Below are 54,407 nucleotides of genomic sequence, written 5' to 3'. Positions count from 1 at the left end.
TGGGCCTCCAGCGGCTGGTGAACGAGGAGGGCAACGCCGAGATGCTCATGCAGATGGGGCTCGGTGTCGTCGGTGCCCAGTTCAGCAACCAGTCCGAGGCGACCCTGGACGAGACCACCCCCGTCGCCAAGCTGATCGAGGAGGCCGAGGCGATCGTCGTCCCGGGCGACTCCCCCTACCAGACGCTCGACGACCTCGTCGCCGCGTGGCAGGCCGACCCGGGCAACACCCCGGTGGGCGGCGCGTCGAACCCGGGCGGCCCCGACCACCTGACGCCGATGCTGCTGGCCGAGGAGGTCGGCGTGGAGCCCACGGCCGTCAACTACGTGGCCTACGACGGCGGCGGCGAGCTGCTGGCCGGCATCCTCGGCGGGGACGTCGCGTTCGCCGCGACCGGTGTCGGCGAGGTCGCCGAGTCGGCCGCCTCCGGCGACGTCCGGATCCTGGCCGTCACCAGCGAGGAGCCCGTCGAGGGCGTCGACGCCCCGACCCTGACCGAGGAGGGCGTGGACCTCGTCTTCTCCAACTGGCGCGGGATCGTCGCCGCTCCGGGCATCACCGAGGACGAGCGGCAGCGCTTCGTCGACGCCGTCACCGAGATGCACGACAGCGAGGCGTGGCAGCAGGTGCTCGAGGACCAGGGCTGGACCGACGCGTTCGTCACCGGTGACGACTTCACCGAGTTCCTCACCGAGGAGAGCGACCGGGTCGAGTCCGTCATGAGCGAGCTGGGTCTGGTATGAGCTCTGCCGCTCCCGGCGGCGCTCCGGAACAGGGCCGCTCCGAGTTCGGGGTGGCCCTGTTCCTCGCGGCGCTCGGGATCCTCGTCATCGTGCAGGCGCTCCTCCTGCCGGAGAGCCTCATCGCCCGTGGCCCGGTCGGACCGGCGACGATCCCCCTGGTGGTCGGCGGGCTCCTCGTGGTCGTGGCGGGCTTCCTCGCCGTGGACGTGTGGCGCGGCGGCCGCGGCGAGCCGGAAGGCGGCGAGGACGTCGAGCTGACCGGCGGCAGCGACTGGCTGACCATCGCCATGCTGGCGGCCGCCTTCGTCGCCAACGCCCTGCTGATCGAGCCGCTCGGCTGGCCCGTCTCCGGCGCGGTCCTCTTCTGGGGCTCGGCCTTCGCGCTCGGCAGCCGGCACTACGTCCGGGACGCCGTGATCGCCGTCGTGCTGTCCGTCGGCTCCTGGTACCTGTTCGTCCTGGGGCTGAACATCTCCCTGCCCGTGGGCGTGCTGGAGGGGATCCTCTGATGGACGCCTTCTCGGAACTGATCGGCGGCTTCGGCACCGCGCTGACGCCGACCAACCTGCTGTACGCGTTCATCGGCGTGCTGCTCGGCACCGCGATCGGCGTGCTGCCCGGCATCGGGCCGGCCATGACCGTCGCCCTGCTGCTGCCGCTGACCCGCGGCCTCGACGTCACGACCGCGCTGATCATGTTCGCCGGCATCTACTACGGCGGCATGTACGGCGGCTCGACGACGTCGATCCTGCTGAACACCCCCGGCGAGAGCGCCTCGGTGGTGACCGCCATCGAGGGCAACAAGATGGCGCGGTCGGGGCGGGCGGCCCAGGCACTGGCCACCGCGGCGATCGGGTCGTTCGTCGCGGGCACGATCGCCACCCTGCTGCTGGCCCTGGTGGCCCCTGCCGTCGCCGACCTGGCCGTCGAGGTCTCACCGGCGGACACCTTCGCCATCATGGTGCTGGCCTTCATCGCGGTGACGTCGGTGCTCGGCAGCTCCCGCATCCGCGGCCTGGCCGCGCTCGGCATCGGGCTGACCATCGGGCTGATCGGCATCGACCCGACGTCCGGTCAGCAGCGGCTCACCTTCGGCGTCCCCGAGCTGGCCGACGGGATCGACGTCATCGTCGTCGCGGTGGGCCTGTTCGCCGTCGGCGAGGCGCTGTGGACGGCGGCGCACCTGCGGCGGCGACCGCTGGACGTCATCCCGGTGGGCAACCCCCGGATGAGCCGGGAGGACTTCCGCCGGTCCTGGAAGCCGTGGCTGCGCGGCAGCGCGATCGGCTTCCCGTTCGGGGCCATCCCCGCCGGCGGCGCGGAGATCCCGACCTTCCTCTCCTACGTCACCGAGAAGCGCCTGTCCAAGCACCCGGAGGAGTTCGGCAAGGGTGCGATCGAGGGGGTGGCCGGCCCGGAGGCGACGAACAACGCCTCCGCCGCGGGCGGTCTGGTCCCGCTGCTGACCCTCGGCATCCCGACGACGGCGACGGCGGCGGTCATGCTGGCGGCCATCCAGAGCTACGGGATCGAGCCCGGGCCGCGGCTGTTCGACACCGAGCCGGTGCTGGTGTGGGGCCTCATCGCCAGCCTGTTCATCGGCAACACCGTGCTGCTGGTGCTCAACCTGCCGCTGGCACCGCTCTGGGCCCGGCTGCTGCGGATCCCCCGCTCGTACCTCTACGCGGGCATCCTGTTCTTCTCCAGCCTCGGCGCGTACGCGGCCAACGCCAACCCGTTCGACCTGTTCCTGCTGCTGGTCATCGGGGCGCTCGGGTTCATGATGCGCCGGTACGGCCTGCCCATCCTGCCGGCGATCATCGGGGTGATCCTCGGCCCCTACGCCGAGGCGGAGCTGCGCCAGGCCCTGCAGCTGAGCAACGGCCAGCTGAGCGGTCTGGTCACCCCGCTGACGGTCACGGTGTACGTCATCGTGGCGCTGGTCCTGCTGTGGCCCCTGGTCCGGCGGCTGCTTCCCCGGAAGCCCACCGTGCCGCTCCTCAGCGAGGCCACGCACGAGATCGAGGAGGCGCACTCCCACCACGGTCTGACCACCGCGGTCTCGGTGGAGCGGCACCCCGGCGACGGGACCCGCGAGGACCCGGGCACCGGGCGGCCCGGCGGCCCCTGACGCCGACCGGACCCGACGGGCCCCGCGCCCCCCTCCCCCGCCGCTCAGCCGGCGCCGGAGGGGAGCGCGGGGCCCTCGTCCTTGAGCGCGACGCCGGACGCGCCGAGCTCCCGCGCCGCGCCCAGGAGCCGGACGACGAGGTCGGCGGCGTCGGCGTAGCCCAGGCCGTGCGGCGGCCGGACGTTGGAGACGCAGTTGCGCTCGGCGTCCACCCGGCCCGGCCGCGGCGCCCAGGTCAGGTAGACGCCGAGCGAGTCCGCCGAGGAGAGCCCCGGCCGCTCGCCGATCAGCACCAGGACGACGCGGGCGCCGAGGGCCGCGCCGATCTCGTCGCCGAGCGCCACCCGCGCCTGGGCGGCGAGCACCACCGGCCCGACCGACCAGTCGGCCAGCCGGTCCAGCAGCGCCATGACCAGCGCCGCCCCGTGCTCGTGCACGGCGCGCGGCGAGAGCCCGTCGGCCAGCACGATCGCGACGTCGGCCTCCGGGCGCGGCAGCGACCACCCCGGCGCCAGCCGCCGCCCGAGGTCGGGCCGCTGCAGGTACTCGGCGCGGTCGGCCGCCGCCGAGTGCACCTCGAGCACCGGTAGCCCGTCCAGCCCGGCCCGGACGAGGTCCGCGTCGAGGGCCGTGTGCACGGCGTCGCGCGCCACCGCGTGCGCCAGCCGGAACTCCAGCTCCCGCGCGGTGGGCAGCCCGTCCCCCGCGCGGCCCAGGGCCACGCGGGCCCGGGTCGCCGCCCGCAGCGCCGCCCACGGGTCGTCGGCCACCTGCCCGGTCCCGGCGCTCACGACCGCGCCGCCGCGAGCAGCGCCTTCGCCCCGGGTGCGTCCGCGGTCAGCGACCGCACCCGCCCGTCGTCGTCCAGCAGGTCCATCCGGGCCAGCCAGGCCTCGAACTCCGGCGCCGGCCGGAGGCCGAGCACCTGCCGGGCGGTGAGCACGTCCGAGAACGACAGCGACTGGTAGTGCAGCATCACGTCGTCGGACCCGGGGACGGCGATGACGAACGGGCAGCCCGCCGCGCCCAGCAGCAGGGTCAGGGTGTCGGTGTCGTCGGCGTCGACCTCGGCGTGGTTGGTGTAGCAGACGTCGACCCCCATGGGCAGGCCGAGCAGCTTGCCGCAGAAGTGGTCCTCCAGCCCGGCCCGGATCACCTGCTTGCCGTCGTAGAGGTACTCGGGTCCGATGAACCCGACCACCGTGTTGACCAGCAGCGGCTCGAAGTGCCGGGCGACGGCGTAGGCCCGCGCCTCGAGGGTCTGCTGGTCCACCGGCCGCCCGTCGACGCCGCGGTGCGCGTCCGCCGACAGCGCCGAGCCCTGGCCGGTCTCGAAGTAGGTGACGTTGCGCCCGACCGTCCCGCGACCCAGCGCCAGCGCGCCCTCCCGCGCCTCGGCGAGCAGGTCGAGGGTGACGCCGAATCCCCGGTTGGCCGGCTGGGTGCCGGCGACCGACTGGAACACCAGGTCCACCGGCGCCCCCTTCTCCAGCGCCTGCAGCGTCGTCGTCACGTGGGCCAGCACGCAGGACTGGGTGGGGATGTCGTAACGCTGGATCACCGCGTCCACCAGCTCCAGGAGCGCGATCGTCCGTCCCGGGGAGTCGGTGGCCGGGTTGATGCCGATCACCGCGTCCCCGGACCCCTGCAGCAGCCCGTCGACGATCGAGGCCGTGACGCCGATCGGGTCGTCGGTCGGGTGGTTGGGCTGCAGCCGCGACGCCAGCCGCCCGGGCAGCCCCAGGGTGCTGCGCAGCCCGGTCACCACCCGCGCCCGGCGCCCCACCGCGACCAGGTCGGCGTTGCGCATCAGCTTCGACGTCGCGGCCACCATCTCCGGGGTGAGGCCGCGGGCCAGCCCGCTGATCGCCGCCTCGTCCCCGGCGGCGGCCCAGCCGAGCAGCCGGTCGCGGAACTCCCCCACGGACAGCGCGGCGACGGGTGCGAACGCGACCGGGTCGTGGGTGTCCAGGATCAGCCGCGTGACGTCGTCCTCCTCGTAGCCGACCACCTGCTCGGTGAGGAAGGTGCTCAGCGGCAGGTCGGCCAGGACCGTCTGGGCGGCGACCCGCTGCGCCGCCGACTCCGCCGCGCACCCGGCCAGCACGTCGCCCGAGCGGGCCGGCGTCGCCTTGGCCAGCAGATCCGACAGGGCCGGGAACTCGTACGTGTGCCCGCCCAGCGTCGTCCGGCGGACGGTCACCGCACCTCCTCCTCGGCCGCGGCGAGCAGCTCGAACTCCTCCTCCGGGGCCGACGCCACGAGGTGGTGGCGGCTGTAGACCGCGAAGTACCCGAGGAAGAGCGCGTAGGCGGCCAGCGTCCACAGCGCGGCGACCTCGTCGACGAGGAAGGTGGCGACGACGGCCGCGGCGGCGAGCACGAGCGCGGTGCCGGTGGTCGCCGTGCCGCCCGGCGTCCGGTACGGCCGCGGCAGCTCGGGCTCCCGGCGGCGCAGCACGATGTGGCTGACCATCATCAGCACGTACGAGACCGTGGCCCCGAAGACGGCCATGTTGAGCAGCATCGCGCCCTGCCCGGTGAGCGACAGCACGAACCCGACGGCTCCGGGCACCAGCAGCGCCAGCACCGGCGCCTTGCGGGAGTTGGTCACCGACAGCGCCCGCGGCAGGTAGCCGGCGCGGGAGAGCGCGAAGGTCTGCCGCGAGTAGGCGTAGATGATCGAGAAGAAGCTGGCGACCAGCCCGAACAGCCCGGCGTAGTTCACCACCGAGGTGAGCGCCGACGACGCGCCGGCCACCTGGAGCGCCTCGACCGGCGGGTTGCCGCTGGCCGAGATGGTCTCCGAGCCGCCCGCCCCGGCGGTGAAGACCAGCATGAGCACCGCGAGCACCAGCAGCAGCCCCATGGCCGCGACGATGCCGCGCGGCATGGCGCGGGCGGGGTCGCGAGCCTCCTCGGCGGCCAGCGGCACGCACTCGACGGCGAGGAAGAACCAGATGGCGAACGGGAACGCCGCCCAGATGCCCATGAGGCCGAACGGCAGGAAGTCCGAGGCGCCGGCGGCGTCGGTGGGCGCGATGTCGAGCAGGTTCGCCGCGTCGAAGGCGGGGATGGCCCCGGCCAGGTACACCACCAGCCCGGCGACGGCGATGCCCGCGATGACCAGCATGACCTTGAGCGCCTCGCCGACCCCCAGGAGGTGGATGCCGATGAACAGCGCGTAGACGGCCAGGTAGATCCACCAGCCGTCGGTGATCCCGAACAGCCCGAGGGACTCCACGTAGGCGCCGATGAAGGTGGCGATCGCCGCCGGCGCGATGGCGTACTCGATGAGCACCGCGACCCCGGTGGCGTAGCCGCCCCAGGGGCCCAGCGCCCGGCGGGCGAAGGTGTAGCCGCCGCCCGCGGTCGGCAGGGCCGAGCCGAGCTCGGCCAGGCCGAACACCATCGCCGAGTACATGAGCGCCATCAGCGCGACGGCGATCAGCAGGCCGCCGAAGCCGCCCTCGGCCAGGCCGAAGTTCCAGCCCGCGTAGTCACCGGAGATGACGGCGGCGACACCGAGCCCGGCCAGCAGCACCCAGCCGGCGGTCCCGGTGCGCAGCTGCCGCTTCTGGTGGTAACCGGCCGCCACCGCTTCGGCCTCGACCCCGTGCCGGGTCGCGGGGCGGGCGGGACGTGCTCGTGGATCGGCGGTCATGGCTCGGCCTCCCGGTCAGCCCCCGCAGGTCGGGGAGGGCCAGCCTGGCCCGGCGACCTCGCCCGGGCAATGGGCTGCGACGGGACGGAACACGCCGTTCACACCGCTGGTGCGCCGCGCCGTCCCGGGGGCCCGGCGGTGCCGGTCAGATGCTGCGCCAGCGACCCTCGGCCGCGTTCCCCTCCGGCCGGGACTCGAACACGTTCCCCTCGGTCGGCGGCACGTCGTCCCCCGCCAGGGCGAAGGTGCGCAGCAGCGGCTCGACGAGCGCGTCGTAGAGCCCCGGCAGGAGCCGGAAGCCGGCCGTGATCAGGTGGTTGGCCACGCCGGCCTGCACGATCCGCCGCGGGTTCTCCAGGGTGGACAGCACCCGTCGCGCCACCCGCTCCGGCGAGTACACCGGCGGCGGCGGCCGGCCGGTGCTGCCGGCCCAGGAGGCCGCCTGGTAGTAGATCGGCGTGTCCACCCCGCCGGGCTGGACGATCGAGACGGAGATCCCCGGTTCGTCGCGGGTCTCCTGCTGCAGCACCCGGGCCAGGCCCAGCTGCCCCCACTTCGCGACGGCGTAGCTGCCCAGCACCGGGGTCGTGACGTTGCCGAGCAGCGAGTTCACGATGACGAGGTGGCCGCCGGCCTGCCTGCGGAACACGGGCAGGACGTGCCGGGCCAGGGTGGCGGTCCCGTGCAGCGAGGTGTCGACGACCCGCTCGAAGACCTCCTTGGGCACGTCCTCGATCCGGCCGTAGGCCATGACCTGCGCCGAGTGCACCACGACGTCGAGCCGGCCGAACTCGGCGACCGCGGACGAGACGACCGCGCGGATCGCGTCCTCGTCCAGGACGTCGGCCGGGCAGACGGTGACGGCGGCCGCGCCGGCCGCGCGCGCCTCGGCGGCGGTGGCCTCCAGCGGCTCGCGCCCCCGGGCGACGAGGACCAGCCGGGCGCCGCGGCCGGCCAGCCGCACCGCCGTCGCCCGGCCGATGCCGCTGGACGCGCCGGTGATCAGCGCGGTGAGCGGTGATCCGTCGGTGGGGGGGATCGGCACGGAGAACTCCTCGCCTGGGGCTGCGGCCGGTGTCCGGGGAGACCGGTTGTCCACGACCGACTACCCGACGCCCCCGGCGGTCATGCGGTCGAGCTCAGCGAGAAGCCAGCCGGGCCCGGCGGCGGCCACCCCGTCGGGCAACCGGGCGCGCAGCCCCCGGTCCGCGGTGACCACGAGCACGTCGTCGTCGCCGGCCAGGCCCGCGACGGACTCGACGAGGGCGTCGTCACCGCTCGCCTGCGCCCGGACGACGCGCACCCCGTCGGGTGCCGGCACGTCCCGGGCGGCCCCCTCGACGACGGCCACCACCGCGGTGCAGCCCAGCGGCCCACCGTCCGGGCCCGCCGCCTCGGATCCGGGCAGGCCGGACAGCCGCTGCAGCAACCGGCCCGCCGCGCCGGCGCGATCCCGCCACCAGCCATCCGGACGGGAGCCGACGACGTTCGCGACGTCCACGACGAGCACCGTCACCGCGTCCCCTCCCGCCCCCCTGTCCCCGGTTCCCCGTCCGCCGACGAGGGAACCCCGGACCGGCCCGCCGGCTCCTACGCTGCCGGCATGTGCCGCAACATCCGCCCGCTGGCGAACTTCGAGCCGCCCGCGGCCGACGACGAGATCCAGGCCGCCGCGCTGCAGTACGTGCGCAAGATCAGCGGGACGGTAAAGCCGTCGCGCGCCAACGCCGAGGTGTTCGAGCAAGCGGTCGCCGAGGTGGCGGCCGCATCGGCCCGGCTCCTGGACGCCCTGGTCACGACCGCGCCGCCCAAGGACCGCGAGACCGAGGCGGCGAAGGCGCGCGCCCGCTCGGCCGCCCGGTACGGCAGCTGACGCACCCCGCGGGCCGGGGCGTCCGCCATCCGGAGTGATCACGGCACCACCGGGTAGGGAGCGGTTTTCCCCGACACGAGGAGCCAGCTCATGGCCCGCAACACCCTGTCCCGCTCCCTGCACGACCTCGGCCTGTCCGCCTGGTTCGGCGGCACGCTGGCCAACGCCGTCGCCCTGAACGCCGCGGCGGCCGAGGCCTCCGGCGCCCGCAGCACGGGGCGGGTCGCCAACGCCGGCTGGGACCGGTGGACCCCGGTGAACGCGGTCGCCATCGGCGCCCACCTCGTCGGCAGCGTGGGGCAGCTCCGGGCCAACCGCGGCCGCCTCGCCGAGCAGCAGGGTGTCGCCTCGATGGCGGCGATGAAGACCCTGCTCACCGCCGCCGCCCTCGGCGTCACCGCGTACAGCCGCGTCCTCGGGCAGGTCGTGTCCGGCGCCGGATCGGTCCCGTCCCGCTCGGGCACCAAGCCCACCAAGCGGACGAAGGCCGAGGTGGCCGCCGCCCAGGAGCAGCTCGACCGGCTGCAGTGGGTCATCCCGGCGCTCACCGGCGCCCTGGTGGCGATCAGCTCCTACGCCGGGGAGCAGCAGCGCCCCGGTGAGGTCGCGCGCGGCGTCGCCCAGAGCTGATCCGGCCGCCCGCAGTCGGATAGCGCACAACCGGCATGCTCTCGGGCGGAACCGGGTAGAGATCGCCCGCCCCGTTCCGCCCGAGGAGTGCTCTCCTCACGTCCCGAGGAGCCCGCTTCCGTGGCTGCCCGCACGCCCTCCCCCTCGCAGACCACCCGCCCGGCCGGCTACCGGGTGACCGGCAACCGCGCCGCCGGGCAGCCTCCCGCCGGCGACCGGGGCGCCACCCGGTGCGCGCACTGCACCGACGGGCTCGGCAAGCCCCGCCCGGTGAAGCCGGGCTCGTTCCGCGACCGGGTGCACCGCAACCCGAGCGTGGCGATCGCCTACCGGATCGCCGTCTTCACCGCCGGGCTGCTGCTGGTGCTCATCGGCATCGCGCTGACGGTCCTCCCCGGCCCGCTCACCATCCCGCCGGTGCTGGCCGGTCTCTGGGTCTGGTCCACCGAGTTCGACTGGGCCCGCCGCTTCTTCGCCACCTTCCGGCGCAAGGCGCTCGACGCCTGGCGGCACGCCCGCCAGCACCCGGTCAGCTCGCTCGCCGTCACCGTCGGCGGGCTCGTCGCGGCGGGCGTCGCCTTCTGGGCCGTCGGCCACTTCCAGCTGGTCGACAGGGCCACCACCGCGCTGGGCGTGTAGACCGGCCGGTGTCGCTCAGCTCTCCGACCCCGGGCCCACGTCGTGCGGGTCCGGGGTGCGGAAGGGCGGATCGTCCGGCAGGTCGGCGTCCGGCCCGGCGGCTGGGTCCGCCGGCGGGCCGCCGACCTTATCCGGCCGGTCGGGCTGCCCGCCCGCCTCGCCGAAGCCCTCCGCGGTCGGGGGCGCACCGGGGCCCGGGTCGGCGGCGGGGATGCCGTCGTCGTCCGCTCTACCGGAGAAGGGGTCCAGGGGGTCCATCATCGACATGCGCCCCCTCCTACCCGCCTGGTCGCCGTCTTCCCCTCGGCCTCCGGGAGTTCCCCGGCCCGCCACCCGGACGTCGGGTGCCGGCGGCCGCCGGGCTACAACTGCGGCATGACCTCCGGAGGGCCGCCCGCCGCCGAACCCCGTCTCCGCCGCGCCCGGTTCGCCGACCTGACCCCGTTCGAGGTCTACGGGCTGTGCCGCCTGCGGGTCGACGTCTTCGTGGTGGAGCAGGAGTGCCCCTACCCGGAGCTCGACGGCCGGGACGTCGAGCCGGCCACCGAGCACCTGTGGCTCGAGGCGGCCGACGGCGCGGTGCTGGCGACCATCCGGGTGCTCGACGACGGCCCCACGCGGGCCATCGGCCGGGTGGCGACCGCGGTCGGCGCGCGCGGCCGCGGGCTGTCCGCGCGGTTGATCGGCGAGGCGCTGCGGAGCTACGGCGACGGGCCGCTCACGCTGGGCGCCCAGGCCTACCTGGAGTCCTGGTACGAGCGGTTCGGATTCCGCCGCAGCGGGCCGGGCTACGTGGAGGACGGCATCCCGCACGTGCCCATGCGGCGCGAGCCCGCCTGAACCGGGGCCGCTCCCACCGGCCGGTCCCCGCCGCCGCGCCGGGACGTCGCACAGGGTCGCCTAACCTGCAGGGGTGACGACGGCGACGGAGGTGCCCCCGGCCGCCGCCTCCCCGAGCCGCCCGGACGGGGACGCCGTAGCGCCGGCGCGCTGGTCGCCGGTGGAGCTGCTGCCCGCGGCGCTCGTCGCCCTCCTCGGCGGCTGGCTGCTGCTCCCAGGCCACGGCCTCTGGTTCGACGAGCTCTTCACCGCCGAGGTGGCGCGCCTGCCGCTGGGCGACATCCTCACCGCGATCGCCAGCGGCGAGGGCACCGCCAGCTACCTGGCCGGCGTGCCGCCGTCCTACAACGCCCCCTACTACCTCGTCACGTACCTGTGGACCTCCGTGCCGGGCCTGGGCGGGGACACCTCCCTCCGCGTCCTCTCCCTCCTGGCGACGGCGGGCGGGCTCTCGCTGACCACCCGGGCGCTGACCCGCCTCGCCGGCCGGGGCACCGGCGTGCTGGCCGGGCTGGTGCTGGGTGCCAACCCGCTGGTCCTGGAGCAGTCCGTCGAGGCCCGTAGCTACGGCCTGGCCGTCCTGGCCACCGGCGCCACGGCGCTCGGGCTGGTCCGCTGGCTGCAGTCCCCGCCGCGCGGCCTGCTGCTGTTCGGCCTGGCGGGGGCGGGCATGGGCCTGGCGCACTGGTACGCGGTCACCGTGCTCGCCTCCTTCGTCGTCGCCGCGGTGCTGCTCCGGGGACGGCGGGCGTTCCCGGTCGTCCTCACCGGTGCGCTGGCCGCCCTGCCGGCCGTGGGCTTCGTGGGCCTCGCCGTCCTGAACGGGACGGGTGCGCGGAACGCCGAGCACCTGCGCGACACCGGCGGCCGGCTGGTCGCGCTCGCCGCCGAGGCGTGGGCGGGCGGGCGGACCCCGCTCCTCTACGTGGCGCTGGGGCTGGCCGTGGTGGGGGCGTTCCGCGCGACCGGCGCCCGCGTGGTCGGCGCGTGCTGGCTGGTCGTGCCGCTGCTGCTCCTGGTGGCCGCCGAGCTGGTGCGGCCGGTCTTCCTGCCCCGCTACCTGCTGGCGGGACTGCTCGGCCTGGGCGTGCTCGCCGCGGCCGGCGCGATGGCGCTGCCGCGGCCGGCGCGGGTCCCGGTGGCGGCGCTGCTGCTGGGCTGCTCCCTGCTGGCCTCCGCGCCGCTCGCCGACCGCGGCCCGCGCGAGCGGGCCGACGACCTGGTCGCGGTCCTGGCCGAGGTGCACCGGCCCGGCGAGCCGGTCGTCGCCGCCGACCAGCGGTCGGCCACCGGTCTCGACCACTACGTGCGGACCCTGGCGCCCCGGCTGCGGCCGGACGTCGTCCTCCCCCCGGACGACGCACCCGCGGGCGAGGACCGGGTCTGGGTGGTGCGCCGGCTCCTCGGCGGGGAGCCCGAACCCACCGACGACGACGCGATCCTCCGGTCGGCCGGCCTCCGGATGGCCGACCAGTACGAGTTCCCGGCGGGCAAGACCGACCTCGTCCTCCAGCTCTGGACCCGCTGACCGCACGCGGTCAGCGGCGTGCCCGCACCGCCCAGTACAGCGACCGCAGCGACTGCCGCACCCGGGCCCGCGCGGTCCAGGCCGACCGGCCCACCGGGCGCCGGTCCCGGACGACGGGCACGCTCGACACGGCCCGGCCGGAGCCGCCGACGGCGAGGACGACGCTGGGTGCCCCCCGCTCCCGCACGGCGGCCACGACCTCGGCCCGCACCGCCGGCCCCATGGCCAGGAAGGCCCCGGCGTCCGGGGGCAGCCCGGTCAGCCGGCCCGCCACGCGGCGGTGCAGCGTGCCGGTGAGCCGCCGCAGCGGCGACTCGTAGCGGCCCCGCCGCCCGGCGAACACCGCCGCCACGTCGCCGGCGGCCAGCCGGTCCAGCAGCAGCGGCACCGCCTCCGGCGGGTCCTGCAGGTCGGCGTCCAGGCACACCCACGCGTCGGCGGCCGCCTCGTCGGCGAGCCCGCGGGCCAGTGCGGCGTGCTGCCCGACGTTGACCGTCAGCCCGGTCACCGCGATCCGGTGGTCCCGGGCGGCGAGGTCGCGCGCCACGGCGAGGCTGTCGTCCGGCGAGGCGTCGACGACCAGCCGGAGCCGCCACGGCCGGCCGGCGAGCGCCGCCCCCAGCCGGTCGGCGAGCTCCCGCAGCGTCGCCTCGTTCCCGTGCACCGGGACGACGACCGCCACCCGAGGAGCCGTCCCGCCACCGCCGGTCACCCGGCTGCCCAGGTCCGGGCCAGGCCGTCGGCGAGGTCGACCGTCGGCGTCCAGCCCAGCAGCCGTCGGGCCCGCGCCGGGTCGCAGACCCAGTCGGCGGTGTCCCAGCCGCGCCCGGGGTGCGCCCCCGGTGCGGTCGCGATCGGGCGGCCGGTCACCCGCTCGGCGGTGGCCACGAGCTCCTCGGTGCTGGTCTGGACGCCGGTGCCGATGTTGAGCACGACGCCGGGGGGCAGCCCGTCGTCGACCGCGGCGCGGACGCAGGCGTCGACGACGTCGCCCACCCACACCCAGTCCCGCCGGCTCAGCCGCGCCGGCAGCGCCACCGTGCCGCCGGTGCGGGCAGCGGCCATGACCACCGGGACCAGGCGGGTGGGGTGGTCGCCGGGCCCGTAGACCTGGAAGGCGCGCAGCACGGCGGCCCGGACCCCGCGCTCGGCCGCCGTCGCCTGCAGCAGCAGCGAGCCGGCGGCCTTGGTGGCGCCGAAGAAGCCGCGCGGCTCCAGGGCGGCGTCCTCGGTCAGCGGGTGCGCCGCCGCGGCGTACTCGGTCGAGGAGCCCAGCCGGACGACGGCACGGCAGCGGTCGGGCAGCGCGTCGACCAGCCACGGGCTGGTGTTGACGGCCGTCGTGGCGGCGCGCTCGGCGGGCGTGGCCCTGGACCGGCCGGCGGCGAGGGCGAAGACGACGTCGGGGTCGGCGTCCCGGACCGCGGCCGCGCCGGCGACGGGGTCGGCCAGGTCGACGTCGCGGCGGGTCAGCCCGGTGACGTGCCAGCCGTCCCGCTCCAGCCGCTCGGCCAGGTGCCGGCCGACGAACCCGCCGGCGCCGGTCACGAGCGCCCTCACGCCGGCTGCGCCACCCGCACCGCGGTCTCCCGCCCGAGGGCCGTGACGGCGGCGACGAAGGCGCGGCGGTGCTCGGCGGCGCGCTCGGCGCCGGCCCGGCGCAGCGCGTCGAGCCCGCCGAGCAGCCGGGGCACCTCCACGAAGGGGTCGCGCCCGGCCATGTCCGCGGTGAAGGCACGGCGCAGGAACGTGAACCGGGTGTCGATCCGGACCAGCTCCGCGGCCAGCAGGTCACCGGGGACGGGGAACCCCCGGCCGGGGAGCGTCAGGCCGCCCACCCCGAACTGCATGGCCACCTGCGCGCGCACCGCGTCGACCGTGCCGTCGACCAGCGGCCGGAACAGCTCGGTGGACCGGCGGTCGATGCGCAGGTCGTTGAGGCCGACGTAGACCCGCGAGAGCGGCCGCGCCGCGAGCGCCGCCACCCGGTCGACGGCGTCCTGGGTCTCGACCAGGATGCCGAGACCGCAGCGCCCGGCGACGAGGTCGAGGGTCCGGTCGACCTCCTCCGTGCCGCGCACCATGGGCAGCAGCAGCTCGTCGGCCCCGCGGTCGACCGCGTCGGCCACCTCGTCGGCGGTCCAGGGGCCGAAGCCGTTGATCCGGCAGAGCACGCGGCCCGGGGTCGCCGCGCGCATCCGCGACAGGTCCTCGGGGGTGTCCCCGTTGATCTGGGTCCCCTCGCCCGCCTGGCGCCGCAGCTTGCCGCGCCGCTCCCAGTCGACGACGACCCCGGCCGCGCCGGCGGCCACGACGTCGTGCCCCCACTGCGGGTCGACGGTGAAGAGGAACAGGTCCATGCGCGGTAGCTTAGGCTTTCCTAACCCGCGGCTCCGACCGGGTCACGGCGCGTCGGCTCAGACCGCCGGGCCGGCGACGACGGCGCGCGCGGCACGCCCGGTGGCGGGGAAGGTCAGCGCGGCGCCGGCCACCTCGATCGTGACCTCCTGCCCGACCGCGGGCAGCTCCGCCCCCTCCAGCCGTGCGGTCACCGTCCCGCCGTCGGGCAGGGCCAGCCAGACGCGGGAGTCGTGCCCGTAGAAGTCCACCTCGCGCACCCGCGCCCGGGCTCCCGCGCCGAGCGGCGGGCCGAGCCGCAGCTGCTCCGGCCGCAGCAGGACCCGGGCCGGCCCGTCGGCCACCGACCCGGTGACCGGGAGCGCGCCCAGGACGCAGTGCGCGCTGCCGTCCCGGATCTCGGCGTCGAGGACCACCGACTCGCCGACGAACGCGGCCACGTCGAGGTCGGCCGGGCGCCGGTAGAGCGTCCGCGGGTCGGTGAGCTGGACCAGCCGTCCGTCGCGCAGGACCGCCACCTGGTCGGCCGTCGACAGCGCCTCGGCCTGGTCGTGGGTCACCAGCACGGCGGTGGCACCGGCCGCGGTGAGCGCGGCGACGACGGCCCGCCGGGTCTCCTCCCGCAGCCCGGCGTCCAGGGAGGAGAACGGCTCGTCGAGCAGGACGAGCGCGGGCTCGGGGGCCAGCGCCCGGGCGAGGGCGACCCGCTGCTGCTGGCCGCCGGAGAGCTGGTGCGGCGACCGGTCGGCCAGCCCGGCGTCCAGGCCCACCAGGGCCAGCAGCTCCCGGACCCGTCCCCGGTCGGTGCGCAGCCGGCGGGGCAGGCCGAACGCGACGTTGCCGGCGACGCTCAGGTGCGGGAACAGCCCGCCCTCCTGCGGCACGAAGCCGATCCCCCGGCGGCGGGCGGGCACGCCGCGCCCGGCACCGGCCACGACGCGGTCGTCGAGGGCGACCGTCCCGCTGTCGGGGTCGTCGAAGCCGGCCACGAGCCGCAGCAGCGTCGTCTTGCCGCAGCCGGAGGGGCCGAGCAGGGCGGTGAGCCTCCCGGCCGGCACGTGCAGGTCCACCCCGGCGAGGACCGGGGTGGTGCCGAACGCCTTGGTGAGGCCGGTGACGGTGAGAGCGCTCATGCGGGAAGTCCTCGTCGGGTGTCGCGGGAGAGCAGCACGGTGGCCGGTGCGGAGAGCAGCACCATGACCACCGCGTACGGGGCGGCGGCCCCGTACTCGAGGGCGCTGCTGGCCGACCAGAACGCGGTGGCCAGCGTGGCCGTTCCCGTCGGGGCGAGCAGCAGCGTGGCGGTGAGCTCGGTGACCACCGCGAGGAAGACCAGGGCCGCGCCGGCGCCCAGGCCGGGCGCCAGCAGCGGCAGCGTGATCCGGCGCAGCCGGTCCACGCCGGCCGATCCGAGCGAGGCGGCGACGTCGTCGTAGAGCGGTGGGGACTGCTCGACGGCCGCGCGGACGGTCACGATGGCCCGGGGCAGGAAGAGGATCGCGTAGGCGGCCAGCAGCACCGGGACGGTCTGGTAGAGCCACGGGGTGGCCCGGAGGCTCAGCGTGACCAGGGCCAGCGCGACGACGATGCCGGGCAGCGAGCTGCCCAGGTAGGTGGCCCGCTCCAGGAGGGTCGCGACCCGCCCGCGGGCGCGGACCGCCAGCCACCCGGTCGGCACGGCCATGGCGGTGGTGACGGCGGCCGCGCCGGCGGCCAGGGCGAGCGTGCTGCCGGTCGTCGCGGCGAGGGCACCCCACTCGAGGCCGGCCGACGCGCCCCCGGCCAGCCAGTAGGCCAGCGCACCCAGCGGGACCAGCAGCGCCAGGCCGACGAGCCCGGCCAGCGCCAGCAGCACCGGCACGGTGAGCGCCCGCAGCTCCACCGGCCGGACCGGGCGGGCCGCGCCGCGCCCGCTGCCGGCGTAGCCGCGGTGGCCGCGCAGCCGGACCTCGGCCAGCAGCAGGAGCAGGCAGAGCAGGATCAGCACGCCGGCCAGCACGGTGGCCGCCGGGCCGTTGAAGGTGGCCCGGTACTGGTCGTAGATGGCGGTGGTGAAGGTCGGGTAGCGCAGCATCTGGAGCGCGCCGAACTCGGCCAGCACGTGCAGCGCCACGAGCAGGCTGCCGCCGAGCAGGGCCACGCGGAGCTGCGGCAGCTGCACCCGCCGGAAGACCGCCCAGCCGGACAGCCCCAGCCCGCGGGCCGTCTCCTCCAGCGCCGGGTCCAGGCCGCGGAACGCGGCGACCACGGGCAGGTAGACGAACGGGAAGTACGACAGCGACACGACCAGGAGCGCGCCCGCGTAGGTGTCCAGCCCCGGCAGCAGCGAGATCCAGGCGAAGCTGTTGACGAAGGCCGGCACCGCCAGCGGGGCCACCAGCAGCACGTGCCACAGGCGCCGTCCGGGGACCGAGGAGCGCGCCACCAGCCAGGCCGCGCCGACGCCCAGGACGGCGCAGACCGCGACCGTCCCCAGGGCCAGGCGGGTGGTGTTCCACAGCAGCTCGGCGACCCGCTGCCGGAACACCAGCTCGCGGATGCCCGACCAGCCGAGGTCGACGGTGTACCCCGCGATGTAGAGCAGCGGCAGGAGGGCCAGCGCGGCGACGCAGGCGGCCAGCGCGAGGGTGACCGGGGAGCGCCGCAGCGGTCGCCGGTCCCGGCCCGCGGACGCGCCGGAGCCCCGGGCCGCCGGCAGGGCCGGCGCTCCGGGGCTCGGGACGCGGAGCGCGGGAGGGGTCAGAGCAGGCCCACTTCCTGCATCAGCTCGGTGACCTGCGGGGCGTTGAGCGACCCCGGGTCGACGGCGGGGGCCTGCAGCTCCGCCAGCGGCGGCAGCGCGTCGGCGGAGGGGACGTCGGTGCCGACGGCGTACTCGAGGGCGCTGCTGTCGGCCAGCCGTTCCTGGGCCGCGCGGCTGGTGAGGTACTCGACCAGCTGCTGGGCCTGCTCGGGCTGGTCCGAGGAGGCGAGCACCCCGGCCCCCGAGGTGCTGAGGAAGGCGCCCGGGTCCTGGTTCCGGAAGTAGTGCAGCTCGGCGTCGTCACCGATGAGCCCGTTCTGCGCCTGGTCGCGGAACCAGTAGTAGTGGTAGGTGATGCCGACCGGGACCTCGCCCTCGTCGACGGCCTTCATGATCGCGGTGTTGCTCGCGTAGATCTCGGCGTTCCGTTCCAGGCCGGCGAGCCACTCCCGGGTCGCCTCCTCGCCCTCCAGCTCCAGGACGGCGCTGACGATCGCCTGGAAGTCGGCGCCGCCGGCCGCGATGGCGACGCGGCCCTCCCACGCGGGGTCGGCCAGGTCGAGCATCGAGGCGGGGAGCTCGCCCTCGGCGATCTCCGCCGGGTTGTAGATCAGCGCGGTCGAGCGCGCGGCGAAACCGACCCAGTTGCCCGAGGACGGCCGGTACTGCTCCCCGACCTGCGACAGCGTCCCCTCCGCCAGCGGCGCGAGCAGCCCGGCCTCGTCCACGGCGGAGATGGCGGGGCTGTTCTCGGTGAGGAAGACATCGGCCGGCGAGGCCTCGCCCTCCTCGACGAGCTGGTTGGCCAGCTCCGAGTCGTTGGCGTCGCGGAACTCCAGCTCGATGCCGGTCTCCGCGGTGAAGTCCTCGAGCATCGTGCGGACCAGGCTCTCGTGCTGGGCGCTGTACACGGTGAGCGTGTCGGCGTCCGAGCCGCAGGCGGCCAGCGACGCCGCGAGGGTGAAGGTGGAGACGACGCCGACGGTCGCGCGCCCGAGCCTGGTCACGTGGATCCTCCTGAAGATAGGCGAGGCACACCTAAGCATGCCCGAGCCCCGCCCCGACGAGCCGCCCACCCCGCGTGCCGTGCGCTACAACGGGGGCATGACCGCCCCCGGCTCCCCGGACGTGGCGGACCCGGCTCCCCGCGGCGACGCCGCGCTGCTGCGGGAGGTGGCCGACCGGCTGGAGGCGCTGGCGGCGCGGACCACCCCCGGCGACTGGCGCCTGGCCGGGCTGCTGGCCAGCCGGCCCGAGGTCGTCGCCTCCGGTCCGGACGGCGGCACCGAGCACGTCGCCGAGGCCCGCACCCGCAGCGCCGCGTGGATCGCCGCGCTCTCCCCCGCCGCCGCCGCTCCGCTGGCCGCCTGGCTCCGGGCGGCGGCCGACGGACCGGTGCCACCGGCCGCCGTCGCGGTCGCCCGGCAGCTGGCCGACCGCCTCCCCTGACGTCGGTGCCGCCCGGGGGATGCACCGGCCGATCTGGGTAGGCGCGGGGGATGCAGCAGCAACCCGCGCCCGGCGATCGCGCCCAGGATCCCGCCGAGGCCCCCGACGCCCCGGAGAAGGAGGGGCTCGCCCGGCGGCTGGACAAGCCGATGGGCGCGCTCGGGCTGGTGTTCGTCCTCGTCGTCCTCGGCCAGTCGCTGGCGCGGGAGACCTGGCTGGTGACCACGCTCAGCATCACCGGCTGGGTGCTGTGGGTGGTCTTCGTCGCCGAGTTCGCCCACCGGGCGTTCACCGCCCGCGACAAGCGGCGGTTCTGGACCCGCAACTGGTGGCAGCTGGTCTTCCTGGCGATCCCGTTCCTGCGGTTCGCCCGCGCGCTCACCCTGCTGCGGGCCGCGCGCGTCGGCGGCGTCGTCTCCGCCGCCGTCCGCGGGTCCCGGTCGGCGGGCCGGCTGCTCAGTGGGCGGATCGGCTGGCTGGGTGCGGTGACGGTCGTGGTGGTGCTGGCCGTGAGCCAGCTGCTCTACGTGCTGGGCGCCTACGACTCCTACGGCACGGCCCTCTACGACGCCGCGCTGGCCACCATCAGCGGTCAGCCGCTGACGGCCGAGGGCGGCCTGGCACGGGTCCTCGACATCGCCCTGGCCACCTACTCGGTAGCGGTGTTCGCCACCGTGGCCGGCGCGCTCGGGGCCTACTACCTCGACCGCCGCGAGACCGAGCGCCGCGACACCGGGGAGCGGGCCGGGGCGGTTGCGCCGGGCGCCTGAGGGCCCCGGTACGACGGGTGCCCCGCCGGCGGACCGGCGGGGCACCCGTGCGTGGCGACGGTCAGACCGGCTCGGCGCAGTAGACGGTGCCGGGCTCCTCGCGGTCGTCACCGACCCAGATGGCGTTCAGCGCCTCGGGGAACTGGGCGCAGACGATCGTCTCCGGTTTCGCGAACTCGGTGTAGTCGATCTCCTGCCCGTCCGCCCCGACGATCCGGGCCTCGGCCTCGGCGGAGTCGCAGTCCACGACCTCGATCCCCGAGCCGACGGGGTTCTGCACGCAGTCACCGACCTCGGGCTCGGCCGCCCCCAGCACGTCGAAGAGCAGCCCGACCACGACGAACGCGACCAGGATCCCCGCGACGGCGAGCAGGGCCCTCCTCGCGCCGCCGCCCCTCTCCTCCGGCTGCTTCCCGGGGGTGGTCCCGACGGGCGGGGGCACCCACCCGCCGGCCGGCTGACCGGGCTGCTGACCGGAGGGACCGGGCTCACCGGCGCCGGGCTGCCCCTCGGGCGTGCCGTCGGGTCCGGGGTGGCTCATGGAAGCTCCTGTGCGTCGCGGGGCGTCGTGCGTCGCCGGGAATCCTTTCGCACGCCGCCCTCGTCGCCGGTGCCCCGGACCGGACCGCCCACCGAAGGTGTGCACCCGGGCGCCCCGCGGGCCCCCGGCCGCCCCGGTCCCGGGGCCGGCGCGTGCGCCCGTCCCGGCAGGGGTAGGGCCGGGCGATGAGCGATGACGCACGCACGGGTGGGTTCGCCGGCCGGCTGGGGGCGCACCCCGAGTCGGCCGAGGACGGTTCGGCGCGGATGACCTTCGAGGTGACCGACGAGCACCTCAACCCGGCCGGCACCCTGCACGGTGGCGTCCTGGCCACCCTGGTGGACACCGCCATGGGCCTGGCGGTGCGCACCACCACCGACGAGGGCGAGGTGCCCGCCACCAGCCAGCTCACGGTCACCTACCTGCGACCGGGCACGCCCGGGTCGCTGGAGGTGACCGCCCGCCTGCGCACCCGCGGTGAGCACCTCACGATCTGCGAGGCCGACGTCGAGCAGGAGGGCAAGGCCCTCGCCCACGCGGTCGCGACGTTCGCGCTGCTGGAGCGCTGACCGCGGGCGCCCGCTCACAACGCCGCGGGCGCCTCCACGACGACGGCTGCTGCGCCCTCGTTGTCGTAGACGTCGCTGTCGTCCTCGGCCCCGCTCCGCGCGACGACGAGGATGTAGGTGAAGATCGCGGCCAGGGCCAGCAGGATCCCGAGCGGGATCAGGATGCGGCCCAACCGACGGCCCTTGGGCGTCGCACCCTCGTTCGCCGGGTCCTGCTCGCGATCGTCGTGGGGGTGCGCCATCGGTGCGGCCTCCTGGGTCCGGACGGGGAGGCGACCGGGCGGTCGCCTCCCGCTCCATGCCCCGCGAGGTCGGGAGCCACGCTCCGGCTCCGGCATCTCCGGGCGGCGCGGGAGGCCGCCGGCGAGGACCATCGGGGCATGACCACCGCCACCTGGAACGGCACCGTCATCGCCGAGTCCGACGACATCGTCACCGTCGAGGGGAACGCGTACTTCCCTCGGGACGCCGTCCGCGACGACGTCCTGCGCCCCTCGGACACGCACTCCGTCTGCCCGTGGAAGGGCACCGCCTCGTACTACACCCTGGAGGTCGACGGCCAGGTCAACCGGGACGCCGCCTGGATCTACCCGGAGCCGAAGGACGCCGCCCGCGAGATCACCGGGCGGGTCGCCTTCTGGAAGGGCGTCGAGGTGCGCTGACCGAGGTCACCCGCCGGGGCGGCTGCCGGCCAGCTCGCGGGCCGACGCGGCGGCGTCGGCGTCGAGCTGGCGGGCGACGGACTCGTTGAAGGAGTCCCAGGCCTGCTGCGGCGCCACGCCCAGGGCGGCGGCGATCTGCTCCCAGTCCGCGCCGCCGCGCAGCGCGGCCCGGATGCCGACCAGCTGGCTGTCGTGCGCCTTCCGCGCCACGACCTCGCCGAGGGCCAGCAGCTCCAGCGACTCGTCGACGTCGAGCTGGGTCCCGGTGTCGCGCAGGGCGGCCCACGAGTCGGGATCGGTGTCCTGGACGGTGTTCAGCGCGGTGTCGCCGTTGTCGCGGCGGCTGAGGAAGTCCAGCCGGGTCGCGGCCGTCGTCAGCGAGAACTCCGCCTCGAGGACCTCGGGTGTGATGCTCATGGATACGAGCTTCCCCCTCGCCGTCGGCGCGCCAAACCCGGCTCCGGCGCGATCTCGCACACGCGGAGGGCCCGCACCCCCCGTGGGGATGCGGGCCCTCCGCGTGCGTTGACCCCCCGGCTCGGGGTCGGAGCGCGATCAGCTGTCGACGCCGACCGCTTCCTTGGCCAGGGCGGCGAACTGGGTCTGCGCGGCGCTGACCACGTTCGCCCGGTTCTTGTGGGTCTCCTCGTAGCGGATGACCACGTTGAGGTCGTGCGGGGTCTTCAGCTGCTTGATCGCCTTGATGGCGTCCTGGTTCGTCAGCGAGTCGAAGTTCTTGATGGGCAGCTCGTCGGCGTTGACGTCGCCGAGCTCCTCGCGGGCGTCGCGGGCGGTCTGGGCGGCGTCCTTGTTGCCCTCGCGCTGCGCGATCCGCTCGGCGCGGCGCAGCGAGGCGGCGCGGCCGACCGTGAAGGTCTCGCGGACGGCGTCGCCGAGCGCGGACGCGCGGTCACCTGCGGCGGAGACGCGCTCGGAGGTCTCCTCGCCGGCGTGGCGCACCGAGTCGACGGCGTTGTTCACCGTGTTGGCCCAGAAGCGGACCGGCGCGTTGACGGCGCGGGCGACGCCACCGGCCACCTTCTGCACCGGGGTGGGCTGCAGGGCGGCGGGGCCACCGAGAGCCTCCTCGGCGAGGACCACGGTCAGCCACTCGACGGTGACCTTGTGGGCGTCGATGAGCTTCTCGGCCAGCCGCTGGGTCGTGGTCTGACCGGCGGTCTGCGCGAGCACCTTGAGGTAGGTGGCGCGGTCGAGCAGCTGGTGCTCGAGCTGCAGGTCGCTGAGGAGGGCCTCCTCGAGCGGGGTGGCCTGCTCGAAGGTCGCCTTGAGGACCGCGGAGAGCCGGCCGACGGCCGGGGTGACGACGTCCGGCACGCCACCGAGCGAGCGCAGCTGCTCGGTGATCTCGATGCTGCGGGCGGCCGCGTTGTCGGCGTTCTCGGTGAGCTCCCGGCGGACGGCGTCGGTGCGGGCCTGGGAGATGCGGGTGCGCGCGACCTGCTCCTCGGTCTGCGTCAGCAGGACGAGGGCGCGCAGCTGGTTGATCATCTTGGTGTTGTCGCTCATGGGGGTTCCGCTCCAGAGATCGGGGATGATCTGTCGCTCCATTACATGCCCCGCACACCCGGAGTGCTAACTCCTGCAAGCATATTGCTAGCAGTGAGCCTGGTCACCCGTCCGGGTGACCAGGCTCAGTCTCACGTTTCAGCCGACCTCGGCCGGCACCGTCTCGGGCGCCCGGCGGGGGCGGACGGCGAAGCGCAGCACCGGCTGCGTCATGTCGTCGGTGACCTCGTACGGCGGGCGCGGGGCGAGCCGGACCGGGCGGGGCGGCAGCAGGGACGGCGGCATGGTCTTGCCGCAGCCGACGCAGAAACGGCCTCGCTGGTGCACGGCTCCGCAGTGCGCACAGTTCATGACGACTCCTCGACGCTCTTCGACACGGACAAGCGGACCCTGGCAGCCAGGCGTCGCCCCGCGGAAGCCGATCGGGCGGGAGTGACGAGCCGTTACCCGACTGTCATGAACGGGCGGGTTCCGTATCGGTGACGGTCAGCGCCCGGTCCAGCGGGGGGCCCGCTTCTCCAGGCGGGCCGCGATGCCCTCCTTGCGGTCCTCGCTGAGGTAGGGGTTGGGCCCGACGTCGAGGCGCAGGCCCTGCCAGAGCGGCAGCTCCAGGGCCTTGACGGCGGTCTCCTTCATCCGGCGCACGGAGACGGGGGCGTTGGCGGCGATCCGGTCGGCCAGCGCCAGCGCCGTCGGCAGCACCTCGTCGGCCGCCACCAGCCGGTTGAGCAGCCCCCACCGCTGCGCCTCGGTCGCGTCGAGCCGGTCGCCGGTGAACAGCAGCTCCAGCGCGATGCCCACCGGGATGCGCTTGGGTAGCACGACCGAGCCGAAGTTGGCCCCCATGCCGATCGCCGCCTCGGGCAGCGCGAAGTGCACCGCCGGCGAGGCGATCCGCAGGTCGCAGGCGAGCGCCAGCTCGAAGCCACCGGCCACGGCGGGCCCGTTGAGGGCGGCGACCACCGGCACCGGCACCTCGGTGACCACCTCGAACACCGCCCGGGCGGTCCGGTTCATCGGCGGGCGGAACCGCTCCCCCCGCTCGTCGGCCGCGCGGATCTCCTTCAGGTCGAAGCCCGCGCAGAACGCCGGGCCGGTGCCGGTGAGCACCACGGCGCGGACGCCGTCCTCGACGACCCGCAGGAACTGCTCGACCAGGTCGGCCTGCAGCTCGGTGGAGAGCGCGTTGCGCCGCTCGGGCCGGTCGAGGGTCAGCACCCGGGCGTGCCCGCGGTCCTCGACGACCAGGCCGGATTCGTGCCGCTGCGCATCGCTCATCCCTGCAACCTGCGTCGCCGCCGCCCGGTCGGCAACCCGGGCCCCTGGGCAGGACACCGCGCTACCGGAACCGGCCGCGGCACGGCGCCGTGCGATCCCGGGCAACGATCGGCCGCACCCGTCACACCCGCCACACCCGTCGGGGACCATGGGCGGACCAGTCCGTCCGACCCGGTAGACAGGTGCCATGGAGACCACTGCCGACATCGAGCTCGGTGATGTCGTCGCGCCGTCGGCCGCCGTCTCCATCGACCTCACCTCGACCCCGGTGCTCAGCTACGCGCTGGCGCACAACCGCCTGCCGGTCGTCTCCCGGCTGGCGCTGACCGCCGACCGGACCCTGCGCGGGGTGACCGTGCGCCTGTCGGTGCGCGACGCCGAGGGCCCGATCGCGCACGCCGTCGAGCTGCTGGCCGACGTCGACGCCGGCCGCACCACCGTGCTCACCGGCATCGGCCTGGTGATGGACCCCGCCGCGATGCTGCACGTCGAGGAGCAGCGACCCGGCGTGGTCGACGTCGAGGTCGAGCTCGACGGCGAGCTGCTCGGCGAGACCACCGCCCCGGTCCAGGTGCTCGCGGCCAACCAGTGGCTGGCCACCCCCCTGCCGCTGGCGCTGGAGATGCTCGCCGCGCACGTCATGCCCAACCACCCGGCGGTCACCGGGCTGGTGGCCGAGGCCGCCGAGCTGCTGGAGCAGCGGACCGGCAGCGGCGCGATGGTCGGCTACGCGGCCACCGCCGAGCGGGTGGACGAGGTCGTGCAGGCGCTCGCCGAGGCCCTCCGGCGCCGGGGCATCCGCTACTCCGAGCCGCCGGCCAGCTGGGCCGACCTCGGCCAGCAGGTCCGCTCGCCCGGCGACGTCCTCACCTGGCGGGTGGCCACCCCGCTGGACACCGCCGTCGTCCTGGCCGCGGCGCTGGAGCAGGCCGGCATCCGGCCGCTGCTGTGGCTGGCCGACGGCACCGGCGGGCGGCCGGCCGGGGCGCACGCGTTCCTCGGCTACTGGCGGGAGGAGCGCAGCTCGGAGAGCGCGGCCACCACCGACGCCGCGCCACTGGTCAACCTGGTCGACCTCGGGTTGATCGGTCTGGTGGAGACGACGCTGCTCACCGGCGCCGGCCGCCCGGACGAGGACCTGCACCGCCCCGCGTACGCGGAGTGGCTCACCGGCGAGCTCGAGCGCCTCCTCGGCGTCACCGACGTCCACCGCGCGCGGCGCGACGGCATCCTCCCCCTCCCCGCCCGCGCCCGGACGCCGGAGGGGCTGCTGCAGGTCGTCGAGTACCGGCCGGCCGAGCACAGCGCGCCGGCGTTCCCGGCCGGGCCCGCGCCGGTGCACCTGCCCAGCCGTCCCGAGGCGCCGCCGCGGGTGCAGCAGTGGAAGAACGCGCTGCTCGACCTGAGCCTGCGGAACCGGCTGATCAACTACAGCGAGCGCTCCGGCCTGCCGCTGACCGTCCCGGACACCGCGCTGCCGATCCTGGACAACTTCGTGCACGACGGCACCCCGCTCACCCTGCTGCCCGGCGACCAGCTCGCCGCTGTCCAGCAGGAGCGCGGGCTCACCAGCGCCCGGGAGCTGCCCGCCGAGCAGCTGACCGAGCTGCTGGTGGAGCGGCGCGAGGTGCACGCCGACGTCACCTCCGGCGGCTACCTGCCGCGCCTGCGCAACATCGCCTACCGCGCGAAGACGGTGCAGGAGGAGACCGGCGCCAACAACCTCTACCTGGCCATGGGCTCGCTGGTCTGGGAGCTCGACGGGCGGCCGCTGCGCTCCCCGCTGCTGCTGGTGCCGGTCGTCCTCACCCCGGTCGGGCGCACCGGCTCCTACCGGCTGGCGCTGGACGAGTCGGGTGCGAGCACCCCCAACTACTGCCTGCTGGAGAAGCTGCGCCAGCTGCACGGCCTGGTGATCCCGGCGCTGAGCGACACCGCGGAGAGCACCCCCGAGCTGGAGCGGGCCCTGGAGGCCGTGCGGGTCGGCCTGGTCGGCCACGGCCTGCCCTACCGGGTCGAGGCGACGGCGGACCTGGCGATCCTGCAGTTCGCCAAGTACCGGCTCTGGAAGGACCTCGACGAGCACTGGGGCGACTTCACCGGCAACCCGCTGGTGCACCACCTGGTGCACGAGCCGACCGAGCCGTTCGTGGACCCGGCCCGCGGCTCGGCCGCGCACGTCGACCTCGACGAGCTGGCCGGCGAGCTGCCCGTGGCCGCCGACGCCTCGCAGCTGCGGGCGATCGCCGAGGCGGGCGCCGGGCGCACCTTCGTCCTCGAGGGCCCGCCCGGCACCGGCAAGTCCCAGACCATCACCAACCTGCTCACCCGGGCGGTCGCCGACGGCAAGCGGGTGCTGTTCGTGGCGGAGAAGCGGGCCGCGCTGGACGTCGTCGCCCGGCGGCTGGACGCGGTCGGGATGGGCATGTTCGCCCTCGACCTGCACGACAAGGGGTCCCGCGCCTCGATGGTGCGGGCGCAGGTCCGGCTGGCGCTGGAGCACGCCGTCGCCGTCGACGAGCAGGGCCTGGCCGCCGACTCCGAGACGCTGCGCTCGGCCCGCCGCCAGCTGGCCCGCTACGCCGACCGGCTGCACACCGAGAACGCCGCCGGCCTGTCGCTCTACACCGCCCGCACCGCCGAGCTGAGCGCCGGCACCGACGTGCGGCCGCTGCCGGTCCCGCTGCCGTTCGTCGCGAACGCCCCGGCCGAGGTGCTGACCTCGGTCCGCCGGGCACTCGCGCTGCTGCCCGACATCGCCGACCTCACCCGCCCCTCGCCGCGGCACCCGTGGGCGTTCGTCGACTCGCCGGAGATCGACCTGCCCGCGGCCCGCGAGGCGGCGTCGGCCGTCGACACGGCGGTCCGCGAGCTGGCCGGCCTCTCCGAGCTCGGCGGGGTGCTGCGGCACGCGCGCACGCCCGAGGACCTCGACGCGCTGGTGCACCTGCTGTCGGGCCCGCCGATCGGCCTGGACGTGCTGGACGAGACGTTCAGCGGTCGGTGGACGACGGCGTCCGGCGCGGTCCTCGGCGAGGTGGCGGCGTTCGCCGCCTTCCGGCACCCGGGCCTGGACGTCGCCACCCCCGAGGTCCTCGGCCTGCCCCTGGCGGAGATCTACGTGTCCGCGCAGACGGCGGCCGCGTCGGGCTGGTGGGGGCGTCGGCGCCGGCTGACCGCCGTCCGCGACCAGCTGGCCACCTGCCTGCGGCCGGGCGCGAAGGTCCGGCCCCGGGACGTCGCCCCGCTGGTGGAGAACCTCTGGCGGGTGCAGACGGCGGTCTCCGCCATCGCCGGCCGGGTGAACTCCGTGCCCGGCCTCTCCGCCCCCGCGAGCTGGAACCCCTTCATCGACCCCGGCCTGCTCGAGCGCGAGGTCGAGTGGCTGCGCCGCGCCGGCACCGCCGTCGACGGGTCGTCGGCCTTCCACGTCGCGCTGCGCAAGCTGATCGTCGCCGGGATGCCGGCGGCACCGGCGACCGCGGCCGCGGTCGCCCGGCTGCGGGACGCGGTGACCGCGATGCTCCAGGTCTGCCGCAGCTCCTCCGACCAGCTCGCCACCTGGGCCGGGGACGACGGCTTCGTGCTGCGCTGGTCGATGACCCGCCCGGAGCGCGGGGTCGAGGGCACGGTGCTGATGTCGCTGCGCCGCTGGGTGTCCTTCCTCGACACCCTGGAGCCGCTGCGCTACGCGGGCCTCTTCGACGCCCGGACGCTGCTGATCACCGGCGCTGTCGCCGCCGACGACGCGGTGCGCGCCCTGGACCGCGGGCTGGCGGAGGCATCGGTCGCGGAGCGGCTGGACGCCACCGGCCTGGACTGCTTCGACGACGAGGCCCACGAGCGCGCGATCGCCCGCTTCACCGCCGCCTCGCGGGCGGTCCGCGAGCACCTGACCCAGGCGCTGCCGGCCGCGGTGCTGGGCGCCCGCCCGTTCGACGCCGCGATGGGCACCGGCCAGGTCGGCGCCCTGCAGCGGGAGCTGGCCAAGCAGCGGCGCGGGCTCGGCGTCCGGCAGCTGCTGGCGCAGTACGGGGAGCTGATCACCGCGGTGATGCCGTGCGTGCTCGTGTCCCCGGACTCGGTGGCCCGGTTCTTCCCCGCGGAGGCCGGCCAGTTCGACCTCGTGGTCTTCGACGAGGCCTCGCAGATCCGGGTGGCCGACGCCGTCGGTGCGCTGGGCCGGGCGAAGGCCGCCGTCGTCGTCGGCGACTCCCGGCAGATGCCGCCGACGTCGTTCCTGGAGCCGACCCCGGCGACGTCGGAGGACTCGGTGGAGGTCGTGGAGACCGCGGTCGAGGACGAGGAGTCGATCCTCAGCGAGTGCGTGCAGGCGCGGGTGCCCCGTCACTGGCTGTCCTGGCACTACCGCAGCCAGGACGAGTCGCTCATCGCGTTCTCCAACGCGCAGTACTACGAGAACCGGCTGTCGTCGTTCCCGGCGCCGGTGCACGGCCGGTCCTCGGCCGAGCCCGACGGCCGCGGTGTCTCCTTGGTGCGGGTGCCCGGCACCTTCCACCGTTCGGGCGCCGGCCGGCTGCTGCGCACCAACCCGGTCGAGGCGAAGGCGATCGTCGCCGAGATCCGCCGGCGCTTCGACGCGGTGTCCAGGTGGGACGGCATGGACGTCGTGCCCTCGATCGGCGTGGTCACCTTCAACGCCCAGCAGCGCTCCTACATCGAGGCGCTGCTGCGCGACGCCGACGACGACCGGCTGTCGGCCGCGCTGGACCGCACCGACGGCGAGGGCCTGTTCGTCAAGAACCTGGAGAACGTGCAGGGCGACGAGCGCGACGTCGTCTTCTTCTCCACCGGCTTCTCCCCCGCTGCCGACGGCACGCTGCCGCTGAACTTCGGCCCGCTCAACCGCCAGGGCGGCGAGCGGCGGCTCAACGTGGCGATCACCCGCGCGCGCCGCCAGGTCGTCGTCTTCTCCTCGTTCGACCCGGCGCAGCTGCGGGCCGAGGAGACCTCCTCGGTCGGCATCAAGCACCTGCGCGCCTACCTGGACATGGCCGAGCAGGGCACCGACGTGCTGCCGCGCTCGCCGCGGTCGGCCGCCGTCGTCGACCGGCACCGGGAGCAGATCGCCGCCGCACTGCGCGAGCGCGGGCTGGTCGTCCGCACCGACGTCGGGCTCTCGGAGTTCCGCGTCGACCTGTCGGTGAGCCGGGCCGCCGACCCGGAGAGCCCCCTGGTGGCGGTGCTGCTGGACGGGCCGGCGTGGGCGCGGCGCGGCACGGTGGGCGACCGCGACGCGGTGCCGGTCGAGGTGCTCGGCGACCTGCTCCGCTGGCCGGTCGTGGAGCGCGTCTGGCTGCCCACGTGGCTGGCCGGTCCCGCTGCCGTCGTCGACCGGCTGGTCGCCGCGGTGGACGCCGCTCCGGTCTCCTCCGCCCCGCTGCCCCAGCCGCTGCAGCTGCCGACGGCGGCCGTGGAGTCGTTCAAGGGCGTCGCCGCGCTGCGCTCGTCGGTGACGTCGATGGCCGTGCCGGCGACCCCCGCCCGCCCGGCGCCGAAGGCGACCGCCGCGGCGAAGGCGGCCGCCGCGGCGAAGCCGGCCGGCCCGGCGTCGCTGGAGGGCGAGACGCCCTTCGCGCCGTGGATCCCGAAGACCGCCGGTGAGAAGTCGGTGCTCGACGAGCTGCCCGGCGCCAAGGCCGCGCGCGCGGTGCGCCGGGTGCTGACCGCCGGCATCAAGGCGGAGGGGCCGATCCACGTCGACCGGCTGGCCAAGCTGACGGTGGGTGCGTTCGGGCTCAACCGTGCCACCGAGGCGCGCAAGCAGGTGCTGCTGTCGCTGCTGCCGCCGTCGGCCGTCGACGGCGACCACCTGTGGCCCGAAGGCGTCGACCGTGCCACGTGGACGGGGTTCCGCCGGCAGGTGTCGAGCACCGACCGGCCGCTCGAGCACGTGGCACCGGAGGAGCTGGCGAACGCGATGGCGGCGCTGTGCCGGGCCGCCGCGGGGATGCAGCGCGACGAGCTGCTGACCGCCACCGCCACGGTCTTCGGCTACAAGCGCCGGGCCGCGTCGGTGACCCCGGTGCTGGAGAAGGCGCTCGCCGCGGCCCTCGACGCCGGCCGCCTCACCGAGCAGCCCAGCGGACTGCTCACCGGCTGACCCGGACGAGGGGTTCAGCCCGGAACAGGATCGGCCGTTCACCTCCCTGCAGGGATCCCGAGCAGAGGAGAGAGCAGTGCGCATCATGTGCCGGGCCACGGTGCCCGCCACGGAGAGCCAGGTCGTCGCCTCCGTCCAGGAGACGCTGGACCGCCGGGGCTCCATGGCCCACGCCCCGGTCAGCCTGGCGGTGCCCGACGCGGTCGCCCTGGGCATCGCCGGCTTCTTCGTCAGCAGCACCGACTCCGGGCGCCTGCTGGAGCGGTTCTTCCGCGGCGGCGACGTCGACAGCGCCGCCCTGCTCGAGGCCGTGGCCTTCGAGCAGGGCTACGCCTCGGCCGAGCAGCACTCCGCGCTGCACTGCCTCGCGGGGTGGGTGCGGGCGCGGGTGCACGACCGCGACGCCGCCTGACCTCGCGGCGTCGGGTCAGCCGACGACGACCGACCCGTTCCGGTTGGGCACCAGCTCGATCCAGGTGGTGCCGGGCGCCAGGGGAACCGGGCTGCCGTCGGCGGCGGTGAGGGTGACCGGCGCGCCGACCGCCGGCTTCGCCCAGGTGGCGGCCAGCGCCTTCCCGCCGGTGGCCACCAGGGCGTCGCCGCCGCCGACCACCACCGTCTCGGGCACCGGGTTGCCGGCCGGGTCCAGCGCGCCGGTGTTCACCACGTCGACCCGCAGGACGACGACGTTGGTGGCCCGGATCGGCGTGCCGTCGGCCTCCACGGCGGGGATGCCGGCCTCGGCACGGACCCAGCGGCCGTCGGGCGGGCTCCACGTCCAGCGCGGGTGGCTGATGCCCGAGAGCGTCAGGTCCACGAACCCGGCTGGGGCGCCGGCGACCACGGCGCCGGCCTGCTCGGGCGCGGCGGCCATGGCGAACTGGGGCGGCGGGGGCGCCGCGTGCGCGGCGTCGGCCTGGGCCAGGAGGGCGTGCGGGTCGGCGTACATGTTGTGCGGCGCCCGCCGGCTGCTCAGGCGGGAGAAGCCGGCGGCACCGGCGTCGTGGCTGAGCACCTGCAGCCCGGCCGCGGCCACGGCGTCGACGTACGCCCGCTGCCCGCCGGAGAAGGCGAAGAGCCCGCCCAGCGGCGCGGCGATCGCCGGGTCCATGGGCCGCACCGAGCGCACCGGCCCGATCTCCCCCGGCACGGTGGAGTGGTAGACGGCGACGTAGCGGGGAATGCCGCCCTCGACGACCTGCTCCCACACCAGGTCGGCGGCGTTCAGGCCGGTCTGCGGCCGGGCGGTGACGGAGTTCTCGATCTTGACCGCCAGAGCCGGGTGGCCGATGGCCGCGCCGGCGCTGTCCACCCCGGTGAGCGGCCACAGCACCGGCGGGGGCGGCGGAGGCGGCGGCGGCGGGGTGGTCGTCGGCGTGGCGGCGGCCGGGACCGGCGCCGGGCCGGTGGCGCAGCCGGCCAGCGGGGCGGCCAGCGCGGTGGCCACGAGCAGCGCGGCGCCGAGCCGGCGGACGCGGCGGCCGGCGGCGCGCCGGACCGGCTGGGCTGTGGTGGTCACGTGCACGCTCCCGTCCGGGCCGGTGCAGGTCCCGGGCGGGGCCGCCCGCCGACGCTAGGACCGGCCGGTGCCGCGCCCCGGGCCGCCGCACCGGCGGCCGCCGCATCGTGCTGCGGCCGTTATCCGGCGCTCAGGTGCGGGCGATGCCGAGCAGCGTCACGTCGTCGGTGCGCGGCGGGTCCAGCGCACCGAGCACGGCGTCGAGCAGGGCCTGCGGTGCCACCGGCCCGGCGGCGACGGCGTCCCGCAGCTCCGCCATCCCGGCGGCCAGGCCACCGGCGCCGCGCTCGACGAGCCCGTCGCTGAACAGCAGCAGGCGGTCGGCACCGGCGAGGGTCAGCCGGATCTCGCGGTATCCGGCGACGTCGAGCAGCCCCAGCGCCGGCCCGCGCCCCTCGTGCAGGTAGCTCGCACCCCCCGCCGAGGCGTGCAGCACCGGCAGGTGGCCGGCGTTGGCCACGACGACCTCGCCGGTCGCCGGGTCCAGCTCGGCGACGACGGCGGTGGCCAGCTCGCCGGGCAGCAGCGCCCCGATGACCTCGTTGAGCCCGTCCAGCGCGGCGCCCGGGCCGGACGCGCGCAGCAGGTGGGCGCGCAGCGCGTGCCGGAGCTGGGCGGTGATCGCCGCGGCGGCGAGGCCGTGGCCGGCGACGTCGCCCAGCACGATCGACACCCGGCCGCCGGGCAGCGGCACGAGGTCGTACCAGTCGCCGCCGACGACGTCGTCCTCGCTGGGCCGGTACCGGGCGGCGAGCTCCACGCCGGGCACCTTCGGCAGCTGGTCGAGCAGCAGGGTGCGCTGCAGCGCGGTGGCCAGGCGGTCGTCCTCCGCGGCCTGGTCGACCCTCGTCCGGGTGAGCAGGGCGGCCAGGGCGCGGGCGGCGGACGCCTCGTGCGCCCGCCAGGGCCGCGAGGTCTCGCGGACGGTCTCGCTCCAGGCGTCGAAGGACCGCCGGGGGCTCAGCCGCGGGCCGGCGTCGGTCTGCGCCGTCTTCGAGGTGTACGGGTTGCCGCCCCAGGTGATCTCGCGGAGCGTCTCCGGCCGGAACCAGGCGACGAAGTCGCCCCGGCCGCCGGCCACCTCCGCGGCGAGCACCCCGCTGGCGGTGGCGGCGAGGTCGGCCGCCTCCGGCACGGCCCGGCTGACGGCGTCGGTGACGGGGACCCCGGCGTCGAGCAGCGCGCGGACGAGCGGGACCACCCGCTCTGCCGGCGGGGTGCTGCCGAGCAGGTGCAGCTCGCCGCCCAGCCGGACGGCGGCACCGGCCGCGGGGAGCAGGTCCAGCGCGGTGGTCCCGCCGCCGGTGAGCGCCGCGGCCAGCGCCCGCGGGTTGCTGCCGACGGCGGCGGCGAGCTCGGCCTGCCGCTGGGCGACCTCGACCACCCCGCTCTGCTCGTCGGCCGACACCAGCGTGGGCAGCAGCAGCGAGGCGGTGCGGCCGAGGAACTCCGCGGCGGTGCGGTCGGGGTAGGAGGGCCGGTGCGGACCCGCGTAGTGGTGGCAGGCGACGAGGCCCCACAGCCGGCCGCGGTCGATCAGCGAGATCGACATCGAGGCGGCCACGCCCATGTTGGCCAGGTACTCCAGGTGCACCGGGGAGACGCTGCGCAGCATGGCGCCGGCGAGGTCCAGCGGGCGGCCGGTCGCAGGGGTCACCGCCGGCTCCAGCGGCACCCGCGCGTACCCGGCGTCGGGGATCAGCCGCATCCAGTTGGTGGTGTACAGCGCGCGGGCCTGGGCCGGGATGTCGCCGGCCGGGAACCAGAGCCCGAGGAAGGGCTCGAGGTCCGCGCGCCGGTCCTCGGCGATCACCTCGCCGTTCCAGCCGGCGTCGAAGCGGTAGACCATCACCCGGTCGAAGCCGGTCAGCGCCCGGACGTCGCGGGCCAGCGCGCCGGTCAGCTCCTCGAGCGTGGCGGCGGCGGAGAGCCGCTGGAGCACCGTGGGGAGGCGGCGGTGCCAGGCGGCCCCGGCCTGCTCCGCGCCCGGGACCGGCTCCCACTCGGCGACCAGCAGCCCGTCGGCCCGGTGCAGCACGACGTCGACGTCGGCACCGCCCACGCGGACCCGGAGCGGGTTGACCTCGGCGAGGTCGCCGCGGAGGCCGGCCCGCAGCCGGGCGGCGTCGTCCGGGGAGAGCAGCTCGCCCAGGGCGGCCCCGGCGACGGGGCGGCCGAAGAGGGCCGCGGCGTTCGCCGACGCGACGACGACCGCCAGATCGGGTTCGGCGGCCGCCAGCAGCACGCCGTGCGGCTGGACCGCGCCGGGGACGGCGATCGGCTCGTCGGCGCAGCGGGCCAGGGCCGCGGCGTCGACGGCGGTCGCGGGATCCGCCGGCCGGCTGGTCATCGCCGCGACGTCAGGTGGCGTCGTGGCCGGCGGCGATGCCGGGGATCTCGCCGGCCGAGTCCACGATCGGCACGACGGTGTCGAGCTGCAGCAGGTCGATCGGCAGCCGCACGGGCCGGTTCGCCCGCGGTGCGACGACGTGCAGCACGGTGCCGGCCGCGGCGGCCCTGCGGGTGATGGTGACGAGCGTGTGGGCGCCCGAGGAGTCCAGGAACACCGTGGGCGTCAGGTCGACGACGATGGCCGCCGGCGAGGAGGCCAGCAGCGCCTCGGCGGCGTCGGCGAGCTGCGGCGCCGTGGCGATGTCCAGCTCGCCCCGTACGGTGAGGGCCGGACGCCCGGCGATCGTCGAACGTTCCACGTCGAAGAGCACCCGTTCACCTCCCTCGCTGCGTCGTGCCGGCGTCCGAGGGTAGGCCACCGGGCAGGAGGGGCCTGAAACCGCCGTGAACATCGACTTCAGCGTGCGCCTGCCCACCGACGCGCACAGCGTGCCGCTGGTGCGCGGGCTGCTGCGCCAGGCGCTCGATCACCTGGCCGTCCCGCAGTCGGTCGTCGACGAGATCACGCTGGCGCTGACCGAGGCCTGCGCGAACGTCGTCGACCACGCCGCGGACCACGAGGCCTACCAGGTCGACGTCTCCATCGACGACGAGCTGTGCCGGATCAGCGTCCTCGACGACGGCCCGGGCTTCGACGCCGATTCGGCCACCGAGCCCGACGTCTCCCCGTTGGGCGACCGGGGCCGCGGGCTGGTGCTCATGCAGGCCCTGGTGGACCGGCTGCAGTTCGTCCAGGACGACGACGGCCGGCACCGGGTCACCTTCGAGAAGCGGCTGGTCACCCAGCCGCACCTGCGGCTGCTCGACCCTCGCTGACCCGCTCAGCCCCGCACCGGGATCGCGTGCGGCGCGACCAGTTCGGCCAGCGCCTGCCCCCACCGGCGCGCCCGCTCCTCCTCCCCGTCGACGAGCGGGCCGGCGACGTCGGTGACCAGGAAGTGCTCGGCCGGTGCGGCCAGCGTCGCGCCCAGCCGGCGCAGCAGCGTCTCCTCGGTCCGGGCGGCGTGGTCCGGCTTCGTCAGCAGCGCCGGGGAGTCCATCCGGGTGTCGAAGGCGGCGGCGTCGATGCCGCGCGGCAGCTTCACCGAGTCGAGCCACTCGTGCAGCCCGAAGCCGGGGTCCGGGACGACGGCGAGGTGCCGCCGGGCCGCGTCCTCGCGGGGAGCCGGCCGGGGCATGCCGAAGGCGTGCGCCGGCCCGCCCACCACGAGCAGCCGCACGTCGGCCGACACCAGGGTGGGCGCCTCGCGCGCGCACGCGACGTCGACCGGCAGCCGGGTGCAGAGCCCGTGCGCCACCGCCATCGCGATCAGCTTCGCGTCGCCGAACACCGACTCGTAGACGACCAGGGCTCCGGCCATGGACCGTTCACCGCCTCGCGCTGCTTCCGGGCCGACGACGGTAGGCCCGGAACGGCGGTCGTGGGGCAGATCACGGCGCGATCGTCGACCTGCCGGTCCCCCGGCCGGCCGCGTCGTCGACGATGGGCCGTGTGAGCACCACGCCCGGCGACGACGCGCTGACCGACGACTTCACCGCCCAGGTGCGCGACGCCGTCCGCCGGCTCGACGGCGTGGCCGAGCGGACGCCGCTGCAGCGCAACGCCCGGCTGTCCGGGCTGACCGGCGCCGACGTGTGGCTCAAGCGGGAGGACCTGCAGGTCGGCCGCTCCTACAAGATCCGCGGTGCGTACACGACCATCAGCCGGCTGGACGACGCCGCGCGGTCCGCCGGGGTGGTCTGCGCCAGCGCCGGCAACCACGGCCAGGGCGTCGCCTACGCCTGCCGGGCGCTGCAGGTGCGCGGCCGGGTGTTCGTACCGGGCACCACCCCGCGGCAGAAACGGGAGCGGATCGCGGTGCTCGGCGGCGACATGGTGGAGCTCGTCGTCACCGGCGACTCCTACGACGAGGCGGCGGCCGCGGCCATCGAGTCCGCCCGGACGACCGGCGCGACGCTGGTGCCGGCCTTCGACGCGCCGTCGACGGTGGCCGGGCAGGCGACGGTCGCCGTCGAGATCCTCGAGCAGCTCGGCTGCGCGCCCGACGTCGTCGTCCTGCCGGTCGGTGGCGGCGGCCTGCTCGCCGGCGCGGGCACCTGGCTGCGGCTGCACTCCCCCACCACCCGGCTGGTCGGCGCCGAGCCGGCCGGCGCGGCCAACATGGCGGCCGCCCTGGCGGCCGGGGAGCCGGTGGAGCTGCCCGAGATCGACACCTTCGTCGACGGCGCGGCGGTGCGCCGAGCGGGCACGGTCACCTACCCCCTGGTGCGCGACTCCGGCGCGGAGCTGCTCACCGTGCCCGAGGGGCAGATCTGCACCGAGATGCTCGACCTCTACCAGGCCGACGGCGTGATCGCCGAGCCCGCGGGGGCGCTCGCGACGGCCGCGCTGAGCGGCGGGCTGGTGAGCGTGCAGCCCGGGGAGACGGTGGTCTGCCTGCTGTCGGGCGGCAACAACGACGTGAGCCGGTACGCCGAGGTGGTCGAGCGCTCGCTGGTGCACCGGGGGCTCAAGCACTACTTCCTGGTCGAGTTCCCGCAGGAGCCCGGTGCCCTGCGCCGCTTCCTGGACGAGGTGCTCGGCCCCGACGACGACATCGTGCTGTTCGAGTACGTCAAGCGGGACAACCGGGAGACCGGCGCCGCGCTGACCGGCATCGAGCTGGGCCGCGCCGACGGGCTGCCGGAGCTGATGGCCCGGATCGACGCCAGCCCGCTGCGCATCCAGCTGCTGGCCCCGGGGACGACGGCCTACCGCTTCCTCGTCTAGGACTCCTCCGCCCGTCCGTGTCGGTGCCCGGGCGTAGCTTCCCGGGCATGAGCGGTGGAATCGCGATCACGTTGGGGGCGGTGAACGTCGAGTCCGACGCTCCGCGTGCGCTGGCGGCCTTCTGGGCCCAGCTGCTCGGCGGCACGGTCGAGGGCGATCACGACGGGTTCGCCTTCGTGGCCGCCCGGGAGCCGGGCGGCTTCGCCATGTTCTTCCAGGCGCGCTCGGACCCGCGTCCGGACCGTCAGGGCCAGCACCTCGACCTCACCGTGCCCTGGGGCACTCGTAACGCGGAGGTCGCCCGAGCCGTGAGCCTGGGAGCCACGCACCGGTGGGACGTGCTCGACGAGGTCCCGTGGGTGCAGTGGTCCACGCTGTCCGATCCGGAGGGCAACCTCTTCTGCATCGCGGAGCACCCACCGGCCCCCTGAGCACCGTTCCCCGAGGTCAGGGGCGGGCACTCGGCCGGGCCTACAGCCAGGCGGGCGGCGGCGGGACGTCGCCGTTCAGCCCCGACGCGTCGGACCGGGTCAGCCACGCGGCGATCGCCGACAAGGGGCCGTCGACCCGCGGGCCGCCGCGCCCCCACGTCCGGTCGGCGTCGGTGGCGACGACGGTGGCCTCGAGCGCCTGGTCGCGGGAGGCGAACAGCCCGACGACGTCGTCGACCAGGGCGGTGCAGAAGTCGGCCGGCAGGTCGGCGAAGGAGAGCCCGGCCCGGAGGTCGACGCCGTGCACCCACACCTCCTTGGCCCGCATCCACGGGATGGTCGACGCCGACACCGGGGCGCCCTGGCCGTTGCGCACCTCCGCCGTCCAGGCGTCGCCGGGCATGGCCTCGATCGCGCGGGCGAGCCGGTCGCGCGCGGCCGCGTGGTCGGCCCGCACCTCCGCTCCCGGCCGGGCGGCGGTGGCCTCGATGTCGGCGTCGCGGACCGCGCGCGAGGGGTACATCGGCGTCTCGACGCCGGTGCGCGCCCAGGCGAGCAGGTTGACCAGCGCGTCGGCGTTGCGGGACAGGTGCGCGACGACGTGCGCCCGTGACCAGCCGGGCAGCGCCGAGTCACCCGCCAGGTCGTCGTCGGTCAGCGCCTGGACGGCACGGCCGACCATGTCCTCGCCGTCGATCCACCACTGCCGCTGCGGGTCCGTCACGCGGTCGAACCTAGGCGACATCCGGGCGACGCGGCCGCTCAGCTGACCCGGCACGTCGCGTCGTGCCGACCCTCGACCTCCGGCCGTCCCGAGGAGCGTTGAGCCGCGTGCTGACGCGGCTCAACGCTCACCGACCAGGCTCGACCCGGGCGCGGACGTGGGGGCTGCCGCCCTCGGCACGGCGACCTCGACCCGGAAGCGGATGACCCGTCACGACGAGGCAGAGCCCGGTCAGGCGATCATGAACCCGCTCTCGTAGGCGGCGATCACCGCCTGGGTGCGGTCCCGGGCACGGAGCTTGAGCAGCACGCTGCTGACGTGGGTCTTCACCGTCTCGCGGCTGAGGAACAGCTCGGTGGCGATCTCGGCGTTGGACAGCCCACCGGCCACCAGCCGCAGGACGTCGGCCTCGCGGCCGGTCAGCTCGGGCAGCGCGGCGGCGCCCCGGGCCCGCGACGGCGCCTGCGCGGCGATCAGCCGGCGGGTGAGGTCGGGCAGCACCAGGGAGCTGCCGCGGGCGACCACCCGGATGGCGTCCACGAGCTCGTCGGGGTCGGCCCGCTTGAGCGCGAAGCCGCTGGCCCCCGCCTGGAGCGACCGGTACAGGTAGTCGTCGTCCTCGAAGGTGGTCAGCACCAGCACCCGCGGCCGCTGCGGATCCCGGGCGACCAGCTCCGCGGTGGCGGCGATGCCGTCCATGTCGGGCATCCGCACGTCCATGAGGACGACGTCGGGGTCGGCGCGTGCGGCCACCTCCAGCGCCTGGCGCCCGGTGCCGGCCTCCCCCACCACGGTCAGGTCGGGCTCGCTCTCCAGGATCACCCGCAGCCCGGAGCGGACCAGCACGTCGTCGTCGACGAGGAGCAGCCGCAGCGGGGTCACGCGGCGCCCGACAGCGGCAGGGTCACGGTCAGGTCGAAGCCGCCGGACGGCGAGGGCTCGGCGGACAGCGTGCCGCCGGCGGCGGCCGCCCGCTCGCGCAGACCGGCCAGCCCGCGGCCGCCGCCCGGGCCGGGGCGGCTGTCGAGCTGGGAGGCGCGCTCGTTGCACACCCGGACGTCGAGGGTGTCGCCGCTGCGCACGACCTGCGCGACGGTGAGCGGTGTCCCGGCGTGCCGCAGCACGTTCGTCGTCCCCTCCTGAACCACCCGGTAGGCGAGCTCCTGCACGCCCGGCGGCACGTCGTCGACGTCGCCGTCCACGACGAGCGCCACCGGCAGGCCGCCGTCCCGCAGGCCGGCCAGCAGGTCGTCGAGGTCGGCGAGCCCGGGCGCCGCGAACGGGGCGGGGTCACGGCCACCGTCCTCGGCGCGCAGCACGGTGAGCACCCGGTCGAGCTCGGCCAGGGCGGTGCGGGTGTTGGCCTCGATGTGGCCGAGCGCCTGCCGGGCGAAGTCGGGCTGCAGCGGCCGCTCGCCCGCGGGTGTCAGCGTGCGGCGCGCGGCGGTGGCCTGCAGCAGGCTGGCGGTGAGCGCGTGGCCGATGGTGTCGTGCAGGTCGCGGGCCAGCCGGTTGCGGTCGGCCAGCCGGCGGCTGCTCTGCTGCAGGGCTGCGATCCGCTGCTCGGGCGCGGTGCCGAGCAGCCGGGGCGCCACCGAGGCGGCCAGCCGGACCAGCAGGTCGAGCACCGCCAGGGTCAGGACGACGACGGCGCCCATGAGCGCCAGCAGCGGCAGCGCGGTGAGCGGGTTCCACTCGGCCTCCCAGCCCAGCGCGAGGAACGCCGCACTGCCGAAGATCAGGCTGGCGAACGTGGCGAGGCCCAGCAGCACCCGCGCGCCCAGCCAGCCGAGCGCCCGCCAGGTGTCGGCGGCGAACACCAGCCGCCGCAGCTTCCGGACGACGCCGCGCTGGTCGCGCACCCGCTCGCCGTCGGGGACGTCGACGCCCAGCAGGGTGCGGGCCAGCCGGCGCTCCATGCCCGCCAGACCCCGGGTCGCCGCCAGCACGAGCAGGATCAGCAGCACACCGATGCCGTAGACCACCGCGACGACCGAGCCGAGCAGCCCGGCGTACACCGCCAGGTACAGCAGGGCCAGGGGCGAGCTCGCCAGCGCGTAGAGGGCCCGGCCGGGCCAGCCCGGGCGGGCGGCGACGAGCAGCTCGTGGGCACGCGCGGCGATCGGAGCGGCGCCGCGGCCGAGGGTCGTCGAGGGCATGCACCGATCCTGGCCGATGAGCGGGCCGGGCGAGTCCCCCGTCAGCGCGCTTCCCCGCTCCCCCGCGCGGGGGACCCGGTTCGGCGCTGCCGGGTGATCCGCGGCGACCCGCGGTCCGGACAGGCTCGGCGCATGACCAGATCGCAGCCCCGGCGGCCGCGCCGCCGTCCCCCCGGGAGCTCCGCATGATCGAGGTGCGCGGGCTGACCAAGCAGTACGGGACGGTGCGGGCCGTCGACGACCTCACCTTCGACGTCCGGCCGGGCAAGGTGACCGGCTTCCTCGGCCCGAACGGCGCCGGCAAGTCCACCACGATGCGGATGGTGCTGGGCCTGGACCGGCCCACCGCCGGGCGCGCGCTGGTGGCCGGCCGGCCGTTCGCCGGGCTGGCCCGGCCGCTGCGCACGGCCGGCGCGCTGCTCGACGCCCAGGCGGTCAACCCCGGGCGCAGCGGCCGCGACCACCTGCGGGTGGCCGCCCGCACGAACGGCATCCCGGTGCGGCGGGTCGACGAGGTGATCGACCAGGTGGGGCTCGGCCCGGCCGCCCGCCGGCGGGTGCGCGGCTACTCGCTCGGCATGCGGCAGCGGCTGGGCATCGCCGGCGCGCTGCTGGGCGACCCCGCCGTCCTGCTGTTCGACGAGCCGATGAACGGCCTGGACCTGGACGGCGTGCGGTGGATCCGCCGCCTCGTGCGCGAGCTTGCCGACGAGGGCCGCACGGTGCTGCTGTCCAGCCACCTGATGAGCGAGATGGAGCAGACCGCCGACCACCTGGTGATCATCGGCCGCGGCCGGTTGATCGCCGACGCCTCGTTGGAGGAGATCATGCGCGGCGAGAACGCCGCCCGGCGGGTCCGGGTCAGGACCCCGTCCGGGGACGACCTGGCCGGCGCCCTGCTGCGCCGGCACCTGCGGGTGCACCCCACCGGCGACGGCGACCTGCTGGTCGAGGGTGCGTCGGCCGAGACCGTCGGCGACGTCGCGCTCGAGCTGGGCGTGGCGGTGCACCGGCTGGCCGAGGAGCACAGCTCGCTGGAGCAGGTGTACCTCGACCTCACCGGGGACAGCGTCCAGTACCGCGTGCTGGCCGCGCCCGAGCCGGCCGGGCAGGTGCGGCGGTGAGCGCGACGGGTGTCGCCGTGCGGTCCGCGGACGCGAGCACGGCGACCGTGTTCGCGCGGGCCGCATCCGCCGAGTGGCTGCGGTTGCGCACCGTGCGGACGACGTGGTGGTGCCTGCTGGCCGCCGCCGTCACGATCGTGGGCATCGGCGCCACCGCCGCCTTCGACGAGGCGCAGGGGCCGGCCGGACCGGGGTCCACGCTGCCCGCCACGCTGGCCGGCGAGTTCGGCGTGCTGCCCGGGCAGTTCGCGCTGCTGGTGCTGGCGCTGCTCGCGGTCACCCAGGAGCACGCCACCGGGATGATCGGCCCGACGCTGCAGTGGACCCCGCGGCGCGGCGTCCTGCTGGCCGCCCGGGTCGCCGTCCCGGTCGCCGTCGCCACGGTCGCCGGGGTGCTCCTCGCCCTGGTGACGGACGTCGCCGCCTGGTTCATCGCGCCGGGGCTCACCCTGTCGCTCGCCGACCTGGCCGACAGCCTCGGGCGGATCGCCGCCGTGCTCGCGGCCGGCTCGCTGCTCGCCGTCGGCCTGGGGTTGCTGCTGCGTAGCACCGCAGGGGCGCTGGCGACGGTCTTCCTGCTGCAACTGGTGCTTCCGTTCCTCCTGCCCGCGTTCGACGTGGCGTGGATGCGCGACCTGGGTCGGGTGCTGCCGGGGTCCGGCGCGATCTGGACGCTGCTCGGCGAGCCGGACATGACCGCGGTCCTGGCGACGACGGTGCTGGCCGGTTGGTCGGCGGCGGCCCTGGCAGGCGGCGGCTGGTCGCTGCTGCGGCGCGACGCCGGGTAGCCGCCGGCCGGCCCGCAGGCGCCGACTCGCCCTCCAGGCATAGGAGGCTTTGCCCATGGTTGCGCGGCCCGATCCGTAGGCATTGCTTCCTATGCCTTCGGTCGGCGGAGCGCCGCGCGTTCAGGACGGGGTGATCACCCGGATCGGCGCGCCGGCCAGGAAGGCGGCGACGTCCTCGACCGCCTCGCCGTAGAAGAGCTCGTAGGTGCCTCGGGTGACGTAGCCCAGGTGAGGGGTGAGGACGGCGCGGCGCAGCTCCCGCAGCGGGTGGTCGCGCGGCAGCGGCTCGCTGTCGTAGACGTCGAGGCCGGCGCCGGCGATGGTCCCGCGGCGCAGCACGTCGATCAGCGCCGCCTCGTCGACGATCGGCCCGCGGCTGGTGTTGACCAGCACGGCGGAGTGCTTCATGAGCGCGAGGTCGTCCGCGCCGATCAGCCCGCGGGTCCGCTTGGAGAGCAGCAGGTGGATCGTGACCACGTCGGCGGTGGCGAACAACTCGTCCTTGGCGACTCGGCGGGCACCGACGTCCGCGGCCCGCTCGTCGGTGAGGTTCTGGCTCCAGGCGACGACGTCCATGCCGAAGGCCACGCCGATGCGGGCCACCTGGGAGCCGAGCCGGCCGAGGCCGATGACCCCGAGGGTGCCGCCGGCGAGGTCGCCACCGATCGTGGTCTGCCAGCCGCCCGCGCGCATGGAGGCGTCCTCCTGCGGCAGGTGCCGAACGGCGGCGAGGATCAGCGCCCAGGTGAGCTCGACGGTGGCCGTGGCCCCCGACCCGGTGCCGCAGACGGTGATGCCGCGCTCGGCGGCCGCCTCGACGTCGATCGACTTGTTGCGCATGCCGGTGGTGACGAGCAGCCGCAGGTTCGGCAGCCGCTCGAGCACCTCCCGGCTGAACCGGGTGCGCTCCCGCATGGCGACGACGACGTCGAAGGGTGCCAGCCGGGCCACGAGGGCGTCGGGGTCGCTGACGCTGTCGTGGAACTCCACGACCTCCGCCGGCTCGGGGAGCCGCGACCAGTCGGTGAACTCCGCGGCGGCGGACTGGTAGTCGTCGAGGACGGCGATGCGACGCATGTGCCCGGTCTACTACAGACCGGTCCCCGGCCGCTCGGGCCGGGGACGCGATGTCACGGGCGCTTGGTGCCGCTGCTGTTGCCCTTGTTCCGGAACTTGGAGACGGCGTCCTTGATCTTGCGCTGGTTCTGCGGCTTGCGGGCCTCGTCCATGACCTTCTTGGCCATGCCACCCTTGGCGAGCTTGCTCATGATTCCCATGGGTTCTCCTGTGCCCGTTCCCCGGGCAGCCATGCGCCGGCCCGCCCGGGCATCACGCGACCGTCATGCCGCGCGCTGCGCGCCGTCGTCCTCGGCGTCGGCCCCGGCACCGGGGTCGCGGGCCAGCAGGTAGGTGGCCACGCCGAGGACGATCCCGGCGACCGCGGACAGCACCACGATCAGCGGGGTGCTGATGTCGCCGAGCACGGCGGTGAGCAGGTCGCGCGAGCGGGAGGTCGGGTCGGCGAGGACCACGCCGACGAAGACGGCGACCAGGACCCCGGCACCGGCGGCGGCCAGGTGGGCGAGCCGGCCGGAGAACCCCATCCGGTCGCTCACGCTGCGGGCGGCCTTGACGATCCGCCCGGCGCGCAGGATGCGCAGCGCGCCTACGGTGCGCACCAGCCGCAGGATCTGGACGGGGCCGAGCGCGAAGACGACGGCGACGACCACCGCGACGGTGAGCGCGACCAGCCCGAGGTGCCCCCGCAGCCAGGCGCGCTTGTTCTCGGCGACGACGAGCAGGATGACCGTCTCGGCGACCAGCACCAGCCCACTGACGACGTCGATGACGTGCCCGGCGGTGCCGAGCGTGCCCTCGGCGACGGTCAGGAACATCGCCGGGATCGAGGCCAGCGCGGCGACGAGGACCGGGAGGGCCAGCCGCTCCTGCCAGCGTTCCTCGCGCGTCACCGACGCTCCCGTCGCGGGTCCAGCCGGAACGGGAGCGACCCCCGCCCGGGAGGCGGGTGCCTCCTGCGCAGGGGTCGCTCTCCGGCTCCGCACGATGCGGGAGGAGTCAGCGGACGGTGCCGCGGCCCTTGCCTGCGCCGCCGCCGCTGTTCTTGTTCTGGAAGTCGGAGATCATCTTCTTGATCTTCGCCTGGTTCTGCGGCTTGCGGGCCTCCTGGATGACCTTCGCCGCGATACCGGATGCCATGAGCTTGCGCATCATTCCCATGTTCGCCTCCTCGTTGTCGATCGGGTTGCTCCGTGCCCCGCCGGACGCCGGACCAATCACGCGACCCGGTCGTCCACTCGTTCAGGGCGGTACCGGACAGCAACAGGGGCGCCCCGCCGATGGCGGAGCGCCCCTGACGGGCTGACGCGTTACTGGAGGGAGACGGTCACTCCGCCGGAGAACGCGGAGTCGTGCAGTTCGACGGTTGTCGGCGTGGTGCCCGCCGGGACGTCGAACACGACCTTGCTGTTGAGCGTGTTCCCGGGGTTGATCTCCTCGTAGATGGACGCCGAGTCCTCGAGGTAGATGGCCGCCTCGGTGTCGGCCGAGAATTCCTGACCTTGGGCGTTGAAGAGCTTGGCGTTGTCACCGAAGAAGCTCTGCGCGGAGTCACCGATGTTGGTCACCGCCACGTCGACGACGCAGAACTGCCCCTGCGCCTCGGTACCGAAGTACTCGTTCCCGATGCGAGTGAGGCTGCAGTCGACACCGGAGACGACGAAGCTGAAGTCGCCGTCGTCAGCCGGCACACCGATGCCGGGGTTCGTCTCCGCCGGCGCCGCGTCCTCGACCGGCGCCACGGCGTTGTCAGCGGGGGGAGCATCGGCAGCGGCATCGGCGGCCGGAGTGTCAGACGCACCCGACGCGGTGCTGTCGGTGTCGGCCGTCCCACCGTTGGTCATGTTGGCGAACATGCCGAGGACCACGATCACCGCGAGGGCGATGAACCACTTCTTCTTGTAAAAGGGCGTCTTGGCCGGCGGCTGCGGAGCCGGGGCCCCGTACTGCTGTCCATGAGGCATCTGCGCGTACTGCTGGGTCTGCTGCGCCCCGTACGCCGGCTGATCGCCCGGCCACTGCTGAGCGCCCTGCGGCGGAACCGGTGGCGGCGCGTATGGCGGCTGACTCACGTGTCTCTCCCCGTTGTCCAAGTTTCGGAGGCCGTCATCGAGCACCGACCCGTATTGGTCGCTCTCCGGCCTCTCGGAGGCGGACGCTGCCATACAGATAGTTGGTTGACGCGCTTTACGGCCCGGATTCGTTCCTCAACCAACGCACCAGTCACAGAGGCCACGGGCTCCACCGGAGCCCCGGCAGTGGGGCCCGGATACGTCGTCTCTCATGCACCGGCCGCGTACCTCACCAGGTGTCGACGTGCGGCCGTACGCGGCCGGGCGGGCGCGGGGTGGCCGCCACCTCGCGGGTCAGCGTGCCGATCCACCGGCGGGTGTCGGCGGGGTCGATGACGTCGTCGATCTCCCAGTGAGCGGCGACGTTGAGCCCCCGCCCCTTCTCGTAGGCCGCGGCGACGGCGGCGTCGAAGGCGGCGGCCCGCGCGGCGTCGCCCTCGATGGCGGCCAGCTCGCGGCGCATGCCCAGGCGCACCGCGCCCTCCAGGCCCATCGGACCGAACTCGCTGGTCGGCCAGCCGACGGTGAACCGCGGCACCTTCAGGCTGCCGCCGGCCATCGCCTGCGCCCCGAGCCCGTAGGCCTTCCGCACGACGACGGTGCCGACCGGCACCGAGAGGTTGGCGCCGGTGACGAACAGCCGGGAGAAGTGCCGGACGGTGGCGGTCTTCTCCGCCTCGGGGCCGACCATGAAGCCCGGGGTGTCGCAGAGGAAGACGACCGGCAGGCCGTGGGCGTCGCAGAGCTGCAGGAAGCGGGCGGCCTTGTCGGCGGCGTCGGAGTCGATGGCCCCGCCCAGGTGCGTGGGCACGTTGGCGACGACGCCGAGCGGCGCGCCCTCGACCCGCGCCAGCGCGGTGATCATGCCGGTGCCCCAGCCGTCGCGGAGCTCGAGCACGCTGTCCTCGTCCGCGAGCGCGTGCAGCACCGCGCGCATGTCGTAGACCCGCTTGCGGTTCTCGGGCACGAGGTGGCGCAGCGCGCGCTGGTCGGGCGCGGTCCAGCCGGCCACCGGCCCCTGGAAGTAGGAGAGGTACCGCCGGGCCGCGGCGACGGCGGCGGCGTCGTCGGCGACCCGGACGTCGACCACCCCGTTGGCGTGCTGGACGTCGATCGGGCCGATCTCCTCCGGCGCGACGACGCCGAGCCCGCCGCCCTCGATCATCGCCGGGCCGCCCATGCCGATGTTGGCGTCCTCGGTGGCGATGACGACGTCGCAGGTGCCGAGCAGCGCCGCGTTGCCGGCGAAGCAGCGGCCGCTGGCGATGCCCACGGTCGGCACCAGGCCCGACAGCTTGCCGAACAGGGTGAAGGCCATCGTGTCGAGCGCTGAGACGTGCATCGAGTCGACGTCGCCGGGCCGCCCTCCCCCGCCCTCGGCGAAGAGCACCACGGGCAGCCGCCGCTGCTCCGCCAGCTCGAACAGCCGGTCCTTCTTCAGGTGCCCGCGCATGCCCTGGGTGCCGGCCAGGACCGTGTAGTCGTAGGAGACGACGACCGCCGCGCTGCGCTCGGGGCCGACCAGGTCGCCGTTGACGTCGGCCAGCCCGCCGACGATGCCGTCGGCCGGGGTGCGCTCCTGGAGCTCCTCCCGGCTGCGGCGGCGCTCCTGGGCGGCGAAGACCAGCGGCCCGTACTCCAGGAAGCTGCCGGCGTCGACGAGGTCGGCGAGGTTCTCCCGGGCGGTGCGCCTGCCCTGCGCGTGCCGCTTGGCGACGGCTTCGGTGCGGGCGGCGTCCAGGCCTTGCTCGTGGCGCCGGCGGACCTCGGCGACATCGGGCCGGTCGGCGTCCAGGTCGAGGTCGTGGAGCTGCTCCGCCGCGCCGTCCGGGGCGTGCTCGACGTCGGCGAGCAGCTGGCCCTGGCGGACGGTCTCACCGACCCGCACCGCGACCCGCCGGACGGTGCCGCCGGCCGGCAGCGCGACGACGTGCTCCATCTTCATCGCCTCGAGGACGACGACCGCTCCCCCGGGCTCGACGGGGGTGCCGGGCCCGGCCTCGATCGCGACGACGGTGCCGGGGACGGGGGCGCGCAGCTCCTCCTCCCCGCCCACCGGCTCATCGGTGCCGGCGACGGCCGGCGCGAGGTCGGCGAGGTGGTCGTCGACGAACGTGGTGGTGGCGTCGGCGACTCCCGGGTGCGCGAGCAGCGCACGGAGGAAGCCGGTGCTGGTGGCGACGCCGCGGACCTCCACCTCGGCCAGGGCGCGGTGCAGGTGCGCCAGCGCCTCGGCCAGGCCGCCGTGCCGCTCGTGCACGACCACCTTGGCCAGCAGCGAGTCGTACCGCGGGCTGACGTCGGTGCCCGGCCGGGCGGCGGTGTCGACGCGCACGCCGGGGCCGCCGGGCAGGGCCAGGGACGCGATGGTCCCGGCGGAGGGGACGACGGCGCCGTCGGCGGTGAGGGTCTCGGCGTTGACCCGGGCCTGGACGGCGCACCCGACGGCGCGGGGCGGGCCGTCGGCGAGCCCGAGGTCGGCGAGGGTCGCGCCGGCCGCGACGCGGAGCTGCAGCCGGACGAGGTCCAGGCCCAGGGTCTCCTCGGTGACGGTGTGCTCGACCTGGAGGCGCGGGTTGCACTCGAGGAAGACGAAGCGCTCGGGGTCGCCGGCCGGCACGAGGAACTCGACGGTGGCCAGCCCGCGGAGGCCGACCTGCCGGGCGAGCGCGGCGGCGGCGTCGTGCAGCCGCTTCCGGACCGGGCCCGGCAGGTTCGGCGCGGGGGCGATCTCGACGACCTTCTGCCGGCGGCGCTGCAGCGAGCAGTCCCGGTCGCCGAGGACGACGACGTCCGCGCGCGCGTCGCCGAGCACCTGCACCTCGATGTGCCGGGCGTCCCCGACCAGCTCCTCGGCCAGCAGCGCGTCGGTGCCGAAGGCGACGCGGGCCTCGTCGGACACCGTGGCGAAGGCGGCGGCGACGTCGTCGCCCCGTCGCAGGACACGGGTGGCCCGTCCTCCCCCGCCGAACCGCGCCTTGAGCATCACCGCGCCGGTGGCGTCGAGCAGGTCCGCGACCTCCTGCCGGGTCGCGGCGTCGCCGGTGCCGCGCGGGACGGGGACGCCGGCGGCCCCGGCGGCGGCCCGGGCGAGCACCTTGTCGCCGAGCGTCTCCAGGACGGGAGCACCGGGGCCGACGACGGCCGGCGAACCGCCGTCGTCCCCGCACGCCCGCGGCAGCGCGGGGTCCTCGGAGAGGAAGCCGTAGCCGGGGTGGATCAGGTCGCAGCCGGCGGCGCGCGCGGCCTGCACGATCGCCGCGGCGTCCAGGTGCGCGGCGGGCCCGCTGCCGGGCAGGTGCTGCGTCTCGTCGGCGGCGGCGAGGTGCGCGGCGTCGGGCTCGTCGGCGGCCGTGACGGCGACCGACGTCATCCCCTCGGCGGCCGCCGCGCGGGCGATGCGGACGGCGATCTCGCCGCGGTTGGCGATCAGCAGGCGGGCCACCCGGCGATGCTCGCACGGTCCCGGGACGGGCTGTGGCGGCGTCCACCGGAGCCGGTTCACCCTGGTCGGAGCGCACGCGATCATGAACGCAGAGTTCAGGCATGCCGCCGCTCGAGAAGTAAGCGAACGGTTGCGCTCCGTACTGCCAGGCGACTCCGATCCCAGCGGCCGGCGGGATCAGTAGAGGTCGGCTGGCGAGTCGCGGTGCCGGCGCGGTCCCGGCGTCCTCCCAGTCGGACCCCCGGAGAGCCCGTCCGGCCGCTTTGTGACCTTTCCGTGACCTGCCTAGCGTCGTCGCCGGTCCGCCCGGGGCCCCCTCGTCACCACACCCGGTGACACCCGTGCGGACACCGCCGAACCAGGCGTCGGATCGCTCCGCCGCCCGGACCGGGGACCCACCGCAGCACTGGGGTGAAGCGTGACCGGCATGCCCGGGAGCGCCGGGCGAGTTCCCCGCCCGAACCCGTCAGCTAACCCGGTAGGCGGTTGTCGGAGAACAGGAGAAACCGTCGTCCATGACGACCACCCGCACGTCCTCGATCAGCCGTCGCTCCCTCCGCGGGGCGGCCCTCGCGCTCGTCACCGGAGCGGGCATCGCCCTCTCCCCGCTCCCCGCCGTTGCTGATGTCGGCGGTGGTGGCACCGGCGGCACGGCCACCGTGACCGTCGCCCCGGTCGCCGCGCCGACGCACGCCGCCCAGGTGGCGGTCGACACCGCGCTCGCTCAGCAGGGCAAGCCCTACGTCTGGGGCGGTACCGGCCCCGGCGGCTACGACTGCTCGGGCCTGACCTGGTCGGCGTACCAGGCCGCCGGCGTGGAGATCCCGCGCACCTCGCGGGCGCAGTCGACGGCGGGGGTCCACGTGGACCGGGCCAACCTGCAGCCCGGCGACCTGATCTTCTTCTACGACCCGGTGGGTCACGTCGGCATGTACATCGGGGACGGGCTGATGGTGCACTCCTCGACCTACGGCCAGCCGGTGGCGGTCGTCCCGGTCGATTCGATGTGGGGCTACAACACCGCCCGCCGCGTCGTCTGATCCGCTCCGCGCCGATGCCCCCGTCCGCTGCCGCGGCCGGGGGCGTCGTCGTCCGGACGGGTCGGCAGCGGGGGGCACGGCTGCGGGTTACCGTCCGGGCCGCACGACCGCCGATGCAGGGAGCCCCGTGACCGACCAGCCGCCGCCGTTGCCGCACGGGTATCTGCGGCCGGGCCTGTGGCTGGACCGGTTCGACCTCGGCAACGGGATGCTGCTGCAGGCGCAGTGGGACAGCGGCATGCCCTTCCAGCGGACCGGCGAGGTGACCGGTGCCGTGGAGGACCCGCTCCCGCTGCTCCCCGACGGCGCGGTGCTCCGCCTGGACCGCAAGGACGGCAGCTCGCGCACCGTCGTGGCGGCGCTGCCCGGTCTGCTGGTCCGGCTGGAGGTGGCGAACCGGATGACGACGGTCGACGCCGTCGGGTCCGACCTCGCCGCTGTCGAGGCGCTGGTCGCGCAGGTCGTCGCCGGCGCCGAGCAGGTCACGGCCGCACCGGAGGGCGAGGTGCGGATGGCGTTCTGGTCGGGCACCGCGAACGGCGGGATGGAGTCCTCCCGCCGGGTGGCCGCACCCAGCTGGGCCGAGGCCGCGGTCAACTACCCGGGACGGACGCGGCAGGCGCTCGCACCGCTCATGGCGGCCACCGACATGTCCGGGCGCGCCGGGCGCCTGGTGCTGTGGCACGGCGTCCCCGGCACGGGGAAGACGACAGCGGTCCGGGCACTCAGCCGGGAGTGGGCCGACTGGTGCCGGCCGCACTACGTGATGGACCCGGAGCGGCTCTTCGCCGAGCCGCAGTACCTGCTGCAGGTGGCCGGGATCGACGAGGACGAGGACGACGCGGACGGCCGGTGGCGGCTGGTCGTGGCCGAGGACTGCGACGAGTACCTGCGGTCGGACGCGAAGGTGCGGGCCGGCGCCTCGCTGGGCCGGCTGCTGAACCTCTGCGACGGCATCCTCGGCCACGGGCTCAAGGTGCTGGTGCTCTTGACCACCAACGAGGACGTCGGCCGGCTGCACCCGGCGATCACCCGCCCCGGCCGGTGCCTGAGCCAGGTCGAGTTCGAGCTGCTGTCACCGGTCGAGGCGCAGGCGTGGCTGGGCGAGGAGGTTGTCGCTCCCGACCGGCCGACGACACTGGCGGAGCTGTACGCGCTGCGCGAGGAGCGCGCGCACCCCACCGATCCGCTCGCAGCGGAGTTCGGCGGCTATCTCTGAGACACCGGCGGGCGAGCCGGCTCACAGCAGGAGCGGCATCCCGATGATGATCTCGCTGCCGTCGGGCCGGAAGGTGCGCCATCGTCCGCTCGGATCTCGCTCGACGCGGAACCCGTGGTGGACCTCGGTGTGGTGCCGTTCGCACAACAGGGCCGAGTTCTCCAGCGAGGTCTCCCCGCCGAGGAGCCAGTGGACGACATGGTGGACGTCGCACCAGAACTTCGGAGCTCCGCAGCCGGCGAAGACGCACGCCTCGTCCCGGAGCTCGACCGCCTTGCGCAGGTGCGGCGGCACCACCCGCTTGGTCCGGCCCATGTTCAGCGGCATGCCGTGCTCGTCGATCAGGACGGGGGTGATGCTGCCGTCGCAGGCGAGCATCCGCGCCTTCGCCGCCGAGACGAGGCTGCCGAAGCCGGTGACCGCGGCGGCCGGCCCGACGACGTCGTCGCGCAGGTCGACGTCCCGGATGGTGACGACGACGTGCGGCTTGACGGTGCGCAGCACCGGCAGGTCGCCGGAGGCCAGCTGGTTGTCCGCGAGCTGGACCACGGCGTCGGCGAGCTGCTGCGCGCGGGTGCGGCGATCGCCCTTCGGCCGGTCGGCCTGCACGACCGACTCGAGCGCCATGCGCAGCTTCTCGCCACCGACCGCGTCGAGCTGGCCGCGTACGACGACCGTGCCGTCGGAGAAGGTCGAGAGGGTGAGCGCCCGCTCGTCGGTGGGATCAGGCTCGGGGCCGTCGGGGTCGAGCCGCGACAGGTAGTGCTGCACCACCCCGGTCAGCCGCTGGACGGAGTGCTGGCCGGCGACGGAGGTGAGGACGCGGTCGACCTCGGCGAGGTCGATCCCCTGGTCGAGCGCTGCCGCCTGCCGGTCCTCCGCGACGATCGGCGCCACGACGACGACCTGGTCGGCGGTGACGGCGCCGGCCTCGAAGGCCGCGGCGAGGGTCGGCAGCCGGTCCAGCGCACGGCCGTTGCGCACCAGCTGGCCCGCCGCAGCCGGGCTGAGCCGGCCGTGGCCGCGCAGCCACGACCGCATGGATCGCAGGCCGTCGTCCTCAGAGGCCTGCTGCAGTTCCGCGGCCCGCACCCGGCGGGCCAGCTGCGCATCGATGCGGTTCCGCGCCTCCAGCAGCTCGGCTATACCGTCGAGCTGTTCCCGACGGCCGAGCTCGGAGACGTCGTCGGCGGCCAGCGCGTCGAGGGCCGACCGCAGCTCGCTCATCCCGCACCTCCGTCCGATCGAACGTATGTGCGGAGACTAGCGCGACCCACCGACAGGACCGGGACGAATCCACAGGTCAGCGGCCCGACCCTGGCGCGTCGCCGGGCTACACGGAGCGGAGGGTCGCCCGCTTCAGCCGGATGATGAGCCGCATCCCACCGGACTCGGCGAGCTCCTGCTGCCGCGCGCGCAGCTGCTCGCCGAGCTGCTCGAGGCGCTCCTCCCCCAGGGCGTGCGACTGGGGGAACATCCGCTGCTCCTCCTCCATCGTGTGGTGGCGCACCGTGTTCTCCAGCATGCGTACCTCGGTGACGAACTCCGGGTCGGTCACGTCCATCCGCATGACGGTCGCGACCTGGTCGTCGATCTGCCGGTGCTCCGCGTGCGCGAGGGCCAGCAGCGGGGAGACGTCGGGCACGGCCGGGTAGAACAGCTCGTCCTCGATCTGGGCGTGGATCTCGATCTCGTGCAGGAAGCGGTCCCGGAGCTCCTCCCGCCGGTCGGCCTGCGCATCGGTCGTCTCGGCCAGCTCGCGGAGCAGCCCGCGCAGCACGTCGTGGTGCGCGATCAGGACCTCGTCGGCCTTCATCGGGATGCCTCCTCGGCCGTGGTGATCGCGGTCGGGCTGCGCCAGCGGGCCCGCCGCCGCACCTCGACCGCGCCATCGGTGATGCGGGTGTCGTAGCAGGGCAGCGGTGCGGTGGACGGGCCCTGCGCCGGCTCACCGGTGTCGAGGTCGAAGCGCGACCCGTGCCACGGGCAGACGAGCTCGTCGCGGTGCAGCCAGCCCTCCGCCATGGGCCCGCCCAGGTGCGGGCAGCGTCCGGCGACCGCGCGCACCGCGCCCTCGGTGCGGACCAGCACCACCGGCACACCCTCGACGTCGACGCCGACCGGCTTGCCGTCCGGGAGGTCGGCCAGCCGGGCGACCGGGGTGAAGGTGCGGGGCGAGCGGCCGGCCGCGGAGTGGTCGACACCCAGCCGGTGCCGGTAGGACAGCACGCCGCCGAGGTAGCTGCTGGCGAGGACGACGGTGTAGCCGGCGGCGGCGGTGACCCGGGCCCGCGCGGCGCGGCCGCGTCCGCGGTCGGCGAACGACCAGGCGTAGAGCGCCAGCGCCGTGCTGTTGAGCGCGGCGTGGACCAGGCCGACGCGACGCGCCTCGTCGTGGGCGTGCTGCCAGTCGGTCATCCCGGTCGCGGCGGCGCCCACCGCGCCCGCGATCCCGAGCCCGACGACCGTCCGCGCCGCCGAGCCGGTGCCCGGGCCGCCGCGGCCGGTGGCGTCCAGGCCGTCGAGCAGGGCCGCCGCGCTCCACGCGCCGACCGGCACGGTGACGAGGACGGGGTGCAGCGGGTGCCCGAGCCACACGCCGTGCAGCAGGTCCTGCAGCGGGCGGGCGTACCGGCCGGCCAGCAGGAAGGTCAGCGAGACGCCGTGCTCGATCTGGTAGCCGGGCGCGTCGAGCACCTGCCACCGCTCGACGGTGCCGACCGCCCGCTCGAGCAGGGTGCGGACGCTCACCGGTGCGCGCCTTCTGGAGCCATGCCCGAGGCGGTGCCCAACCCGGGACGGCGGAAAACCGGAGGTGGGGACGCCGCCGCCCGTCTCGTCGGCGGGCCCCGAGAGGAATAGCGTCCCGCTGCATGGCTGATCGAGAGTTCCGGACGGTGCTGGAGGGCGGCTCCTACTTCGAGGGACCGCGGTGGCGCGACGGGCAGTGGTGGGTGTCGGACTTCTACCGGCACACGGTGAGCCGGGTGGCGGCCGGAGGCGGTCCGGAGACCGTCGTCCTCGAGGTGGAGAACCAGCCGTCGGGGCTGGGCTGGCTGCCGGACGGCTCGCTGCTCGTGGTCTCGATGAGGGACCACCGGCTGCTGCGGGTCACCGACGGCGAGGTGTGGACGCACGCCGACCTCTCCGCCGTCTGCACCGGCCTGCTCAACGACATGGTGGTCGACGCGTCGGGCCGGGCGTTCGTGGGCGACTTCGGCTTCGACCTGATGGGCGGCGGGGCGCCGGCCCCGGCGTCGCTCAAGCGGGTCGACCCGGACGGCACGGTCACCGTGGTGGCCGAGGGGCTGCGCTTCCCCAACGGCTCGGTGATCACCCCGGACGGCGCGACGCTGATCGTCGGCGAGACGTGGGGCAACCGCTTCTCCGCCTTCGCCATCGGCCCCGACGGCTCGCTGGGCGAGCGGCGGGTGTGGGCGTCGCTCGGCGCCGAGCCGGTGGGCGACTCGGTCGAGGAGCTGATGGGGCAGGTCGTCGTCGCACCAGACGGCTGCACGCTCGACGCCGACGGGCACGTCTGGGTCGCCGACGGCTTCGG

General features: G+C 75.4%; 56 protein-coding genes and 1 riboswitch (2 of these 57 cut by a window edge). Of the genes, 22 read left to right on the top strand and 34 right to left on the bottom strand.

The annotated features are described in order from the left end of the window. The 3 genes in view from O2W17_RS16105 to O2W17_RS16095 are tightly spaced (each overlapping or abutting the next) and all read left to right on the top strand, a layout consistent with a single transcriptional unit that may run on beyond the window. Positions 1-743 carry the 3' portion of a Bug family tripartite tricarboxylate transporter substrate binding protein gene (locus tag O2W17_RS16105; protein ID WP_269193452.1) on the top strand. Its footprint begins 262 nt before the window's first position, so only the last 743 of its 1,005 coding nucleotides appear in the window; its start codon lies beyond the left edge, outside the window; the stop codon is at positions 741-743. Then, positions 740-1,252 (top strand): tripartite tricarboxylate transporter TctB family protein, encoded by a 513-nt coding sequence (locus O2W17_RS16100; RefSeq protein ID WP_269193451.1) that lies wholly within the window; start codon positions 740-742, stop codon positions 1,250-1,252. Before O2W17_RS16105 ends, O2W17_RS16100 begins: the two co-directional genes overlap by 4 nt. Further along, on the top strand, positions 1,252-2,874 hold the full coding sequence (locus O2W17_RS16095; protein ID WP_269193450.1) for a tripartite tricarboxylate transporter permease: 1,623 nt from the start codon (positions 1,252-1,254) through the stop codon (positions 2,872-2,874). Before O2W17_RS16100 ends, O2W17_RS16095 begins: the two co-directional genes overlap by 1 nt. 44 nt (positions 2,875-2,918) lie before the next feature. Here the strand turns inward: O2W17_RS16095 and eutC are convergent, their stop codons facing one another. The 5 genes from eutC to O2W17_RS16070 form a co-directional block, all read right to left on the bottom strand. Then, positions 2,919-3,665, bottom strand: coding sequence for an ethanolamine ammonia-lyase subunit EutC (gene eutC / locus O2W17_RS16090; protein ID WP_269193449.1), 747 nt, complete (start codon positions 3,663-3,665; stop codon positions 2,919-2,921). Continuing rightward, positions 3,662-5,077 (bottom strand): ethanolamine ammonia-lyase subunit EutB, encoded by a 1,416-nt coding sequence (locus O2W17_RS16085; protein ID WP_269193448.1) that lies wholly within the window; start codon positions 5,075-5,077, stop codon positions 3,662-3,664. Before O2W17_RS16085 ends, eutC begins: the two co-directional genes overlap by 4 nt. Next, complete coding sequence (eat, locus tag O2W17_RS16080; RefSeq protein WP_269193447.1) at positions 5,074-6,537, bottom strand: ethanolamine permease; 1,464 nt, start codon at positions 6,535-6,537, stop codon at positions 5,074-5,076. Before eat ends, O2W17_RS16085 begins: the two co-directional genes overlap by 4 nt. Before the next feature lie 145 nt (positions 6,538-6,682). Beyond that, the gene (locus tag O2W17_RS16075) at positions 6,683-7,582 is read right to left on the bottom strand and encodes an SDR family NAD(P)-dependent oxidoreductase (protein ID WP_269193446.1); all 900 of its coding nucleotides are present in this window, start codon (positions 7,580-7,582) and stop codon (positions 6,683-6,685) included. Between the two features lie 60 nt (positions 7,583-7,642). Continuing rightward, the gene (locus O2W17_RS16070) at positions 7,643-8,053 is read right to left on the bottom strand and encodes a hypothetical protein (protein ID WP_269193445.1); all 411 of its coding nucleotides are present in this window, start codon (positions 8,051-8,053) and stop codon (positions 7,643-7,645) included. Between the two features lie 87 nt (positions 8,054-8,140). Between O2W17_RS16070 and O2W17_RS16065 the strand changes: the two genes are divergently transcribed. The 3 genes from O2W17_RS16065 to O2W17_RS16055 all read left to right on the top strand — a co-directional run bounded on the left by O2W17_RS16065 (position 8,141) and on the right by O2W17_RS16055 (position 9,679). Further along, positions 8,141-8,410 (top strand): DUF2277 domain-containing protein, encoded by a 270-nt coding sequence (locus tag O2W17_RS16065; protein ID WP_269193444.1) that lies wholly within the window; start codon positions 8,141-8,143, stop codon positions 8,408-8,410. 90 nt (positions 8,411-8,500) lie between these two features. After that, the gene (locus O2W17_RS16060) at positions 8,501-9,040 is read left to right on the top strand and encodes a hypothetical protein (protein ID WP_269193443.1); all 540 of its coding nucleotides are present in this window, start codon (positions 8,501-8,503) and stop codon (positions 9,038-9,040) included. A gap of 120 nt (positions 9,041-9,160) precedes the next feature. Continuing rightward, positions 9,161-9,679 (top strand): PGPGW domain-containing protein, encoded by a 519-nt coding sequence (locus O2W17_RS16055; RefSeq protein WP_269193442.1) that lies wholly within the window; start codon positions 9,161-9,163, stop codon positions 9,677-9,679. 15 nt (positions 9,680-9,694) lie between these two features. Here O2W17_RS16055 and O2W17_RS16050 read toward each other — a convergent pair whose 3' ends face one another. Continuing rightward, complete coding sequence (locus O2W17_RS16050) at positions 9,695-9,946, bottom strand: hypothetical protein (protein ID WP_269193441.1); 252 nt, start codon at positions 9,944-9,946, stop codon at positions 9,695-9,697. 108 nt (positions 9,947-10,054) lie between these two features. Between O2W17_RS16050 and O2W17_RS16045 the strand changes: the two genes are divergently transcribed. Both O2W17_RS16045 and O2W17_RS16040 read left to right on the top strand, forming a co-directional pair. Then, positions 10,055-10,519: a GNAT family N-acetyltransferase gene (locus O2W17_RS16045; protein ID WP_269193440.1), complete on the top strand. Its 465-nt coding sequence runs from the start codon at positions 10,055-10,057 to the stop codon at positions 10,517-10,519. Between the two features lie 73 nt (positions 10,520-10,592). Next, positions 10,593-12,047 (top strand): hypothetical protein, encoded by a 1,455-nt coding sequence (locus O2W17_RS16040; RefSeq protein ID WP_269193439.1) that lies wholly within the window; start codon positions 10,593-10,595, stop codon positions 12,045-12,047. A 10-nt stretch (positions 12,048-12,057) separates the two neighbouring features. Here the strand turns inward: O2W17_RS16040 and O2W17_RS16035 are convergent, their stop codons facing one another. The 6 genes from O2W17_RS16035 to O2W17_RS16010 all read right to left on the bottom strand — a co-directional run bounded on the left by O2W17_RS16035 (position 12,058) and on the right by O2W17_RS16010 (position 18,155). Then, a complete protein-coding gene (locus O2W17_RS16035) occupies positions 12,058-12,729 on the bottom strand; it encodes a glycosyltransferase (protein ID WP_269193438.1) in 672 nt (223 codons plus the stop codon). 26 nt (positions 12,730-12,755) lie between these two features. Further along, positions 12,756-13,607: an NAD-dependent epimerase/dehydratase family protein gene (locus O2W17_RS16030; protein ID WP_269193437.1), complete on the bottom strand. Its 852-nt coding sequence runs from the start codon at positions 13,605-13,607 to the stop codon at positions 12,756-12,758. Further along, on the bottom strand, positions 13,604-14,407 hold the full coding sequence (locus O2W17_RS16025) for an aldolase (protein ID WP_269193436.1): 804 nt from the start codon (positions 14,405-14,407) through the stop codon (positions 13,604-13,606). The genes O2W17_RS16030 and O2W17_RS16025 overlap by 4 nt, the downstream gene beginning before the upstream one ends. 57 nt (positions 14,408-14,464) lie before the next feature. Beyond that, positions 14,465-15,538: an ABC transporter ATP-binding protein gene (locus O2W17_RS16020; protein ID WP_269193435.1), complete on the bottom strand. Its 1,074-nt coding sequence runs from the start codon at positions 15,536-15,538 to the stop codon at positions 14,465-14,467. Continuing rightward, positions 15,535-16,932 carry an ABC transporter permease gene (locus tag O2W17_RS16015; RefSeq protein WP_269193434.1) on the bottom strand — a complete coding sequence of 466 codons (1,398 nt, stop codon included), beginning with the start codon at positions 16,930-16,932 and terminating at the stop codon, positions 15,535-15,537. The genes O2W17_RS16020 and O2W17_RS16015 overlap by 4 nt, the downstream gene beginning before the upstream one ends. Positions 16,933-17,144: 212 nt before the next feature. Further along, positions 17,145-18,155: an iron ABC transporter substrate-binding protein gene (locus O2W17_RS16010; RefSeq protein WP_269193433.1), complete on the bottom strand. Its 1,011-nt coding sequence runs from the start codon at positions 18,153-18,155 to the stop codon at positions 17,145-17,147. 37 nt (positions 18,156-18,192) lie between these two features. On the opposite strand from O2W17_RS16010, the gene O2W17_RS16005 reads away from it, so the two are divergent. Together O2W17_RS16005 and O2W17_RS16000 are read left to right on the top strand one after the other, a co-directional pair. Beyond that, positions 18,193-18,597: a hypothetical protein gene (locus tag O2W17_RS16005; protein ID WP_269193432.1), complete on the top strand. Its 405-nt coding sequence runs from the start codon at positions 18,193-18,195 to the stop codon at positions 18,595-18,597. A 50-nt stretch (positions 18,598-18,647) separates the two neighbouring features. Next, a complete protein-coding gene (locus tag O2W17_RS16000; RefSeq protein ID WP_269193431.1) occupies positions 18,648-19,367 on the top strand; it encodes a hypothetical protein in 720 nt (239 codons plus the stop codon). Between the two features lie 61 nt (positions 19,368-19,428). Here O2W17_RS16000 and O2W17_RS15995 read toward each other — a convergent pair whose 3' ends face one another. After that, positions 19,429-19,908, bottom strand: a complete 480-nt coding sequence (locus O2W17_RS15995) for a hypothetical protein (protein ID WP_269193430.1) — start codon at positions 19,906-19,908, stop codon at positions 19,429-19,431. 185 nt (positions 19,909-20,093) lie between these two features. Here O2W17_RS15995 and O2W17_RS15990 point away from each other — a divergent pair, with 185 nt between their 5' ends. Then, the gene (locus O2W17_RS15990; RefSeq protein WP_269193429.1) at positions 20,094-20,477 is read left to right on the top strand and encodes a PaaI family thioesterase; all 384 of its coding nucleotides are present in this window, start codon (positions 20,094-20,096) and stop codon (positions 20,475-20,477) included. A gap of 14 nt (positions 20,478-20,491) precedes the next feature. Here the strand turns inward: O2W17_RS15990 and O2W17_RS15985 are convergent, their stop codons facing one another. Beyond that, positions 20,492-20,719: a hypothetical protein gene (locus O2W17_RS15985; RefSeq protein ID WP_269193428.1), complete on the bottom strand. Its 228-nt coding sequence runs from the start codon at positions 20,717-20,719 to the stop codon at positions 20,492-20,494. A gap of 138 nt (positions 20,720-20,857) precedes the next feature. Here O2W17_RS15985 and O2W17_RS15980 point away from each other — a divergent pair, with 138 nt between their 5' ends. Further along, on the top strand, positions 20,858-21,139 hold the full coding sequence (locus O2W17_RS15980; RefSeq protein ID WP_269193427.1) for a DUF427 domain-containing protein: 282 nt from the start codon (positions 20,858-20,860) through the stop codon (positions 21,137-21,139). 6 nt (positions 21,140-21,145) lie between these two features. On the opposite strand, the gene O2W17_RS15975 is transcribed toward O2W17_RS15980, so the two are convergent. The 4 genes from O2W17_RS15975 to O2W17_RS15960 all read right to left on the bottom strand — a co-directional run bounded on the left by O2W17_RS15975 (position 21,146) and on the right by O2W17_RS15960 (position 23,944). Next, positions 21,146-21,556 carry a hypothetical protein gene (locus O2W17_RS15975; protein WP_269193426.1) on the bottom strand — a complete coding sequence of 137 codons (411 nt, stop codon included), beginning with the start codon at positions 21,554-21,556 and terminating at the stop codon, positions 21,146-21,148. A gap of 138 nt (positions 21,557-21,694) precedes the next feature. After that, entirely contained in the window at positions 21,695-22,666 is a 972-nt protein-coding gene (locus O2W17_RS15970; protein ID WP_269193425.1) for a ferritin-like domain-containing protein, read from the bottom strand. A 138-nt stretch (positions 22,667-22,804) separates the two neighbouring features. Beyond that, complete coding sequence (locus O2W17_RS15965; protein ID WP_269193424.1) at positions 22,805-23,017, bottom strand: hypothetical protein; 213 nt, start codon at positions 23,015-23,017, stop codon at positions 22,805-22,807. 135 nt (positions 23,018-23,152) lie between these two features. Next, on the bottom strand, positions 23,153-23,944 hold the full coding sequence (locus tag O2W17_RS15960) for an enoyl-CoA hydratase/isomerase family protein (RefSeq protein WP_269193423.1): 792 nt from the start codon (positions 23,942-23,944) through the stop codon (positions 23,153-23,155). 187 nt (positions 23,945-24,131) lie between these two features. On the opposite strand from O2W17_RS15960, the gene O2W17_RS15955 reads away from it, so the two are divergent. Together O2W17_RS15955 and O2W17_RS15950 are read left to right on the top strand one after the other, a co-directional pair. Beyond that, complete coding sequence (locus O2W17_RS15955) at positions 24,132-30,068, top strand: DUF4011 domain-containing protein (protein ID WP_269193422.1); 5,937 nt, start codon at positions 24,132-24,134, stop codon at positions 30,066-30,068. 85 nt (positions 30,069-30,153) lie between these two features. After that, on the top strand, positions 30,154-30,480 hold the full coding sequence (locus O2W17_RS15950) for a hypothetical protein (RefSeq protein WP_269194390.1): 327 nt from the start codon (positions 30,154-30,156) through the stop codon (positions 30,478-30,480). 15 nt (positions 30,481-30,495) lie between these two features. Here the strand turns inward: O2W17_RS15950 and O2W17_RS15945 are convergent, their stop codons facing one another. The 3 genes from O2W17_RS15945 to O2W17_RS15935 form a co-directional block, all read right to left on the bottom strand. Then, complete coding sequence (locus O2W17_RS15945; protein WP_269193421.1) at positions 30,496-31,587, bottom strand: DUF3048 domain-containing protein; 1,092 nt, start codon at positions 31,585-31,587, stop codon at positions 30,496-30,498. A 130-nt stretch (positions 31,588-31,717) separates the two neighbouring features. Beyond that, positions 31,718-33,937: a SpoIIE family protein phosphatase gene (locus tag O2W17_RS15940; RefSeq protein WP_269193420.1), complete on the bottom strand. Its 2,220-nt coding sequence runs from the start codon at positions 33,935-33,937 to the stop codon at positions 31,718-31,720. A gap of 10 nt (positions 33,938-33,947) precedes the next feature. After that, the gene (locus O2W17_RS15935) at positions 33,948-34,310 is read right to left on the bottom strand and encodes an STAS domain-containing protein (RefSeq protein ID WP_269193419.1); all 363 of its coding nucleotides are present in this window, start codon (positions 34,308-34,310) and stop codon (positions 33,948-33,950) included. A gap of 73 nt (positions 34,311-34,383) precedes the next feature. Between O2W17_RS15935 and O2W17_RS15930 the strand changes: the two genes are divergently transcribed. Continuing rightward, a complete protein-coding gene (locus O2W17_RS15930; protein WP_269193418.1) occupies positions 34,384-34,815 on the top strand; it encodes an ATP-binding protein in 432 nt (143 codons plus the stop codon). 5 nt (positions 34,816-34,820) lie between these two features. Here the strand turns inward: O2W17_RS15930 and O2W17_RS15925 are convergent, their stop codons facing one another. Further along, positions 34,821-35,360, bottom strand: a complete 540-nt coding sequence (locus tag O2W17_RS15925) for a hypothetical protein (RefSeq protein ID WP_269193417.1) — start codon at positions 35,358-35,360, stop codon at positions 34,821-34,823. A 122-nt stretch (positions 35,361-35,482) separates the two neighbouring features. Here O2W17_RS15925 and ilvA point away from each other — a divergent pair, with 122 nt between their 5' ends. Further along, entirely contained in the window at positions 35,483-36,769 is a 1,287-nt protein-coding gene (gene ilvA / locus O2W17_RS15920; RefSeq protein WP_269193416.1) for a threonine ammonia-lyase IlvA, read from the top strand. Between the two features lie 47 nt (positions 36,770-36,816). After that, a complete protein-coding gene (locus tag O2W17_RS15915; RefSeq protein ID WP_269193415.1) occupies positions 36,817-37,200 on the top strand; it encodes a VOC family protein in 384 nt (127 codons plus the stop codon). Between the two features lie 40 nt (positions 37,201-37,240). On the opposite strand, the gene O2W17_RS15910 is transcribed toward O2W17_RS15915, so the two are convergent. From O2W17_RS15910 to O2W17_RS15900, 3 genes are all read right to left on the bottom strand, one after another. Further along, positions 37,241-37,924 (bottom strand): maleylpyruvate isomerase family mycothiol-dependent enzyme, encoded by a 684-nt coding sequence (locus O2W17_RS15910; RefSeq protein ID WP_269193414.1) that lies wholly within the window; start codon positions 37,922-37,924, stop codon positions 37,241-37,243. Positions 37,925-38,155: 231 nt separating this feature from the next. After that, positions 38,156-38,806 (bottom strand): response regulator, encoded by a 651-nt coding sequence (locus O2W17_RS15905; protein WP_269193413.1) that lies wholly within the window; start codon positions 38,804-38,806, stop codon positions 38,156-38,158. Beyond that, positions 38,803-40,083, bottom strand: a complete 1,281-nt coding sequence (locus O2W17_RS15900; protein WP_269193412.1) for a sensor histidine kinase — start codon at positions 40,081-40,083, stop codon at positions 38,803-38,805. The genes O2W17_RS15905 and O2W17_RS15900 overlap by 4 nt, the downstream gene beginning before the upstream one ends. Before the next feature lie 185 nt (positions 40,084-40,268). Here O2W17_RS15900 and O2W17_RS15895 point away from each other — a divergent pair, with 185 nt between their 5' ends. Further along, positions 40,269-41,207, top strand: coding sequence for an ABC transporter ATP-binding protein (locus tag O2W17_RS15895; RefSeq protein ID WP_269193411.1), 939 nt, complete (start codon positions 40,269-40,271; stop codon positions 41,205-41,207). Continuing rightward, a complete protein-coding gene (locus tag O2W17_RS15890) occupies positions 41,204-41,995 on the top strand; it encodes a hypothetical protein (RefSeq protein ID WP_269193410.1) in 792 nt (263 codons plus the stop codon). The genes O2W17_RS15895 and O2W17_RS15890 overlap by 4 nt, the downstream gene beginning before the upstream one ends. A gap of 120 nt (positions 41,996-42,115) precedes the next feature. Here the strand turns inward: O2W17_RS15890 and O2W17_RS15885 are convergent, their stop codons facing one another. The 6 genes from O2W17_RS15885 to O2W17_RS15860 all read right to left on the bottom strand — a co-directional run bounded on the left by O2W17_RS15885 (position 42,116) and on the right by O2W17_RS15860 (position 48,589). Further along, positions 42,116-43,072, bottom strand: coding sequence for a D-2-hydroxyacid dehydrogenase family protein (locus O2W17_RS15885; protein WP_269193409.1), 957 nt, complete (start codon positions 43,070-43,072; stop codon positions 42,116-42,118). A gap of 53 nt (positions 43,073-43,125) precedes the next feature. Then, on the bottom strand, positions 43,126-43,272 hold the full coding sequence (locus tag O2W17_RS15880; protein WP_269193408.1) for a hypothetical protein: 147 nt from the start codon (positions 43,270-43,272) through the stop codon (positions 43,126-43,128). Positions 43,273-43,335: 63 nt separating this feature from the next. Continuing rightward, positions 43,336-43,965: a hypothetical protein gene (locus O2W17_RS15875; protein ID WP_269193407.1), complete on the bottom strand. Its 630-nt coding sequence runs from the start codon at positions 43,963-43,965 to the stop codon at positions 43,336-43,338. Between the two features lie 106 nt (positions 43,966-44,071). Next, positions 44,072-44,293 (bottom strand): hypothetical protein, encoded by a 222-nt coding sequence (locus O2W17_RS15870; RefSeq protein ID WP_269193406.1) that lies wholly within the window; start codon positions 44,291-44,293, stop codon positions 44,072-44,074. A gap of 89 nt (positions 44,294-44,382) precedes the next feature. Next, entirely contained in the window at positions 44,383-45,144 is a 762-nt protein-coding gene (locus O2W17_RS15865) for a DUF4352 domain-containing protein (protein WP_269193405.1), read from the bottom strand. A 229-nt stretch (positions 45,145-45,373) separates the two neighbouring features. Beyond that, the gene (locus O2W17_RS15860) at positions 45,374-48,589 is read right to left on the bottom strand and encodes an acetyl-CoA carboxylase family protein (protein WP_269193404.1); all 3,216 of its coding nucleotides are present in this window, start codon (positions 48,587-48,589) and stop codon (positions 45,374-45,376) included. A 341-nt stretch (positions 48,590-48,930) separates the two neighbouring features. Further along, a riboswitch (cyclic di-AMP (ydaO/yuaA leader) is annotated at positions 48,931-49,089 on the top strand. 15 nt (positions 49,090-49,104) lie between these two features. Here O2W17_RS15860 and O2W17_RS15855 point away from each other — a divergent pair. Beyond that, entirely contained in the window at positions 49,105-49,629 is a 525-nt protein-coding gene (locus tag O2W17_RS15855; RefSeq protein ID WP_269193403.1) for a C40 family peptidase, read from the top strand. 127 nt (positions 49,630-49,756) lie between these two features. After that, the gene (locus O2W17_RS15850; RefSeq protein WP_269193402.1) at positions 49,757-50,848 is read left to right on the top strand and encodes a DUF5925 domain-containing protein; all 1,092 of its coding nucleotides are present in this window, start codon (positions 49,757-49,759) and stop codon (positions 50,846-50,848) included. 21 nt (positions 50,849-50,869) lie between these two features. Here O2W17_RS15850 and O2W17_RS15845 read toward each other — a convergent pair whose 3' ends face one another. The 3 genes from O2W17_RS15845 to O2W17_RS15835 all read right to left on the bottom strand — a co-directional run bounded on the left by O2W17_RS15845 (position 50,870) and on the right by O2W17_RS15835 (position 53,599). Beyond that, complete coding sequence (locus O2W17_RS15845) at positions 50,870-52,075, bottom strand: HNH endonuclease signature motif containing protein (protein ID WP_269193401.1); 1,206 nt, start codon at positions 52,073-52,075, stop codon at positions 50,870-50,872. Positions 52,076-52,181: 106 nt separating this feature from the next. Beyond that, a complete protein-coding gene (locus tag O2W17_RS15840) occupies positions 52,182-52,664 on the bottom strand; it encodes a hemerythrin domain-containing protein (RefSeq protein WP_269193400.1) in 483 nt (160 codons plus the stop codon). After that, positions 52,661-53,599, bottom strand: coding sequence for a non-heme iron oxygenase ferredoxin subunit (locus O2W17_RS15835; RefSeq protein ID WP_269193399.1), 939 nt, complete (start codon positions 53,597-53,599; stop codon positions 52,661-52,663). Before O2W17_RS15835 ends, O2W17_RS15840 begins: the two co-directional genes overlap by 4 nt. Positions 53,600-53,721: 122 nt before the next feature. Here O2W17_RS15835 and O2W17_RS15830 point away from each other — a divergent pair, with 122 nt between their 5' ends. Beyond that, positions 53,722-54,407, top strand: the 5' portion of a protein-coding gene (locus O2W17_RS15830; RefSeq protein ID WP_269193398.1) for an SMP-30/gluconolactonase/LRE family protein. Its footprint extends 217 nt past the window's final position; the window shows 686 of its 903 coding nt (coding positions 1-686); its start codon is at positions 53,722-53,724; its stop codon lies beyond the right edge, outside the window.

Source organism: Blastococcus sp. VKM Ac-2987 (genome assembly GCF_026967805.1).
Lineage (GTDB): Bacteria > Actinomycetota > Actinomycetes > Mycobacteriales > Geodermatophilaceae > Blastococcus.
This window is presented reverse-complemented; position numbering and strand designations above follow the sequence as displayed.

What these genes read in the sequence shown, in the direction of transcription:
- O2W17_RS16100 (WP_269193451.1), top strand. Translation starts at nt 740, where the DNA reads ATGAGCTCTGCCGCTCCCGGCGGCGCTCCGGAACAGGGCCGCTCCGAG.
- O2W17_RS16095 (WP_269193450.1), top strand. Translation starts at nt 1,252, where the DNA reads ATGGACGCCTTCTCGGAACTGATCGGCGGCTTCGGCACCGCGCTGACG.
- eat (WP_269193447.1), bottom strand. Translation starts at nt 6,537, where the DNA reads ATGACCGCCGATCCACGAGCACGTCCCGCCCGCCCCGCGACCCGGCAC.
- O2W17_RS16065 (WP_269193444.1), top strand. Translation starts at nt 8,141, where the DNA reads ATGTGCCGCAACATCCGCCCGCTGGCGAACTTCGAGCCGCCCGCGGCC.
- O2W17_RS16060 (WP_269193443.1), top strand. Translation starts at nt 8,501, where the DNA reads ATGGCCCGCAACACCCTGTCCCGCTCCCTGCACGACCTCGGCCTGTCC.
- O2W17_RS16050 (WP_269193441.1), bottom strand. Translation starts at nt 9,946, where the DNA reads ATGTCGATGATGGACCCCCTGGACCCCTTCTCCGGTAGAGCGGACGAC.
- O2W17_RS16045 (WP_269193440.1), top strand. Translation starts at nt 10,055, where the DNA reads ATGACCTCCGGAGGGCCGCCCGCCGCCGAACCCCGTCTCCGCCGCGCC.
- O2W17_RS16025 (WP_269193436.1), bottom strand. Translation starts at nt 14,407, where the DNA reads ATGGACCTGTTCCTCTTCACCGTCGACCCGCAGTGGGGGCACGACGTC.
- O2W17_RS16020 (WP_269193435.1), bottom strand. Translation starts at nt 15,538, where the DNA reads ATGAGCGCTCTCACCGTCACCGGCCTCACCAAGGCGTTCGGCACCACC.
- O2W17_RS16005 (WP_269193432.1), top strand. Translation starts at nt 18,193, where the DNA reads ATGCCCGAGCCCCGCCCCGACGAGCCGCCCACCCCGCGTGCCGTGCGC.
- O2W17_RS16000 (WP_269193431.1), top strand. Translation starts at nt 18,648, where the DNA reads ATGCAGCAGCAACCCGCGCCCGGCGATCGCGCCCAGGATCCCGCCGAG.
- O2W17_RS15995 (WP_269193430.1), bottom strand. Translation starts at nt 19,908, where the DNA reads ATGAGCCACCCCGGACCCGACGGCACGCCCGAGGGGCAGCCCGGCGCC.
- O2W17_RS15990 (WP_269193429.1), top strand. Translation starts at nt 20,094, where the DNA reads ATGAGCGATGACGCACGCACGGGTGGGTTCGCCGGCCGGCTGGGGGCG.
- O2W17_RS15985 (WP_269193428.1), bottom strand. Translation starts at nt 20,719, where the DNA reads ATGGCGCACCCCCACGACGATCGCGAGCAGGACCCGGCGAACGAGGGT.
- O2W17_RS15980 (WP_269193427.1), top strand. Translation starts at nt 20,858, where the DNA reads ATGACCACCGCCACCTGGAACGGCACCGTCATCGCCGAGTCCGACGAC.
- O2W17_RS15975 (WP_269193426.1), bottom strand. Translation starts at nt 21,556, where the DNA reads ATGAGCATCACACCCGAGGTCCTCGAGGCGGAGTTCTCGCTGACGACG.
- O2W17_RS15970 (WP_269193425.1), bottom strand. Translation starts at nt 22,666, where the DNA reads ATGAGCGACAACACCAAGATGATCAACCAGCTGCGCGCCCTCGTCCTG.
- O2W17_RS15965 (WP_269193424.1), bottom strand. Translation starts at nt 23,017, where the DNA reads ATGAACTGTGCGCACTGCGGAGCCGTGCACCAGCGAGGCCGTTTCTGC.
- O2W17_RS15960 (WP_269193423.1), bottom strand. Translation starts at nt 23,944, where the DNA reads ATGAGCGATGCGCAGCGGCACGAATCCGGCCTGGTCGTCGAGGACCGC.
- O2W17_RS15955 (WP_269193422.1), top strand. Translation starts at nt 24,132, where the DNA reads ATGGAGACCACTGCCGACATCGAGCTCGGTGATGTCGTCGCGCCGTCG.
- O2W17_RS15950 (WP_269194390.1), top strand. Translation starts at nt 30,154, where the DNA reads ATGTGCCGGGCCACGGTGCCCGCCACGGAGAGCCAGGTCGTCGCCTCC.
- O2W17_RS15940 (WP_269193420.1), bottom strand. Translation starts at nt 33,937, where the DNA reads ATGACCAGCCGGCCGGCGGATCCCGCGACCGCCGTCGACGCCGCGGCC.
- O2W17_RS15925 (WP_269193417.1), bottom strand. Translation starts at nt 35,360, where the DNA reads ATGGCCGGAGCCCTGGTCGTCTACGAGTCGGTGTTCGGCGACGCGAAG.
- ilvA (WP_269193416.1), top strand. Translation starts at nt 35,483, where the DNA reads ATGGGCCGTGTGAGCACCACGCCCGGCGACGACGCGCTGACCGACGAC.
- O2W17_RS15915 (WP_269193415.1), top strand. Translation starts at nt 36,817, where the DNA reads ATGAGCGGTGGAATCGCGATCACGTTGGGGGCGGTGAACGTCGAGTCC.
- O2W17_RS15900 (WP_269193412.1), bottom strand. Translation starts at nt 40,083, where the DNA reads ATGCCCTCGACGACCCTCGGCCGCGGCGCCGCTCCGATCGCCGCGCGT.
- O2W17_RS15895 (WP_269193411.1), top strand. Translation starts at nt 40,269, where the DNA reads ATGATCGAGGTGCGCGGGCTGACCAAGCAGTACGGGACGGTGCGGGCC.
- O2W17_RS15885 (WP_269193409.1), bottom strand. Translation starts at nt 43,072, where the DNA reads ATGCGTCGCATCGCCGTCCTCGACGACTACCAGTCCGCCGCCGCGGAG.
- O2W17_RS15880 (WP_269193408.1), bottom strand. Translation starts at nt 43,272, where the DNA reads ATGGGAATCATGAGCAAGCTCGCCAAGGGTGGCATGGCCAAGAAGGTC.
- O2W17_RS15855 (WP_269193403.1), top strand. Translation starts at nt 49,105, where the DNA reads ATGACGACCACCCGCACGTCCTCGATCAGCCGTCGCTCCCTCCGCGGG.
- O2W17_RS15845 (WP_269193401.1), bottom strand. Translation starts at nt 52,075, where the DNA reads ATGAGCGAGCTGCGGTCGGCCCTCGACGCGCTGGCCGCCGACGACGTC.
- O2W17_RS15840 (WP_269193400.1), bottom strand. Translation starts at nt 52,664, where the DNA reads ATGAAGGCCGACGAGGTCCTGATCGCGCACCACGACGTGCTGCGCGGG.